The 53,104-nt window shown below is 34.0% G+C and carries 51 protein-coding genes and 2 pseudogenes; 28 read left to right on the top strand and 25 right to left on the bottom strand.

Annotation, left to right across the window (positions count from 1 at the left end; genetic code table 11):
• From AC1DEF_RS26645 to AC1DEF_RS26635, 3 genes are all read left to right on the top strand, one after another.
• On the top strand, positions 1-248 hold a 248-nt coding region (locus AC1DEF_RS26645), incomplete at its 5' end, for an ATP-binding protein (RefSeq protein ID WP_477727654.1).
• An 86-nt stretch (positions 249-334) separates the two neighbouring features.
• Positions 335-1,099, top strand: a complete 765-nt coding sequence (locus tag AC1DEF_RS26640; protein WP_097825284.1) for an ABC transporter ATP-binding protein — start codon at positions 335-337, stop codon at positions 1,097-1,099.
• Positions 1,074-2,936: an ABC transporter permease gene (locus tag AC1DEF_RS26635; RefSeq protein ID WP_097825285.1), complete on the top strand. Its 1,863-nt coding sequence runs from the start codon at positions 1,074-1,076 to the stop codon at positions 2,934-2,936. The genes AC1DEF_RS26640 and AC1DEF_RS26635 overlap by 26 nt, the downstream gene beginning before the upstream one ends.
• Positions 2,937-3,618: 682 nt before the next feature.
• Here AC1DEF_RS26635 and AC1DEF_RS26630 read toward each other — a convergent pair.
• The 9 genes from AC1DEF_RS26630 to AC1DEF_RS26590 all read right to left on the bottom strand — a co-directional run bounded on the left by AC1DEF_RS26630 (position 3,619) and on the right by AC1DEF_RS26590 (position 14,351).
• Entirely contained in the window at positions 3,619-4,041 is a 423-nt protein-coding gene (locus AC1DEF_RS26630; RefSeq protein ID WP_097825286.1) for a vitamin K epoxide reductase family protein, read from the bottom strand.
• Positions 4,041-4,562 carry a TlpA family protein disulfide reductase gene (locus AC1DEF_RS26625; protein WP_097825287.1) on the bottom strand — a complete coding sequence of 174 codons (522 nt, stop codon included), beginning with the start codon at positions 4,560-4,562 and terminating at the stop codon, positions 4,041-4,043. Before AC1DEF_RS26625 ends, AC1DEF_RS26630 begins: the two co-directional genes overlap by 1 nt.
• The gene (locus AC1DEF_RS26620; protein ID WP_097825288.1) at positions 4,559-6,733 is read right to left on the bottom strand and encodes a peptidase domain-containing ABC transporter; all 2,175 of its coding nucleotides are present in this window, start codon (positions 6,731-6,733) and stop codon (positions 4,559-4,561) included. Before AC1DEF_RS26620 ends, AC1DEF_RS26625 begins: the two co-directional genes overlap by 4 nt.
• Complete coding sequence (locus AC1DEF_RS26615; RefSeq protein ID WP_097825289.1) at positions 6,730-9,951, bottom strand: type 2 lanthipeptide synthetase LanM family protein; 3,222 nt, start codon at positions 9,949-9,951, stop codon at positions 6,730-6,732. Before AC1DEF_RS26615 ends, AC1DEF_RS26620 begins: the two co-directional genes overlap by 4 nt.
• A gap of 100 nt (positions 9,952-10,051) precedes the next feature.
• Entirely contained in the window at positions 10,052-10,183 is a 132-nt protein-coding gene (locus AC1DEF_RS26610; protein ID WP_061859962.1) for a type A2 lanthipeptide, read from the bottom strand.
• Between the two features lie 209 nt (positions 10,184-10,392).
• Positions 10,393-11,718, bottom strand: coding sequence for an FtsX-like permease family protein (locus AC1DEF_RS26605; RefSeq protein ID WP_097825290.1), 1,326 nt, complete (start codon positions 11,716-11,718; stop codon positions 10,393-10,395).
• Positions 11,719-11,931: 213 nt separating this feature from the next.
• The gene (locus AC1DEF_RS26600) at positions 11,932-12,672 is read right to left on the bottom strand and encodes an ABC transporter permease (RefSeq protein ID WP_097825291.1); all 741 of its coding nucleotides are present in this window, start codon (positions 12,670-12,672) and stop codon (positions 11,932-11,934) included.
• Between the two features lie 23 nt (positions 12,673-12,695).
• Positions 12,696-13,427, bottom strand: a complete 732-nt coding sequence (locus AC1DEF_RS26595; RefSeq protein WP_097825292.1) for an ABC transporter permease — start codon at positions 13,425-13,427, stop codon at positions 12,696-12,698.
• The gene (locus AC1DEF_RS26590; RefSeq protein ID WP_097825293.1) at positions 13,428-14,351 is read right to left on the bottom strand and encodes an ABC transporter ATP-binding protein; all 924 of its coding nucleotides are present in this window, start codon (positions 14,349-14,351) and stop codon (positions 13,428-13,430) included.
• A 324-nt stretch (positions 14,352-14,675) separates the two neighbouring features.
• Here AC1DEF_RS26590 and AC1DEF_RS26585 point away from each other — a divergent pair, with 324 nt between their 5' ends.
• The 8 genes from AC1DEF_RS26585 to AC1DEF_RS26550 all read left to right on the top strand — a co-directional run bounded on the left by AC1DEF_RS26585 (position 14,676) and on the right by AC1DEF_RS26550 (position 21,236).
• Entirely contained in the window at positions 14,676-15,422 is a 747-nt protein-coding gene (locus AC1DEF_RS26585; RefSeq protein WP_097825294.1) for an ABC transporter ATP-binding protein, read from the top strand.
• 78 nt (positions 15,423-15,500) lie between these two features.
• On the top strand, positions 15,501-15,887 hold the full coding sequence (locus AC1DEF_RS26580) for a GntR family transcriptional regulator (RefSeq protein ID WP_176521354.1): 387 nt from the start codon (positions 15,501-15,503) through the stop codon (positions 15,885-15,887).
• Between the two features lie 233 nt (positions 15,888-16,120).
• Positions 16,121-16,870 (top strand): ABC transporter ATP-binding protein, encoded by a 750-nt coding sequence (locus AC1DEF_RS26575; protein ID WP_097825296.1) that lies wholly within the window; start codon positions 16,121-16,123, stop codon positions 16,868-16,870.
• Positions 16,871-17,153: 283 nt separating this feature from the next.
• Positions 17,154-17,312 (top strand): hypothetical protein, encoded by a 159-nt coding sequence (locus AC1DEF_RS26570; protein ID WP_176521355.1) that lies wholly within the window; start codon positions 17,154-17,156, stop codon positions 17,310-17,312.
• Positions 17,313-17,500: 188 nt separating this feature from the next.
• The gene (locus AC1DEF_RS26565) at positions 17,501-17,770 is read left to right on the top strand and encodes a helix-turn-helix transcriptional regulator (protein WP_255255820.1); all 270 of its coding nucleotides are present in this window, start codon (positions 17,501-17,503) and stop codon (positions 17,768-17,770) included.
• 262 nt (positions 17,771-18,032) lie between these two features.
• Positions 18,033-18,290 carry a hypothetical protein gene (locus AC1DEF_RS26560; RefSeq protein WP_097825297.1) on the top strand — a complete coding sequence of 86 codons (258 nt, stop codon included), beginning with the start codon at positions 18,033-18,035 and terminating at the stop codon, positions 18,288-18,290.
• Complete coding sequence (locus tag AC1DEF_RS26555; protein ID WP_097825298.1) at positions 18,290-18,781, top strand: hypothetical protein; 492 nt, start codon at positions 18,290-18,292, stop codon at positions 18,779-18,781. The genes AC1DEF_RS26560 and AC1DEF_RS26555 overlap by 1 nt, the downstream gene beginning before the upstream one ends.
• Before the next feature lie 1,168 nt (positions 18,782-19,949).
• Entirely contained in the window at positions 19,950-21,236 is a 1,287-nt protein-coding gene (locus tag AC1DEF_RS26550; protein WP_097825299.1) for a replication protein, read from the top strand.
• Between the two features lie 26 nt (positions 21,237-21,262).
• Here the strand turns inward: AC1DEF_RS26550 and AC1DEF_RS26545 are convergent.
• A pseudogene (locus AC1DEF_RS26545) lies at positions 21,263-21,346 on the bottom strand.
• A 158-nt stretch (positions 21,347-21,504) separates the two neighbouring features.
• On the opposite strand from AC1DEF_RS26545, the gene AC1DEF_RS26540 reads away from it, so the two are divergent.
• The 3 genes from AC1DEF_RS26540 (at position 21,505) to AC1DEF_RS26530 (ending at position 24,043) form a co-directional block, all read left to right on the top strand.
• The gene (locus AC1DEF_RS26540; RefSeq protein ID WP_097825300.1) at positions 21,505-22,260 is read left to right on the top strand and encodes a ParB N-terminal domain-containing protein; all 756 of its coding nucleotides are present in this window, start codon (positions 21,505-21,507) and stop codon (positions 22,258-22,260) included.
• Between the two features lie 22 nt (positions 22,261-22,282).
• Entirely contained in the window at positions 22,283-23,152 is an 870-nt protein-coding gene (locus tag AC1DEF_RS26535) for a hypothetical protein (RefSeq protein WP_097825301.1), read from the top strand.
• Between the two features lie 321 nt (positions 23,153-23,473).
• On the top strand, positions 23,474-24,043 hold the full coding sequence (locus AC1DEF_RS26530; RefSeq protein ID WP_097825302.1) for a MerR family transcriptional regulator: 570 nt from the start codon (positions 23,474-23,476) through the stop codon (positions 24,041-24,043).
• A gap of 357 nt (positions 24,044-24,400) precedes the next feature.
• On the opposite strand, the gene AC1DEF_RS26525 is transcribed toward AC1DEF_RS26530, so the two are convergent.
• Complete coding sequence (locus AC1DEF_RS26525) at positions 24,401-24,583, bottom strand: hypothetical protein (protein ID WP_141425894.1); 183 nt, start codon at positions 24,581-24,583, stop codon at positions 24,401-24,403.
• Positions 24,555-25,019, bottom strand: a complete 465-nt coding sequence (locus AC1DEF_RS26520; RefSeq protein ID WP_097825303.1) for a hypothetical protein — start codon at positions 25,017-25,019, stop codon at positions 24,555-24,557. The genes AC1DEF_RS26525 and AC1DEF_RS26520 overlap by 29 nt, the downstream gene beginning before the upstream one ends.
• 310 nt (positions 25,020-25,329) lie before the next feature.
• Here AC1DEF_RS26520 and AC1DEF_RS26515 point away from each other — a divergent pair, with 310 nt between their 5' ends.
• Positions 25,330-25,557 carry a helix-turn-helix domain-containing protein gene (locus tag AC1DEF_RS26515; protein ID WP_097825304.1) on the top strand — a complete coding sequence of 76 codons (228 nt, stop codon included), beginning with the start codon at positions 25,330-25,332 and terminating at the stop codon, positions 25,555-25,557.
• A gap of 45 nt (positions 25,558-25,602) precedes the next feature.
• On the opposite strand, the gene AC1DEF_RS26510 is transcribed toward AC1DEF_RS26515, so the two are convergent.
• Together AC1DEF_RS26510 and AC1DEF_RS26505 are read right to left on the bottom strand one after the other, a co-directional pair.
• Positions 25,603-25,779, bottom strand: a complete 177-nt coding sequence (locus tag AC1DEF_RS26510) for a DUF8096 family protein (RefSeq protein WP_097825305.1) — start codon at positions 25,777-25,779, stop codon at positions 25,603-25,605.
• A 202-nt stretch (positions 25,780-25,981) separates the two neighbouring features.
• A complete protein-coding gene (locus tag AC1DEF_RS26505) occupies positions 25,982-26,566 on the bottom strand; it encodes a LysE family transporter (RefSeq protein ID WP_097825306.1) in 585 nt (194 codons plus the stop codon).
• Between the two features lie 113 nt (positions 26,567-26,679).
• Between AC1DEF_RS26505 and AC1DEF_RS26500 the strand changes: the two genes are divergently transcribed.
• Positions 26,680-27,234 carry a helix-turn-helix domain-containing protein gene (locus AC1DEF_RS26500; protein ID WP_028409913.1) on the top strand — a complete coding sequence of 185 codons (555 nt, stop codon included), beginning with the start codon at positions 26,680-26,682 and terminating at the stop codon, positions 27,232-27,234.
• 283 nt (positions 27,235-27,517) lie between these two features.
• Here the strand turns inward: AC1DEF_RS26500 and AC1DEF_RS26495 are convergent, their stop codons facing one another.
• Positions 27,518-28,420, bottom strand: coding sequence for an AraC family transcriptional regulator (locus tag AC1DEF_RS26495; protein ID WP_097825307.1), 903 nt, complete (start codon positions 28,418-28,420; stop codon positions 27,518-27,520).
• Positions 28,421-28,625: 205 nt separating this feature from the next.
• Between AC1DEF_RS26495 and AC1DEF_RS26490 the strand changes: the two genes are divergently transcribed.
• Positions 28,626-29,420, top strand: coding sequence for a carboxymuconolactone decarboxylase family protein (locus AC1DEF_RS26490; protein ID WP_141425895.1), 795 nt, complete (start codon positions 28,626-28,628; stop codon positions 29,418-29,420).
• Between the two features lie 86 nt (positions 29,421-29,506).
• Positions 29,507-30,487, top strand: coding sequence for an aldo/keto reductase (locus AC1DEF_RS26485; protein WP_097825308.1), 981 nt, complete (start codon positions 29,507-29,509; stop codon positions 30,485-30,487).
• 358 nt (positions 30,488-30,845) lie between these two features.
• Here AC1DEF_RS26485 and fabF read toward each other — a convergent pair whose 3' ends face one another.
• Positions 30,846-32,081, bottom strand: coding sequence for a beta-ketoacyl-ACP synthase II (fabF, locus tag AC1DEF_RS26480; RefSeq protein WP_097825309.1), 1,236 nt, complete (start codon positions 32,079-32,081; stop codon positions 30,846-30,848).
• Positions 32,082-32,202: 121 nt separating this feature from the next.
• Between fabF and AC1DEF_RS26475 the strand changes: the two genes are divergently transcribed.
• Positions 32,203-33,057 (top strand): helix-turn-helix transcriptional regulator, encoded by an 855-nt coding sequence (locus AC1DEF_RS26475; protein ID WP_097825310.1) that lies wholly within the window; start codon positions 32,203-32,205, stop codon positions 33,055-33,057.
• Between the two features lie 467 nt (positions 33,058-33,524).
• Here the strand turns inward: AC1DEF_RS26475 and AC1DEF_RS26470 are convergent, their stop codons facing one another.
• On the bottom strand, positions 33,525-34,298 hold the full coding sequence (locus AC1DEF_RS26470; RefSeq protein ID WP_097825311.1) for a TerC family protein: 774 nt from the start codon (positions 34,296-34,298) through the stop codon (positions 33,525-33,527).
• Between the two features lie 343 nt (positions 34,299-34,641).
• Here AC1DEF_RS26470 and AC1DEF_RS26465 point away from each other — a divergent pair, with 343 nt between their 5' ends.
• Positions 34,642-35,286, top strand: a complete 645-nt coding sequence (locus tag AC1DEF_RS26465) for a phosphatase PAP2 family protein (RefSeq protein ID WP_097825312.1) — start codon at positions 34,642-34,644, stop codon at positions 35,284-35,286.
• Between the two features lie 180 nt (positions 35,287-35,466).
• Positions 35,467-36,108 carry a hypothetical protein gene (locus AC1DEF_RS26460; RefSeq protein WP_097825313.1) on the top strand — a complete coding sequence of 214 codons (642 nt, stop codon included), beginning with the start codon at positions 35,467-35,469 and terminating at the stop codon, positions 36,106-36,108.
• Between the two features lie 584 nt (positions 36,109-36,692).
• On the opposite strand, the gene ftsW is transcribed toward AC1DEF_RS26460, so the two are convergent.
• Positions 36,693-37,883 carry a putative lipid II flippase FtsW gene (gene ftsW / locus AC1DEF_RS26455; protein ID WP_097825314.1) on the bottom strand — a complete coding sequence of 397 codons (1,191 nt, stop codon included), beginning with the start codon at positions 37,881-37,883 and terminating at the stop codon, positions 36,693-36,695.
• Positions 37,884-38,538: 655 nt separating this feature from the next.
• On the opposite strand from ftsW, the gene AC1DEF_RS26450 reads away from it, so the two are divergent.
• Positions 38,539-38,736, top strand: a complete 198-nt coding sequence (locus AC1DEF_RS26450; protein ID WP_097825316.1) for a hypothetical protein — start codon at positions 38,539-38,541, stop codon at positions 38,734-38,736.
• Positions 38,737-38,782: 46 nt separating this feature from the next.
• A complete protein-coding gene (corA, locus tag AC1DEF_RS26445) occupies positions 38,783-39,742 on the top strand; it encodes a magnesium/cobalt transporter CorA (protein WP_097825317.1) in 960 nt (319 codons plus the stop codon).
• A 256-nt stretch (positions 39,743-39,998) separates the two neighbouring features.
• Here the strand turns inward: corA and AC1DEF_RS26440 are convergent, their stop codons facing one another.
• From AC1DEF_RS26440 to AC1DEF_RS26430, 3 genes are read right to left on the bottom strand one after another with little or no spacing between them, the layout of a single operon-like run.
• Entirely contained in the window at positions 39,999-40,724 is a 726-nt protein-coding gene (locus tag AC1DEF_RS26440; protein ID WP_477727653.1) for an ABC transporter permease, read from the bottom strand.
• Positions 40,725-40,750: 26 nt separating this feature from the next.
• Positions 40,751-41,503: an ABC transporter permease gene (locus AC1DEF_RS26435; protein WP_255255821.1), complete on the bottom strand. Its 753-nt coding sequence runs from the start codon at positions 41,501-41,503 to the stop codon at positions 40,751-40,753.
• Between the two features lie 8 nt (positions 41,504-41,511).
• Positions 41,512-42,426: an ABC transporter ATP-binding protein gene (locus tag AC1DEF_RS26430; protein ID WP_097825320.1), complete on the bottom strand. Its 915-nt coding sequence runs from the start codon at positions 42,424-42,426 to the stop codon at positions 41,512-41,514.
• 173 nt (positions 42,427-42,599) lie between these two features.
• On the opposite strand from AC1DEF_RS26430, the gene AC1DEF_RS26425 reads away from it, so the two are divergent.
• Both AC1DEF_RS26425 and AC1DEF_RS26420 read left to right on the top strand, forming a co-directional pair.
• Positions 42,600-43,313, top strand: a complete 714-nt coding sequence (locus AC1DEF_RS26425) for a response regulator transcription factor (RefSeq protein ID WP_097825321.1) — start codon at positions 42,600-42,602, stop codon at positions 43,311-43,313.
• A 92-nt stretch (positions 43,314-43,405) separates the two neighbouring features.
• Entirely contained in the window at positions 43,406-44,443 is a 1,038-nt protein-coding gene (locus tag AC1DEF_RS26420) for a sensor histidine kinase (RefSeq protein ID WP_477727652.1), read from the top strand.
• 967 nt (positions 44,444-45,410) lie between these two features.
• Here the strand turns inward: AC1DEF_RS26420 and namA are convergent.
• The 3 genes from namA to AC1DEF_RS26405 form a co-directional block, all read right to left on the bottom strand.
• On the bottom strand, positions 45,411-46,436 hold the full coding sequence (gene namA, locus AC1DEF_RS26415) for an NADPH dehydrogenase NamA (protein ID WP_097825323.1): 1,026 nt from the start codon (positions 46,434-46,436) through the stop codon (positions 45,411-45,413).
• A gap of 42 nt (positions 46,437-46,478) precedes the next feature.
• Entirely contained in the window at positions 46,479-46,793 is a 315-nt protein-coding gene (locus tag AC1DEF_RS26410; RefSeq protein ID WP_097825324.1) for an ArsR/SmtB family transcription factor, read from the bottom strand.
• A gap of 155 nt (positions 46,794-46,948) precedes the next feature.
• Positions 46,949-47,854 (bottom strand): alpha/beta hydrolase, encoded by a 906-nt coding sequence (locus AC1DEF_RS26405; protein WP_097825325.1) that lies wholly within the window; start codon positions 47,852-47,854, stop codon positions 46,949-46,951.
• Positions 47,855-49,106: 1,252 nt separating this feature from the next.
• Between AC1DEF_RS26405 and AC1DEF_RS26400 the strand changes: the two are divergent.
• A pseudogene (locus tag AC1DEF_RS26400) lies at positions 49,107-49,289 on the top strand (DDE-type integrase/transposase/recombinase); the annotation flags it as partial.
• 91 nt (positions 49,290-49,380) lie between these two features.
• Here the strand turns inward: AC1DEF_RS26400 and AC1DEF_RS26395 are convergent.
• Positions 49,381-50,109 carry a Fic family protein gene (locus AC1DEF_RS26395; protein ID WP_097825281.1) on the bottom strand — a complete coding sequence of 243 codons (729 nt, stop codon included), beginning with the start codon at positions 50,107-50,109 and terminating at the stop codon, positions 49,381-49,383.
• 1,388 nt (positions 50,110-51,497) lie between these two features.
• On the opposite strand from AC1DEF_RS26395, the gene AC1DEF_RS26390 reads away from it, so the two are divergent.
• Together AC1DEF_RS26390 and AC1DEF_RS26385 are read left to right on the top strand one after the other, a co-directional pair.
• On the top strand, positions 51,498-52,187 hold the full coding sequence (locus AC1DEF_RS26390; protein ID WP_097825282.1) for a response regulator transcription factor: 690 nt from the start codon (positions 51,498-51,500) through the stop codon (positions 52,185-52,187).
• A gap of 14 nt (positions 52,188-52,201) precedes the next feature.
• A partial coding sequence (locus tag AC1DEF_RS26385) for a sensor histidine kinase (protein ID WP_477727651.1) occupies positions 52,202-53,104 on the top strand: 903 nt, incomplete at its 3' end.

Raw genomic sequence — 53,104 nt, 5'->3', positions numbered from 1 at the left:
GAGAGGCTGTTTTAGAAGTGAAAGATTTTGGGGTTGGGATTCCTGAAACGGACAAGCGCCGTGTGTTTGACCCCTTTTATACAGGTGAAAACGGAAGGAAGTTTAGAGAATCTACAGGCATGGGTCTATATTTAGCGAAAGAAGCAGCTGATCACCTTGGCCATCGACTTGAATTTGAATCCAAATTGGGTCAAGGGTCAGCCTTTCAAGTGATTTTTGGTAAAACACAAAACCTTACAAGGATGTAAGATAAGTGAAAGGAAAAACGATTTTTTTAAGATTACATAAAAGATATACTAATCACAAGTCAAGTACATAGAGAGGAGAGCTTGTGATGTTAAAAGTAAAGCAAGTGAGTAAGATTTATGAAGGGAAAATTGCCTATCGTGCTTTAACAGATATAAATTTGACCATTGACCATGGGGAATTTGTAGGGGTTATGGGTCCATCAGGAAGTGGGAAAACAACGCTACTAAACATGATTGCTACTATTGATGAACCCACAACAGGGGAAATCCTAATTAATGAAAAGAACCCTCATATATTAAAAAAAGATGCGTTAGCAAAATTTCGCCGTCGGGAATTGGGATTCGTCTTTCAAGACTTTAATTTACTTCATACCTTAACAGTTGAAGAAAATATTGTCCTACCATTAACATTGGACGGAAAAAAAGTGAGTGAAATGAAGGAAAAGGCATATGAAATCGCTGAGAAATTAGGAATTATGGGCATTATGAAAAAAAGGATTTATGAAATATCTGGTGGACAAGCACAAAGAGCAGCTGTGGCGAGAGCTATGATTCATACTCCTAAGCTTCTACTGGCAGATGAGCCAACAGGAAATCTTGATTCCAAGTCTTCAAAAGACGTGATGGAAATGCTTGAGTTTATCAATAAAAACGAGAAGACTACAATGATGCTTGTGACACATGAGGCGCAGGCAGCGAGCTATTGTAATCGTGTCATCTTTATCCGTGATGGTAAATTCTATTCAGAAATACACCGTGGTGATAATCGTCAGGCCTTTTTCCAAAAGATTATAGATACACTTTCTTTATTAGGAGGGAATGCACATGACCTTTCGACAGTTCGCGTTTAACAACGTCATACGTAATAAGAGGTTATATGCAGCCTATTTTCTTAGCAGTTTGTTTACGGTCATGGTCTTTTTTACCTTCTCTATTTTTGCCAACCATCCTGTATTAAGTGGAGACGATATGAGCTCAAGCGTAACAACAGGAATGAATGCGGCAGCAGGAATTATTTATGTGTTTTCCTTATTGTTTGTCTTATATTCCATGAGCTCTTTTTTACAATCCCGTAAAAAAGAGTTTGGTTTATTAATGATACAAGGTATGTCAATGAAACAAATTCGTTTGATGGTGTTTATAGAAAATATGCTCATTGGATTTTCAGCAACACTAGGCGGTATATTTCTTGGTCTTGTTTTTGCAAAGGCCATTTTACTACTAGCTGAAAATGTATTGATTATTGAACATGCGCTATCTTTTTATTTTCCAGTCAAAGCAATCATAGTTACTTTTGTTTCTTTTACGATTTTATTTTTCTTTATTTCCATATTTGTCACGTATATTCTACGTAGTAAAAAGCTAATGGAATTAATTAAAGGCAGTAAAATATCTAAGGGTGAGCCAAAATCGAATCTTTTTTTAACATTATTAGCTGTACTTTTATTAGGAGCAGGGTATGTTAGTGCCTTATTAGCAAAGGGAGCAATGGTTGTAGGTGCAATGATCCCAGTTATCATCGTTGTTTGCGTTGGAACTTATCTGTTGTTTACGCAACTAAGCGTGTTTATTATCGGAAGACTAAGGAAGAATGAGCGTGTTTTTTGGTTTAAAACCAACATGTTGCTATTTTCGGATTTGGCCTTTCGTATGAAAGATAATGCACGAACTTTTTTCATGGTAGCTATGGTTTCAACCGTCGCATTTTGTGCAATTGGTTCTTTATTCGGATTTCAAACCGTTATGACTTCAAGCGTAAAATCTACTTATGCAGCTACATTTTCTTATAAGCCATCTAAAGATAATGAGAAACAAAACGTTGCATTTATAAATAAGACTTTAAAGGAAGAAAACATTAAAGCAGATTCAGAGCACACAATGTTAGATTATTATAAAGTTGGCAGAGACAAAACCCTTATTATTAATCAGTCTGATTTTAACAGATTTGCCTTACTTACTGGAGAAACTCCTATTAACTTAAAAAATGGGCAGGTTATGGTTGTTGATTTTATCGGTACAAACCTCGAGCCAAAGAGAGATTTACTAAATGAAACAATTAAATTAACTTCAGGTTCTACTTTAAGAGCAAAGGAAATAATTCAATCAAAATCCCTACCTGTATCTGGTTCATACTATATCGTATCCGATGAAGACTATAGTCAACTTCCTAAGCCAGAGGATGAGCAAAGCTATTATGCTTGGCAAGCACAAGATGGAAAAGACAGGGTGATGGCAGCCTCTGAAAAGCTATACAAGAAACTACCAAGATCTGAGATTACAGCAGTAGATTATGAAATATATGAAATAATGAAAGGCTACGGTCCCATCTTATTTGTAGGACTATTTATTGGTATTGTCTTTTTTGTATCAGCTGGTAGTTTTCTATACTTCCGACTTTATATGGACCTGGATGAAGATAAACAAAAATTCAAGTCTATATCAAAAATGGGGTTAACTGATAAAGAACTTAAAAAAGTATTAAATAGGCAAACCATGATTCTGTTTTTCGTACCAATCGTTGTGGCGCTTATTCATGGTGCTGTAGCTCTTACGGCATTATCACACCTGTTCTACTTTAATCTATTTAAGGAATCCGTTATTGTTCTAAGTGTTTTTCTAGTCATTCAGATTGCTTATTTCTTCATTGTACGCTTTTTCTACACAAAGCAGATTAAGGCGTCAATTTAAGTTTAATAACAATACAGTAAAAAAGGATTAGACTTTGTTTAATTCTTTTTTTGAAAGAAAAAAGAAAAAATCCAGGGTTTACTTAATTTAAAAATGCTCTTTCGCCTCTCCTGCTTGACTCTTTTTAAGCACAACTCTATTTTCTTATCTAATATCTTATGTACAATTTGGCTAATTACGCATAACAATAGTGGTATCCCAGTGATAATTATGGATTTTGATAGTTACCAACAAGAACATTAGGAGAACTAAAGGTGTATACTTTATACATCTTAAATCCAGAAAAATTCCTCCATTAGTTAAGGAAGGTGTCTCTAACCCTGCATAGTAATTCATTCATACTGTATCTCGCCATTATATGGTTGAGTTTTTTCTCCAATCACCTATAAAAGATAAAAAGCCTGCACCATTTTGATGCAAGCTTTTCTTCTTGGCGCCCCTGAAAGGCTCTTACATTAAACATACCGGTTCATAACTAAAGTGCCTTGTGTGAGATAAGAATATCTACTTCAACTCTAGTTAATATGTTTATTGAAGTCACTGCTAAGTCTTTCAAAACCACCCAGTACTTCATTAAAATAAGTATTTAATCTTTCACAGCACTTAATTTTAAGTAATACTAATGCTTTGCTGTACGTGGACCACACTTTTTAGAATTAAACATTAAAAACCAATTCTTATTTTAAACTCCACTTACATTACTTACATTTTTCGAAAAGGGAGAAAATGCTACTATACTTCCTATAATTACAAGAGAAAACGACATTACACACCAGAAACAAATGGCTTTAATTACAAATAACTCTAGATAAGTTAAGTACATAGAAAACAATAATCCGATCACTAAGGAAACCTTAATAATCAACTTAAAGAAATTTCTTTTTAGGAAAAAAGTTAATATAAACAAGAACGTATAAAAAGAAATACCTAATATAGACATGGGTATATTACCTACTTCAGCGTATTGACTACTATTTACCTTCAAACAATCCCCTACAGGACAGAAATAACTACTAGCAACATGAGATAGATATAAATAGATACAAATGATCAAGCCTAAAATCGCTATTATTTGTAAAGTTATAATTTGCACACTAGTTTTCATCAAGACTCACCTTCATTAAGAATGTTCTGTAATTTCTCCTCATCAAATCCATTTAATCTCTTGACAATAACACCATTTTTATCAACTAGATAAAAAACAGGAAAAGTTTTAAAATTCATTTGCTTTTGAATATCTTTACTCGCCGAAATAAGAGGAAATTCAAAACCATGTTCTTTTTTTACCTTAGCATAAGCTTCCGGACTTCCTTGTCCTATTAATACAAATCGAGTATCTGGGTGCTCTGCTTTTAACTTTTCCAATGTCGGATAAGCTTTTTGACACACTTCACAATCAATTTTCCCAAGCATAACTACGAATTTATTACCCTCATACTGTTTTAAAGATATAGTATCCCCATTCACTTCTTTTCCAGTTATAAGTGGAATAGATTCCCCTTCTTCATTCCCACCCATGTCAAAAAATGTCTCTATAGCAGCTTGTGGATTATTATATGCCCAAATTCCAAATCCAACTATGATAATTACAAAAGCTAAAGCTCCAATTTGAAAATACTTCTTCATGTAGATACCTCCATAGCCCTTTTTGTTAACTGATTTTCATAAAGATTCCTATACTCACGACCCAGGTCTAGTAATTCCTCATGACTTCCAGTTTCTGTGATTTCCCCATTATCTACAACTATAATTTTATCTGCTTTTTTAACTGTACTTAATCGATGTGCAATAACAATTCTCGTACAATTTAATTTCTCTAAATTCTGATGAATCTTTTGTTCTGTAACTGTATCTAGTGCACTACTGGCTTCATCTAATAACAAAATTTTCGGTTTGTTTACAAGGGCTCGGGCCAAAGCAAGGCGTTGACGCTGTCCACCGGATAAATTGCTACCTTCCTCAGAAAGAACAGTTTCATAATTCATACGTAAACCCATTATGTCCTCATGAATTTCTGCAAGTTTTGCAGATTCAATTATCTCCCTAGAAGTAAGATTTTCATTATGGAACGCAATATTTTGAAAAATAGATTTGTTAAATAAATGTATTTGTTGGGTAACTACGCCTATCTGCTGACGAAACTTAGATTTATCCATATATTTAATATCTTGCTTGTCAAATAGTATTTGTCCTTCTGTAGGTTGATACAATCCTAATAAAAGCGAAGCTAAGGTACTTTTCCCGGAACCTGTAGTTCCCACAATAGCTATAAATTGACCCGGATGAACTTTTACAGATACATCCTTTACAATGGTAGGACCATACTGATTATATTTAAAGCTAACATTTTTAAGTTCAATTTCTCCCTGGAGTTCTGGGGGACTTACTACGAGCTCATCATTTTGTTCAGGAGTAGCTTCAAGTATATCTAAGATACGTCTAAAATAAGTTCCCATTAAAACCATCTGGTTAGAAGTTGTAACTAAAGAGGTTAAAGGAGTAAAAAAACTAATACACAGCGTATAGAAAGCTAACATTGAACCAATTGACATATTTTTAGAAATGACTTCCTGGGCTCCTATCAAAAGAACAATTAGAGGTGCAGAAATACGTAAAGATTGCATAACACTGTCTACATAAGCACTAAAGATTCCTCGCCTTTTAGAAGCCTTAATTTGTTCCAAAAACATATTTGCCCATTCATTATGTACCCTAGATTCTACCCCTACTGATTTCACTACCAATATACCTCGTAGCACCTCAGCCAAGTAACTTGAAGCCTTTGTTTGTTTCAAAATCTCCTCCTGAGATAATCGACTAGTATAACGGTTACCAATCAACATTAAACCAACTTGAATTATTCCTATAGCTACAACATAAATACTCAAATACGGAGACTTATAAAACATATAAAATAAAAAACATACAATTAAACCGCCGTCCAATAACATTGTTACCGTTCTAGTGGATAAAATCTCTCGAACAATCATATTACTGTTCGCCCTCAGTATTAAGTCTCCACTTGATCGCATTTGAAAGAAGTGAAAGGGTAGTTTTAATAAACTGCTAAAAAAACGTTCCATCAAATTCCAATCAAGACGGTTTTGTAAATAAACGAGAGTTCTTGCCCTTAATAAGAAAAAAATAAATTGAAGGGCCACTAATAGTATCAATGCAATTGGTAGTATACCTGTAAAATCATAGTTATCTTCTTTCATTATTACGTTATCCACTATGAATTGGACAGACATGGGCGTAACGATAGCAAGAAGCTGAACACATAGTGAAAATAAAATAATAAAACTGACTAAACGGGGCTCCTTCATTAAAAATTTAATATATTCATGCCAAACTTTTTTTATCTTACGACGTTTCAAATCTGCAGTTGGCTGAATAGAGAGACAGATAAATTCTTGATCAATATTCATCTCTTCTAAATTTATGACTCGACGCCCCATGGCTGGATCTACTATATGGATATTATTATTATGAAGTTTTTCTATTACCACAAAGTGATTTCCCTGCCAATGTAAAATGGCAGGGAGTTGAATTTTATCAAGGTTTTTAGCAGATACACGCTGAGCAGCTGTTTCTAAATTCAAGGATTCTGCAATCTTTTTTATAATTAGTAGGTTTATGCCTTCACGTCCGCCACCCCAATTATCCCTTAGCTCCCATAATGTGTATTCACTTTTATAATATGAAAGAATCATTGCTAAACAGCATAGTCCACATTCCGATTGTTCCATCTGTTCGATAAAAGGAATACGGTAACGTCTATTCCTGCTCTTTATCATTTTCCATTCCTCAAAGGAGTTCCTAAAGTGACTACTGGGGGAACTGTTTTAGGGTTAGCAAGCCTTAGCAATCCATATCCTACTCCAGCTAACCCTAGCATAAATCCAGGAGTCTCTTCATTTTGGGGAATTCCACAGAACCATCCACTCTTCTCAGCTTCTTTTACAATAGACGAACCAATCTGCTGTGCCTTCTCTAACAATTCATCATTACATAATATATCTGATGCTAATAAAAGAACTTCTATATTTCCGAAATCTCCATGACATTGGCAGTGGCTGCCTCCAAAACCTTCTTCTAATGTAGTTTTTATAGCTACATCTATTTCCTGAATCATTTCAGCATCTTCCCAATGAAGTTTTGTCATTAAACGTCCTAATGCTATACCTGCAGAGCCGTGACACCACTGAACTGGAGTACTAATCCCTAAGTTTCTTCGCTCCTCACGGTATCTTAAATCCGCCCAATTTCCCTCATCAGGAATAAACATACTGCGCTCATATCTAATAGCTTGCTTGCTAAACTCTAAAAATCTTTTGTCATCAGTTTGGGCATATAACTCTGATAAAGCCCATGCAATCCCGGTAGCACCATGAGACAATCCTACTAAAGCAGTCTCATTGTCCATAAATGAGACCCATCCATAGCCTTCCTTTTGCTTTCTTGCATTTTTGATAAGATGTTCGCCACATTTAATGGCAATATTCAGAGCTCTACTACAGCCCGTTAATTTATAAAGCCTTAAAGATACTAAGAGAGTGCCTGCTACTCCCCCTATTAAGTCGTACATATTATCTTTTTCAATCCATTTTTCACATTGGTAAAGAGCTTGAAGAGCCTCATTCATGTATTTTTCATCATTCCATAATACAGATAAATGACTGAAAACATAAGAGATTGATGCATAACCATGAAATGCAGATAATGAACTTAATCCATCGTACCTTTCGAGAAAATCATTGGCAGAATTTACAGCAGCTTTTGCTACGTTCTTATAAGATATTTCTCCAGAAACTTCCGATAAATAAGCGTAAAATAGGGAGACCCCTAATACTCCATCATATAAGGTTGCATCTAAAGGAGTGAATAACCATCGATCATTAAGAGAAGCACCTATGCCGATCCAGTTAATGTCCTTCTTATCATCTCCCCAGAAAGATGATTGTAAGAGTTTGTCGCCAATCTTTCTTGCCTCGTTTATAAAATCTTCTCTTGAAGATACTTTCTCTGGAATAAATTTAGAGCTATTACTTCTATATTCTTTAAAGTCCCATCTCTTTAACATCGTAGTCATAGAAGTTTGAATATACCTTATTTGTTTTTTGCAATCCTCTAAACTAAAATCCTCCACTCTACGTAAAGTATGATCAAGCGCAGAATTTAGGAAGAATTTTTTTATTTCTTTGCCCTGACTATCCCAAACAGATAAAGAGTCAACTTGAGCGACAAAATAAGGAATATCTCCATTTAATAAATCGCGAGTTTCAGATGAGATAAAGTGTTCCATCTTTGAATTAAATTTAACTATTCGCCATAAATAATCGAACAAATGAACACGGTCTAAACCGTTCTTTAGTTTATCTGGATGTAATGAAGCTTCTAGCATAGTTGAGTAGGATTGTGTATGACGGAGAATTGAACGCACTTTATCCCCTTTAAAATTCATAATAGGTCCTTGCTGACTTAAAAGTTCCTCTTTATTTTCTAAAAATATCATATAGGCTTTTTCAAAACCTTCAGTAATTTGAGGGATATAGTTTTCTGGTGCTACCTCTTCGCCATTTAACATTACACGATTTTTTGCACCGGTATGAAAGCCAACTTCCTTTATCATTTTCATCTTATCTGTATTCTTATTTGCTAATTTATAAACAGGTCTTGGAAGTCTTTGGCCAGCATGTCCCCCTATTCCACTTATTTCGATAGAACGAAAAGAACCTGTTTTAAAGAGTGAAGCAGGTAAAATAGCCGTTCTCAGAACAGATTGGGATAATTCTTCTGAAGTTTTTTGTAAAGCTGTAAGTTTGGTTTCAACTATTGCATCTAAGTTATGAAACAAAGACTCTAAATCTATAAACTGAGGGTGTTCTCCCGATGCAATCATATTTTCCATATGCATGTCTGTAGCATGTAACATATGAAGAATGGCAACATAAGCACCCAATCGTTCATAAAATTTATTGCAAGCCTCATTGCTTTCGCACTCTTCATAATTTGCAAATTCTTGCCATCCATACTGACCGCAATTTATTACATGTGGGGGTTCTAAGGTAGGTTTAAATCCTTTACTATTTACCCACTGAATTAATTTGTTAAAATGAACGTCAATTGATAAAGATCTTGGCTTGTAAACAATCTTTTCTCCTGTTGCAAATTCCATTGATAAAACACTTCGTCCATTACAGTGTAAGTCTCCTTGACCAGTATGAATTCTAACCAATTTATCAAAATTCCCTTTAAAAGAATGCTCAATTAATGAATGGTCTTTTAAAAGTCTGTCAATTGCTTCAAAAATGGCGTTTTGCCATTTTTCCATTGTTTCCACTAAAAGACGTGCTAGTACAGGATATTTAGTTAAAATTATGTATATATTGTGGTGTTCTGATATGTGATTTCTTATAAAATCTTGAAAGCGTAATTCAGAAGATTCGCCTTCTAAACGATTTTCAACTCGTGCTAAGTTTAATTCGTAAATTAATACTCTCATAGATAAAGTTAGTAAACCCTTACAAGTGGGTTCTATAACTGCTTTTTCTAGAACATCAGCTGGTATAATTGCTTCGTATCTAGTAGATTTATAGCCATTATATTTTTTATCAATGATGGATTTAGTATATTTTAAAAAGGGCTGCAAAAAAGGAAGAAAAGGATGTTTATCTAACTCTTTGTTATCAAACAATACATTTTCAAATTCCAAATTTCCCCTATTAAAAATAGCTTCTAATGTTTTAATCCAACTAGGTTCTTCTTGTGAAAAAGTGGGGTCATCCCTATTTGCTAAAATATTTTTGAATTTTTCTCTATTCAAACCATCATCTGAAAGACGCTTTTCTATATATTCCAAAGGTAACCCAGTTTGTTGAATCCATGTTGTTTCTTTATTTTCATTTTCCATCAAATTATTTGTAAAACTTATCTGTACATCACGTTCGGTTAAATATAATCCCCTTTTCAAATCTTTAAGATTTATTTCTTTTGAAAAAGTACTGACCATCATCTTCTCTCCCTCATATAGAGATAAATTCTACAAAACAATTAAGACAAGAGTGATAGATCTCCCTCTTGTCTTAACTTTACTTACAAATTGGTTTTTTTAATTAGCAACAAACAAATACACTGTTTGGACAATCATCAGTAATTGTGCATGACCATCCACATCCTGCTGCACCTGCAGCTTCTTCTAATTCCTCGTCAGTAAGTGAAACTAATACATTTTTTAACTCTTCCATGGTTAATTCCTCCCCGTATTTTTATGTATCAGGCGCCTAACAATTCTCATTATACACATATTTTGTAATTAATCTAGTACATTTTGTAAATTTTATGTATATTTTTGTAACAATAATGAACTTTATGTAAAAATAAAGATTAATTTACCATTTAAAAAGACCATTTTATATAAAATGGTCTTTTGGCAAAAATACTATTATTTTTATAATTATTCTACTCTTTGCTTAATAGTAATTAGGTGTTTATAGCGCATAATGGTAAAATATATAACTTGTATTATTATAAAGGAACTCAATACAAGAATTGACTCTCTAGCTAAATTAAAATTAAATAAATGTTGTAAAGCAGTTAATGCAACAATTCCATGAATGGTGGCTACTATAATTGGCACAAAGAAGATTGCCGCAAGTTGGAATGTAACGATACGTGATAGCTCTTCACTAGTTAACCCAAGCTTCGTTAAATATTGATATTGTTTTATTTCATCTTCAAGATCACTGTAAATACGGAAATAAACAAAGCTTCCAGCTGATATAAAGAAAACAGCTCCTATAAAAAATCCAATAAATAAAACTATATTAATTCCATTTTCATTAATTTTATCCGTTTGTGCTATCATCGAACAAATTCCTACAAGCGTACCTATAGAACAAAATGTAACAGTTAAAACGATTGTAATTATAAAAAAGAGACGAGCATTATCTCTCATTTTATATATAAGATTTGATATCACTATCAAATTTATATTATTTTTATAAAATTTTTCTATCTTTCTTAACTGATGTAAAACAAACACATTTAATTGTGAGAAAAATAAATAAGTCCCAATGATCACAGCAATCGTAACAGGAACCATCACAACTATTACAAGAACTTCTTTAGATATTAACGCTGTTACGTAGCTCACTCCTAGTAACAATAAAGAAATAATACATAAAGTAATTGAGGATTTAGGCTCAGGTTTTGGCTTACTATCACCTTTTAACAAGTCAATTAAATTATTATCTTTTACAAAGTTAGTGGTAAAAAGAGATATTATAAAAAAGAGCATTAAAAATGCTGTGAATGTTAGAATGAGAGCTTTTGTAGGAAAATAAAATGATAGTTGTCCTCTCATTCCAAGAGTATTTTCACCAACTAATAAAAGTAATTTAGCTATAAGTAAACCACCCACAACTCCAAAGATTATTGAAAAAAATCCGATAATCATATTTTCTAAAAATATTAAATATCTTAATTGATTATGAGACATTCCATTTATAACTAAAATTCCAAATTCTTTTCTTCGGGACTTTAAGAAAGTTCCCATTGAATATAAAACGAAAAAAATAGAAAAAAGATAAATAATAAACTCGGCAAAGTGTAAACCTAAAGAAACATATCCTCCTATAATATCTACGGAAAAAGCTGGATGATAAGCGAATAAAGCATACATAAAAAAAACCATTATAGAAAAAGAACTACTAAAGAAATAAGCACTATATGTCCTTTTATTACGAAAAATATTTTTACATACTAATTGATTAAATGTCATATTTCTTTCTCCTTTTAGTTAAATACAGGAACTTAAAGAAGAATATAAAATTGAATTTCACTTTCTTTATTAGAAAAATAAAATTCAATTTTATATACTGTAATCAAAAATCACTTCTTTGTTTAGCTAATTTTCATTAAAAAACCATTGTTTAAGTAAAGTTAAGACAAGAATAATTTATTAAAATCACTTCATAATTTTGTATTTAAATTATCATTGTACTTCTTGCTTTCGAAATTTAAAGCAACCCATTAATATAACAATTATAAATACAAAAGTGGAAAATACCATCATATAAACAGGAGATATACTACCTGCTTTTTCATTATTGGGTAGTAATGAAAAGTATGGAAAAGACCAGAAATAGTATCTACCAGCAGCGCTGTTAGAAATAATTATGGTAGCTATAGAGGCAGCTAAGCCTACTCCTACGGGAATTCCTATATTAGTAAAACGTATGCTGAGTAGCATTTGAATAGCTAATAGTGGTAAACAAGTTACCCAGCAAGCTAAAACCTTTAGGAACATGGTTTGATAAGGAATATCCCCTACACTTACAAGTTTACCTGCAATGATAATACCCACGTATAGTATCATCATCGATAAACCCACTAATAAGATATGGATAATCGTTTTGGCAATATATATATACGTTCTATTGATAGGAAGAGTTAATAAATATTTCCAATTATTCTCTGCATGCTCTATACGAGCTAGCCATACTGCTAATACTCCAATTGATAAGGGTAATAGCAATAAACCATAAAAAGTAACAATTTGACTAATTAATTTCTCCCAAGGTATAGCGTTACCTTGCAGGAATACATCTTTATAACGAACAAAATTGTAGGCTCCAAATGCAACCATTAATAAAGGTGCTGTAAACATTAGTAACCAAGAATAAGATCGTTTTAATTTACGGAATTCCATTTGTAGTATCTGGATAAAATGCACGGTCTAATGAACCTCCTTTTTATTTATACATCTTTGTTTACAAATTGGCGTAGACCAGCTCCAAAGCATAAAAATCCTAATATAACGGATTGACACACATACCATATAATATTGATTCCCTCATTTAATTTGATAGGAAGAGTTAAATATGGATACACCCATGGTAACCAGCGTGTAAACGTAGATTGTAATAGGAATAAAGCTGTGACTGTCCCACAAATTGCAATTGCTAAAGGAATACCAGGGTTTTCAAACTTGGTACTGAGCCAAAATTGAATGTTTAGAATTGCAAAAACTCCAATTAGTGCTCCCAATAATGTTTTTATAAGAAACACTATTGGTACTTGCCCAGGAAGATTTAGAAGGCTTGCACTCACAATCATACCTAATCCTAGTAAAATGGAACTTACTACTAATAGATAAAAGATAATAGAAAGTTTAGCTAAATAAATATATCCACGTTTAACAGGTAGGCTAAGTATATACTTCCAATTGTTATCTGTATTTTCTACTCCTATTAATATGCTAGACAATACTGCAGCTAAGATAGGAAGAATCATTACTGCCCAAATAACAGCATGTTGCTCAATAAATTTAACCCAAGGTATATCACCTTTCTTGACTACACTTTGATAACGAAACATAAAGTTTGCAAATTGAATTAGTAATACAAATAGGGGCGCCATTACAATTGAAAAAAGGACCCAATTGCTTTTTAATTTCATCCGTTCCGCATTTACTATACGCCAAAACATTTAGACCGCCTCCACTTGCCCTGTTATATCTAGGAAAATGTCTTCTAAAGTTCTCATCTTAACAACTAGGTGCTCAACATCTATATTATTTGATACTAACTGTTTATTAATTTCTGACGCTTTCCCAGTAAAATTATTAATAAGTAGAGTGTCACCTTCTACTTGAGAGATAACATCAAACTTTTGAAGAATGTTTTGCGCCTTATATAAATTATTTGCTTTTATCTCCAGAACAGGTTTGTTCCCTTCTTTAATTTCGTCTAGAGTACCCTGAAATTTCAATTTTCCAGATTGAATAATCCCAACATGCGAAGCAACCATTTCAATTTCTGCTAAGTTATGGCTGGATATGATAACGGTAATTCCAAACTCTTGGGGCATACGCTTAATTAATTGACGAATCTCGTGAATACCATTTGGGTCCAATCCATTAGTTGGTTCATCTAAAATAAGTAACTCTGGTGATCCCAATAAAGCTAATGCTATTCCTAATCTCTGCTTCATCCCCAGAGAATACTGTTTTACCTTTTTGTTGGCTGCTTCTGTGAGGCGAACAATATCTAGAACCTCATGAATTCGTTGTTCTGAAACTCCTAAAATCTTACTAGATAACCTTAAATTTTCGTATCCTGTTAGATTTCTATAATAAGAAGGGGCTTCTACTAGGGCACCTATTCGTTTTAATATCTCTAATCGACTATTACTAAAAGTTTTTCCAAAAAGTTCAACCTCTCCTTCTGTAGGCTTCATTAGACCTAAAAGCATTCGTATGGTTGTCGTTTTTCCTGCTCCATTTGGGCCAAGAAATCCAAAAATTTGACCACGCTTAATTTCTAAGTCAAGATGATCTACTGATATTTGATCTTCAAACTGTTTTGTTAATCGTTTTGTTCTTACTAGAACCTCATTAGATATACTTCTCATCTATCTCGTCTCCTTTTCAAAATACAAAATGGAATATTAAGTTAAATTTTTTAACTTTTTTCTATTTAAGTATAAATTTTATATAATTTATCTTACCATCCTTTCACCTTGAATTTTACTTACATTCTTGTAAGGTTCCATAATATGTAATTTTAATCAGAGAAATTAATTCTTTTAGTGGTCTACAATGAATCCCCTTATATCTTTAATTTCCTTACAAAATTGTAAGATTTGAAAAAGACAATCTCTCTAGCCAATTGTAATGTTTTTCCTTTAAAATAAGACTATCACAGGGAATAAGAATGATGATAAGGAAGTGTATTTATGAACATATTAGAAGTGAAGAACTTAACAAAAATTTATGAGGGTAAAGTACCCTATAAAGCATTAGATAGTGTTGAATTCTCTATCCAAAAAGGAGAGTTTGTAGGAATTATGGGACCTTCAGGAAGTGGGAAAACCACTCTTTTAAATATGGTTTCTACAATCGATTCTCCCAATTCTGGCGAAGTGATAATTAATAAAAAAAAACCCCATCGATTAAGTCGAAAAGATATTTCTTTGTTTCGTCGACGTGATTTAGGATTTGTTTTTCAATATTTTAATTTACTTGATACGCTAACAGTAGAGGAAAACATCCTGTTACCTCTCACTCTCGATAAAATTAACGTGAAAGAAATGAACAAGCGTGTGGAGATAGTCACACAAAAACTCGGTATTCATACTATTTTAAAGAAAAGAACATATGAAATATCCGGTGGACAGATGCAACGAACAGCAATTGCACGTGCTATTATTCACTCTCCCCAACTTATACTAGCAGATGAGCCCACAGGAAATTTAGATTCAAAAGCCTCAAAAGATGTAATGCTATTATTACAGCAATTAAATGAACAAGAAAATGCAACGATGATGATGGTAACACATGACACTGTAGCAGCAAGCTACTGTAATCGAGTTATTTTTATTAAAGATGGGAAATTTTACAATGAGATTTACAGCGATGGAAATCAGAAAATTTTTCACCAAAAAATTATTAACTTATTATCTACATTAGAAGGAGAATCTTAAAAGGCCCCGACAAACCCAATTTAGATCCAAATAGTAAGGGAGTTTTTCTTATGACTTTTACAGGGAGTAGTTTATATTTTGAAGTATAATCAACGTAAGAAAGAGCCTATTTATGAACAGATAGCTAACTACATAAAACAGTCAATTATTGATCAACGGTATAAAGAAAATCAGCCTCTTCCTTCACTAAGATCACTTGCTGATTATTTAGGTGTTAATATTCATACCGTACAAAAAGCATACAACCAGTTAGAACATCAAGGTTATATTTATACGTTAAAAGGCCAAGGCAAGTATATTGATAAATGCGATAAGGCCAATAAAAACATAAGAGTAGAAGTTTTAAAAGAAGAAATACTAAAATTATTTACCGAAATTTTATACTTGGGTACGAAGTCGGAAGAATTGTCATCACTTGTATATTTCAGCAACAAAATATATGGAAAATATTCAAAAGACATTTAGGAATTTATTTATAAAATAATAGATTTTAAGATTAGAATTTACACATGAGGAAAAATGTTGGATTTCTAATCATCTTTTTAAATTAAATCACCTTCTTTAAAAGCAAAGCATGTGACAAAATTGTCACATGCTTTGCTTTTTTGTTCGGGAAAAAGATGGAAATAACATGAATTTTTTTTATAATAAAAATAGACTTTTCAGAAATTATTTAAATACAGAAATGGAGTATATCTATGAATATAATAGAGGCAAATAATATCCATAAAAGCTATGGAAATAAATTCAATAAGCAAGCGGTATTAAAAGGCATAGATATTAACGTTAAAGAAGGTGAAATTCTAGGAATTATGGGAGCTTCAGGTTCGGGAAAAACAACTTTACTTAACGCCCTTTCCTCTATTAAGAAAATTAGTGGAGGAATCATTAAGTTTGAGGGAATCGAAATTAGTAGTATGAAAGAAAAACATTTAGCAGGTTTTCGAAAAAAACAACTTGGATTTATTTTTCAAGATTCCAATTTATTAAGTACACTTACTGTGAAGGAAAATGTTCTTTTACCTCTATCTATAGCCAAAACTCCTTATACGGAAGCTAATCAAAAATTTGAGGTGTTAGCTAAACAGCTAGGGATTTTCGAGCTGAAAGATAAATATCCAATTGAAATCTCTAAGGAACAAATACAACTTTCTTCTTTAGCACAAGCCATTATTCATCAGCCTAAGGTTATATTTGCTGATGAACCTACTGGTAATCTGGATTCAATTGCCACAATTAATTTATTAAACAAATTAGTCAAAATAGTTAAGAAAAGAAATGTTACTCTCGTAATAGTTACACATGACCCTGAAGTAGCAAGCTATTGTAACAGAATTATCTTTATAAAAGATGGTCAGACATACACCCAATTGTACAGAGGAGAAGAAGTGCGGACAAATCTTTTCAAAGATATTTTACAAGTACAAAGATTATTAAGTGGAGTATAAGAAAATATTAACTGGCTACTTCTACACTAAAATAAATTTGAGAGAAACAAATGACTGTTTAACCTTTCAATAACTACCTTTCTTTTATTTATAATCCTTCTTATTCATAGCAATGCCATTATAGTAGGTTCTCTATGGAATAAAGATCTAAATATAGTGAACAATGTTCAATTTCCAGATATAAAAAAGAACATAAAATTATTGAACATGGTAATTATATCCTTTAGACTAAATACAAGTCACTCATTTGAGTGACTTGTATTTAAAGAGTGTGAGGGATTATATGACTAAAACACCGGCTGGATTTAAGCGTTTAAATGCTGATATTCCCGAAGAATTGTTCAAAGAATTTGCAAAGAGGTGTATTGAAGAAGGCGTGAGCAAAAAAGAATTTCTTGTTCAACTTTTGGAGAAAGAACTCTTTAAAGATTCAAAGAAGTAGATAAAAAACAAAATAAAAGGGCACTTTCCCTGCCAGGAAAGCACCCCATGTAGAACTCGTAAGGACTTCTATTATAACATGGGTTGCCCTCAAAAAACAGGAGGGCTTATCATGGATCAAAGTGAAAAACTTTTAATGGGAATTGAACATATTTTGAGTATGGCATCTGATTTAGTTGACGAAGTTGCTTGTCTAAAAATGTAGAAGAGGAATGCAAAATCCTTAAAGAAAAAGTATTTCTTAATCAATTTACGGTTGCTGAACAGCAAGTTTTTGAGCTTGCTTTAGATGGATATTCTGGACGGGAAATGCAGTTGATTCTGTCTAAAGAAGAAGCCACAATCAAATCACAAAGACAAACTATTATAAGCAAATTAGGTGTATCCTCCATGAAAGAAGCCATTAAAAAATTTCAACATTTAGAGTACGAATCACCAAGAAAAATTCTTCAATCTTGATAAACTGACGTTACCTTCAGAGGGACTTCACATCATCAGAATATACACCATAAGTTACCTGTAAAGGGGACTTTATATCCACACTATATACTCAGAAAGGAACCTTAAGGTGTGCACCTAAGCAAATTTCGTGGTATCACGGTAAAGCTAGGCTCTGCCTAGCCCCACACACCCTGTGGGGGCAAAAACCCCTTATGCTCTTCAAGATGTTTTTTACGTTTTTTATGTTGATGCAATAAAAACACAGAAAAGGAGAACAAACATGGAGATTAAAGTGAGAAATGTATGTCCGGTTGCTGTGAGTAAAGTAGATCGTTTAGCCAAAGAAAAAGGGCTTTCTAGACAAGCTTTTTTGAAAGAACAAATTGAAACATTATCCATTATGGAAGAAGTAGAAAAGCAAGAACAAGCTATTGATGATTTGTATAACCGAACGATAGATACAATGCAAAGATGCTCAGATGCGATGACAAATATGGATCGTACATTTAATAAACTCTTTGGGGAGGATGACGAATAATGACAGCGAGCAAACACAGAAGAATGATTTCTTTAAGTGAAGAGGCTGATGAATACCTTCATAAACATATGAAAGAAAGAGGCTATCGTTTCCCAGGGGATGCCATTGCAGATATCATTCGAAAATATGAACGATTAAAAAATAATGAGCCCGATGAAACATTTTTAGACGCTGCTACAATTGACGCAATAGGTCAGGCTTATCTGAAAAGAGCGAGTGGATTTTACCAGTACTTAGACAGTGAGTTAAGTGAGGTAAAAGAAACTACAAAGAATACACAAATAGACACTCGAGTATTAATGGAGCTAGTCAATAACTTATATGACCACTTAAATATTCAGAAGTTTAAGTCAACACAGTTCGATGAAACAGAAGCTACTAAGAAGGCCAAAAGAATCGTGCTACATCAGATTCAAGAGGAAAGAATGCAGTTCATGGAAAAAAGAAAACGGGAAGAAGCAGAAGAAATGGACCACTTGTTTGAAGATTAACCTTAAAGGTTATGAGAGCAGGCTCAGGCCTGCTTTTCCCTTTTCTTTATAGTGGAATAAAATAAAGAAGATTTGTACTGATAGAAGCTTTGTTAGTTGATAATTTTGAAAACGACATTTATAAGGAAAATTAGCTTTCATGCGTATGTTTTGGCAGATCCACTACGGTTGTTTCATCAGGAACCTTCTAAACTATATAATTTGATGCTAAGGCTTCTAAAAGTCGTTGTGAGCCTGTGACAATCTAAAGAGTGTTATAAACTATTCAGAAGACATTAAAGGGGCTTATACAAAGCGTAAGAATCTTTTAGAGCTGTCATAAGGAACAGGCTAAACTATACACCTCCCTCTCATAAACAATACAGTAAAGATTAAACTAGCTATATATTAGGGCATTGCTTTTTAACATTTCCAAGTCGTTTACTCCTCTATTTTTAAATCTAAACGAGCGAGTTCAACTTAGGAACAACTTATAATCTATATATATCTAATAAAGAAACATTCTGTACTATCTTTTAGGGGGAAATCAGCCCTCTGAATTCATAGCTAAAAGCTACCCATACCACATTATGAGCATATTGAATAGGGTGATTTTTTCTCACCCCTTTTACCAAAAAAGGACTACAAAAAATCACCCTACCCAGGATAGATATTTACCATTATCATTAAAGGTGAACGAATTACCAAACCATTAACATTATCAAAAATGTAGCATTATAACATACTTTTAAGTACTTAGGGAGGGGTAAAAAAATACCCCTCCCCAGATTCCACAAATTCAGCTATGATGAAGTCGATCCCCAAAGAAATAACAAACGGATCGTAGCTAAAAATACTTGTTTTGATATATTTTGCTAATTTTTATTGAATTATGAGACTAGTTAACGCTATAATAAAACTAACAAAAACGTGCGGATAGAAAAAAGACTTCAACTGTTTAAGTAGTGTATCAGCACTCTTAAACCGTTCCCCCTAGTTACGGTAGGGAAAACACTTGTCGAAGTCTCTTGTTAATAGAGTAGTTTTGTATAAAATAAAACTTATGGCTTTATTTTATACGAAATTGACATCTATTTCAAGGGCTTAGTTCATCAAAATCACGGCATTGTTTTCCTTTCTTCAGGGAAACAGTGTCTTTTTTGTGTTCCTTAAAGGAGAAGATGAACAAATGACAAAGCTTTTTACCTGCTATTTACAAGATGTAAATACCTTCAACGGACGATTCACTTGGTTATGGAAAGAAAAACCGACCCTTCGTAAAAAGAAAGAAGCGTTTTTAGAAACCCTTCGTACTTACTTTAAACAACAACAAGTAGCCCTACATAAAGTATTCCCTAAAAAACGGATGGAAATGTTAGATTACGTGATTTATAACCTTGTTGCTACAGGCATTCAAGCGATTCACTCAAAAACACTCATGAAAAAATTTGATGTATCTCAAAGTACCGTTTCTCGCTTTGTAAAATCATTAAAGGAAACACCGTTTATGATTGTGGCACGTTATATCAAAGAAGATACAACAGGTGCTCATCCTGATAGCTATGTATTTATCCTTAAAAGCCATACGAATTTTGATCAAATTTGTGAGGAAATCTTTTTTGACCATGACACAACAGGTGTCCAAACGCTTCAACAAGAAGAAATGACAACTCCTGTGACAACTCCTGTGACAAGTCCAGAAAGTGATGAAAACGTTGATACACCAATCTTTGAGGACGAAAAAGCATCGTCCCCCTTTATTAACCTTGATTTACCTAAAAATCATTTAACTAATCATTTAATATCTGCTTCACAGGCATTTGCTTATATCAAAGGTGTTCCTAAAAAAGTAAATAATGTGTATGCAAGTAAATATGGTCATCAACTAAAAGACTTTTATGCTCGTATTCAAAATGCAGCTAAAGCCGTAAAACGAGATACAGAGATTGAGATTGTGAAAGAACAAGTTCATGAAGTCGCTTATACAGCCATTGTAGGCTTAGATAAATATGTCCATGAGGCGAATCATAAGGGTACTACCCTATCACTGGATGAAATGTGCCGTTTAGTTTATCAAATTGCTTATAATCAATTTACTAATCTACTTAAAGGGAATACAGAAGAACAATCATCTGAGTCCGACATACATACTGAGGCTGAAACAGCAGCCCTATTTACGCCTAAACATATCATCCGTAAGGAAATCGTTCCTGCTTGGTTAAAAGCTGAACAGGAGCAAAAAGAGCGTACACAAGATACAGCTCTTTCTCTAGATGAGCAGCTTGAAATGATCCAATTAAAGCAAGATTTAGGGCAAGAACTAACGCCAGAAGAAGAAAATTTGCTGCAGGAACACAGTACTACGTACAGTTCGTTCGAAATGGCGCAGCTGAAACAAGATCTAGGACAAGCCTTAACACCAGAGGAACAAGCTTTTTTACACGAACATGCTAATTTAAAGGAACCAGCTTCTTAATTTTTAAAAGTAGTCAGAAGATAATAAGGACTTGGCAGGATTTGAACCTGCAAGAAACCAAGTTGTATAGTGTAATACGACTGGCTGCTCTGCAATTGAGCTACAAGTCCATACTAAAAGTATGTGCATAATTTCTGTTTATATGCACGACAGGAGGACATGTAAAAAGTGAAGAAATCCCTTGGAAGCTGATGTTTATTAAGAGTATTATTATTTAGAACATACTTCTAAATAATCAATATATAAATCTATGTAGGAGGAGATCACTATGCCACATAAAATGACCCTAACAGGTTCTGCGACAGGACCCTTACGAGAATATGACCGTTACGTTGCCTTTGATATGCGAGAAAAAGGTTCACCTTCTGCGCCTAAAGGGTTAAAGAAGAGTACGTTTATTTCGTATACCGTGTTTGTTGCAAAGAAAGCATTTAATAAAACCGGACTAACAAAAAAGAGTATTATGCATGAGAAAATCTTAATTCAAGGGGAACCAACGCTAGATATTCCAATTGATGAATGCCCTGGCGAAATAGGTGTTATCTGTTTCCAGATTACCGTTCTCCCGAATAAAAACGATAAAGAAGCCAATGACTCAAACGATAAAAGAGAAGCGAAACAAGAAGTCTCTAAGGCACAGCAAGAGGTTGCAGCTACCAAGCAGGCAGAAAAACAAGAGTCTGTAGCAAAAGAAGCGAAAACGGTACAGCCAAAAGTGAACGAAACACCTGTTCAGGAGAAAAAGGCTGCGCCTCAAATGAAGCAACAACCTATTCAGCCAAAAGGGACAAAGGATGTCGTGGGTTTTGATGACATTATCGTTCCTGAAGCCTTCTTAAAGACACGTCCAAACCCTGTGAAAACAGAAGAAGTCATTGAATTTGTGAAGCGTACAGGACACCTTGACAAGCCGTTAACGATTGAGAAAGAAACGAAGGTTTTAAAGGATGGATATCGTCGTTATATTGTGGCCAAAACCATGAAAATGGACAACGTTCCGGTTGTCTATGACTTTCAAAAATAACGTACCATCTAAGGAGGGAGCTATGAATACTAAATATATGTCAGACTATGGGCTGCAAACATGGGCTTATCATCTAAGCATGAGTTACCCTTTTGATCTAGATTATTTATCGCCAGATGATCGAAGGTATAATATTTACGTGGCTACACTCATACCAAAATTAAGTATAGATGAAGATTCTATCCAGTTCTTTGAAGATTATATACGTTTTGACGTAATCGTTGGGACAGGAGAACATACTTCCAGAGAGACGCTGGACATTTCTATTATTTCAGATGATATGCCAGAATTTGATCACAGAAAGTTTGAATTTGCCTATGAGAAGCCACGTAAAGCGATGGTATTCACAGGTTGGGAGAAAGGGCCTATTGAGTTAAATCTGCTTCATGTCTATCTTGAGGAGTCAAAGTATTACTTAGATACAGAGATTGTTTATATTGGGCAAGCATTTAGAGAAAATGGAGAACGTCTTCCTGCTGAAGAGTTAATGTCTGATCCTACGTTACAGAAGGTAGAAGCAGATATTTTACGTGACTATCCAGAAAAAGATCTAGCCCTTCTACTATTGGAGTTCAAATCACAGTTATTAGAGGAAATAGACAGTGAGGACGAAGATCTAGTTCAACTACAAGAGCTAACAAAGAATCCCCCTCTGGAATTAAATAATCAGATCTTAGATGCAACTGAGGCAGCTCTAATCAATTATTTTAAACCTGAGTATAATAGGAAGCTCAATGATAAATTTCCTAATGTAGAAGATCACGGGTTGCGTTATCGTTCTGCCACTGTACAGATTCATCCCGATATTATGGGATTAAAGCTATTCTCAAAGGAAAAGACATACCTATCAAATGAACGTATTGTCTCTCCCCTTTTACAATCAAACAGTTAAAGGGAAATTAGTTTAATACTTCAATTAAAGAGAATCCCATTTCAAATTTATAATAATCTTAAAATGCCTCTGTGTGTTATTCTATACAGAGGTATTTTTTGAACAAATTAATCAGTAATCTTTTAAACAAACACAAGTTCAACATAAGTTAAACTTGAAGAAGGCGATTTTTAAGGTGTTTGTAATTTTATAAACTCTAGTTTCACTTAAGTTCAACTAAAAAGATATTGTAACGTAAAATTACTATAATATGAACGTTAAAAGAACAGGATAATATCGTTAAAAGAACGAATGAGTAACAAAGAAAGGAAGTGGATACTGTTGAGCGAACAATTAGGTTATTTTGCTAAACAGGTGTGTGAAAAATTAAATCTTAATCCCAACACTTTGCGTAAGTGGGCAATTGAATTAGAAGAAAACGGTTATAAATTTGAACGAAATAATAAGGGGACGAACGGTCAACGAATCTACTACGAACGCGATATTAACATTATAGCAGAATTCAAAGTTTTAGTAGAACGTACACACAGTGTGGAGAACACTGCAAAGCTAGTAATGAAAAGGGTTGAAGAGGGTTCGAACACAGAAATAACACATAGTGTTCGTGAAGAAAAAGAGCGTTCAAATCCTGTTACAGTAACATTCACTAGAGAGGAATTGGAACAATATACTCGTGGGATTATTGAAGAAACCTCAGCGAAAGTTGCAGCTGAAGTTTCAGCACAAACTGCAGAAGCTGTGTATAAAAAAATGGAAAATCTTATAGAACAACGAGACCATAAATTAATAAATCAAATGAATGCAAGTATGGAACAACGTCGATTAGAAGTTGCTGCGGCGCAAGAAGAACCTCCCTCTAGCTTTTGGGGCCGTCTCTTTAATCGTAAGTAAGAATTTTATATGCATCTAAAATATCGATTTCCCATTACTTTTAACGCAGTATCGAGAACGCTATAAATCTAGTAGTGACAAGGGGTCAAGAGTTTCCGAACACAAAAATAACACATAGTGTTCGTGGGCAAAAAGAGCGTTCAAATCCTGTTACAGTGATGTTCATAGAACGAAAATTAAAAAGAAGATACTATATACAAGATTTCAAGCTATAAAGCGAAAAAAGCCCTTGCTTCTATTTGAATACGAATATCTATAACAAAGACCGCCCATTACTTATAGTGTATAAGGCGGTCTTAACTGTATTCATGCTATATGATTATGAGGAAAATATCGACATTATTCATGCGTTGACATCTAACTGATGTATGAAATGATTAGAACCCCTAAAAAGCATAATAAATAAATATTTCCACTCCAATCACGCTTCATTTTATCATCAATAGAATAGCTGTTGTAAGATCCAGGAATAGCAGTCACCTTAAAATTGCGCTGCAACTCTATTTCTTCATCATCGCAAATCGAGTTTGATTCCTCCATTTGATGATCGTATGGAAGAAACTTGCCTTGATGATCCCGTAATCGATTGCTGACGTCTATATTGCTGGTCCGTTTCTTTTTTAATTGATAGTGATTCACTATTTCTTGGTGATCCAAAGTATTTAGCATTGATTGGAGAAGAATCTTTTCTTTGACTGACATCATCTTGTAATCTCTCCCTTTCTTTTATGATTGGATCTTGCTCTAACCATAAATAATGGTCTGAAAAGTGCCATAAATCGAAAGAGGGGGGAGCGATGTCATCTTGATGTCTATATTGAAATTGCTGCATTAAATCCAAAAATTGAGGGTTAGAAGGTGCTGTAAAAAGAGCACATCTAATAATTTGTGTGCGATCTAGGGAAGTAGATTGAAATAATTTATCTAGATATGTACGATAAATATCGCTGCATCGTAAAGTTGTGCGGTAAACCATAGAAAATAACCTCCTTATAAAGTTTTGACCGTTCAGATTCCTTTGTTTTTAACGTTTTCTTTTAAAATGATATCTAATAAGCGTTTACCTTCTTGTGTAAGGAAGACGCCTTTCAGGTCTTTTAAGACGATTGCCATTTCTTTTGTCATGTTAAACACTCCATTCGTGATGTCTTTAGGCACCTTACTGATACCTTGATAAAGTATATTGGGTAAGGCTTGTCCATTATGTCTAAAAGTATATAAAAGCATCTAAATTCGTATAAAAGCATTTAAAAAAGGAAAGGATGGTAACAAAAAGGAGTGGTTTCATGTCTTGGTGGAAAAACCCTAAACGTAGTAAATTTGGCAGGTGGCTTGATAAAAAGGGGATCACACAAGCTGAATTTTCTGAGTCAAGTAAAGTTTCAAGAGCAACAGTTTCAACCATGTGTAATGAAAAAAATTATTCTCCTTCTCCAAAAGTACTGAAAAAGGTAATGGATCAGGTTAAAAAAATTGATCGTAGTAAAGGGCCAGATGATTTTTTTTCAATGTAAAAAGCCTCGTTATATGTAATAACAAGGCTTTCTTATTGTCCAATTTTATATACTCTTCTTCATCCCGCACTCTCTACATTCACGTAAGAAAACGCCACCTTTTACGGAACTTTTGAAGTAAGCTGAGTTGCAGTTATCGCATCGGCCACTAACCTTATCCGGAAATTCAGCATAGTCATACACTTTATCAAGATCGATTTCTTCCTGCTGTTTCTCTTCCATGTTTTTCACTCACTTCTTATGTTATTATCTGAACTTGTCAAATTATATCTTTAAAGTAATACAAAGTACGATATATACGTTATAACGACCGACAAAGGGTTAATATTTCGCATAACACAAGTACTGACCCTTTAACAAAACGAATATTTACAACGTTAAAATTATTCCGATGTTAAAATGTATCCTTAATTAAATAAGAAACTTATTTTATAAGAATTGAGACTGCACTATACATTAATAATAAAGCCATTATTACATTAAACTGTCTTCTATACTTTGAGAGGAATTTTTGAAAAACTGAACCAAATAAGCTCCAACAGAAAGTACTTACAAACCCCACAAAAGCTAGAAATAACGAATACATTATTAAGCTAAAATTTGAATCGTGATATGGAAGAATGAAGGTCGCTATAGCCGTTATGCCATATAAAATACCTTTTGGATTTATAAATTGTAAAAGCATTCCCATGAAAAAACTGCTATTCTTGTCTTCATCGTTATTTTTATCATTATTTTTACTACTAATAATTTTTATAGCTAGATACATCATATAGATCGCACCTAAGATCCTCATATAAAATTCAATTTTTGGAATAAAATTTTTGAGTAAAAGATTAAAATAACTACATAACAACATTACTATAAGAAAGCCTGCACCTACTCCTAAACAAAATTTTGTAGTCTTTCTCAAACCGTATTTGTTAGCAAATAACATGGCCATAATATTGTTAGGACCAGGGGTAAAACTGGTCACAAAAATATATAGCAAAAATGATAATAATGGCATATTTGTACCTCCTCTAATATGTATATTATAATGTTCAAAAAGGACGATATAACGTCGTGCTTTTTATTTTACATTATGGTCGTTATATTGTACATAGTGATAGGAGTGTATTTATGGAGGAAATAAATCTTATTATCGCCAAAAACCTAAAAAATTTTAGAGAAAGTAAGAAATTAAGTCTCGAAAAAGTTGCAGAATTAACTGGGGTAAGCAAGACAATGATAGGGCAAATCGAAAGAGGAGAATCAAGTCCTACAATTACAACTATTTGGAAAATAGCTAATGGATTAAAAATTTCTTTTACTTCATTAATAAATAATCCTCAGCCAGACACCAAAGTCATTTCAAAAACCGACATTCAAATATTATCTGAAGACAACGGAAAATATCAAGTCTACCCTTATTTTCCCTTCGAGGATGATAGGCGCTTTGAAGTTTATTCTGTAGAAATAGAAGAAGGTGGATCTCTAGACGCTGATTCGCATAGGGAAGGGACTGAAGAGTTCATAACTGTCTTTGAAGGCGAACTCACTATAAGTGTAAATAGCAATGAATATACGATAAAGAGTGGGAATGCTATTAGGTTCAAAGCTGATAGAGCTCATTCTTATTATAATCGCGGAAAAACATTAGCTAAATTAAGTATGATTATATATTATCCAGTTTAAATCTCGTTCTTCAAGAACGAGATTTTATTTCTGTGGCCTTACTGGAAACGAACATCAATTAGTTCACTTAACTTCATTTTGTTTTTTAATTCAAATACTTCATCGATAAAAATAAACAAATTCCCCAGGGAATCAACAGATTGGATGAATCCCTTTTCTTTAATACATTGTCCCTTTTTGTAGTATGTAAGGCTTCAATTAAGGTGAAATTGATTTGTTCCACTTGCTCTTCTGTTAAAACAGGTTGAGATACTTCTAGTTGCTTGTTTATGACTTCCTTTATTTAAACGTAGTGTTCTCTCATTCGGTTTATATCTACTCTAGGTGAAAAGCCAAACATACGTGAATATTCTCGACTGAATTGCGATTGACTTTCGTATCCGACCCTGAATGCGACATCAGCTACATCTGTCGACTCAGCTAATAGCAAGCGCCTCGCTTCCTGTAATCTCAGTTGTTTTTGAAACTGAATGGGACTCATTGCCGTTACTTCTTTAAAATGTCGATGTAGCGATGAAACACTCATATTTGCTATTTCAGCAAGCTCTTCAATACGAAAAGACTCTTCATAATTATTGATGATATGATCTATAACCTCTCTTATTCTAGAAGCATTGCTACCTTCTAATGCCATTTGTTCAAGCGCTTCACCATGTGGACCTTGTAAAATCCAATAGAGAATTTCTTTTTTAAATAATGGAGCAAGAACTGGGATATGTTGTGGCGTTTCTAGCAAAGATGCTAACCTTAATACCGCGTCCAACAAAGATGGCTCTACCTTGCTAACATACATAGCTCGCTTTGCGTTCTTTCCCTGCCCAGTTTTAATATCTGTGCCATTTAAAACCTCTAAAACCTGGCTAGAGGTAAATTCAAGTTTGAAGGCTAAATATGGGGACTCGGTTGAGGCTTTGATGACTTGACCTGTAACTGGCAAGTCAACTGATGCCACAATATAATGACCAGGACCATATAAAAAGCGTTCCTCTCCCAATAAAATCTCCTTCTCTCCTTGGAGGATAATGCAAAAAGATGGCTCATTAACCCGAGAAATGGGTTCAGTAGTATTGGATTCACGGATGAGAAATAAAGATGGAATAGTGGTAGGGTGAACATCGTCCTGCTTTAAAAGGCGTTCAATGAGTTTAACAAGTTCATGTTGCTGTTTATAGGGGTTGTTAAACATAACTTATTCTCCTTTTCCTTATTTTCGGTTCATTATACCTAATAGTTATAGATTTAGTAAGGGGTTTTGAGAGGATTAGGCAAAAACTTGATAATAATAGGTTAAGGATTTTTTGATATTTATGACATAATTAAAAACGTTAAGAAAAAAAACAATTTAAAAGAAGTTCACAATCAATCAATTGTAATAAAAGTACCTAATATAAATGTGGACTTATCCAAATTTTTCTGTCAGGAGGCTTGTTTATGAATCGTATCGAAAAGAGCAAAAAAAATCCAAACAGCTATTTGGTGAAGGAGTACCTAGTACCCATGCCACTGATCCTGATTTTCAGGACATTCTGAGCCATTTTATTTTTGGGGAAGTTTTTTATCAAGGTAATCTGGATGACAAACAGCGTGAGTTAATCACCCTGGTGGTTCTTGCTACTAACCAGACATTACCTCAATTAAGAGCACATGTTAGTGCAGCATTGAATGTTGGGCTAACACCTGTAGAAATCAAAGAGGCGGTTTACCAATGTGCTCCGTATATTGGATTCCCGAAAACGTTAAATACTATCAATGAAGTTAATGAGGTATTCAAAGCAAAGAATATCGCTTTACCGATTGAAAGCCAAAAGACGGTAGATGAAGATAATCGCTTTCAAAAGGGTCTTGCAACTCAAGTAGAGAGTTTTAGAGATGTCATAAAAAAAATGCAGGAGAGTGCTCCATCGAATCAAAAGCATATGCAGGAATATCTTTCTGTTTTTTGCTTCGGAGATTTCTATACTCGTGACGGACTCGATTTGAAAACACGAGAGCTATTAACGCTCTGTATTATAAGTGCGTTAGGCGGTGCTGAAGGTCAAGTGAAAGCACATGTGCAGGGTAACATAAATGTGGGCAATAATAAGGAAACATTAATCACTGCTATCACTCATTGCTTACCCTACATGGGCTTTCCGAGAACACTTAACACATTAGCATGTGTCAATGAAATTATTCCTGAAAATTAAGAGATCTTGCTGAAAAGAAAGTTGTACCATTGAGGTCTTTTTTTTAAAAAAGTGCATGACTCATTAGGAAAGTAGGAGGCAATTAAATGGAGTATGTAAAACTTGGTAATACAGGCTTAGATGTATCTCGACTTTGTCTTGGATGTATGGGTTTTGGGGACGCCAACAAATGGCTTCACCAATGGGTGATTAATGAAGAGGACTCTCGCCTTATTATAAAAAAAGCCCTCGACTTAGGGATTAACTTTTTTGATACAGCAAATGTATACTCACTGGGTACAAGCGAGGAATACCTTGGACGAGCTCTTAAAGATTATGCTAGTCGTGATGAAGTTGTGATAGCAACTAAAGTACACGGACAAATGCATAAAGGCCCAAATGGTTCTGGCCTTTCCCGAAAAGCTATTATGAGTGAAATCGATAAGAGTCTTAAAAGGTTGGAAACTGATTATGTAGATCTTTATATCATCCATCGTTGGGATTACAATACTCCTATTGAAGAAACGATGGAGGCATTACATGACGTGGTGAAGGCTGGCAAAGTAAGGTACATTGGTGCATCTGCCATGTACGCTTGGCAATTCCAAAAAGCGTTACATATAGCAGAAAAGAATGGTTGGACTAAGTTTGTGTCTATGCAGAACCATTTAAACCTGATATATCGTGAAGAGGAACGAGAAGTGTTACCTCTTTGTAAAGAAGAGAAAATTGCTGTCACTCCATATAGCCCTCTTGCATCAGGGAGGTTAACGCGTGATTGGTCAGTAACAACCCATCGTTCTGAGACAGATCAAATTCAAAAATCTAAATACGATGCGACTGCAGATGCCGATCGGTTGGTTGTAGAGCGAGTGGCATCCATCGCAGAAAAACATGGTATTCCCCGTACACACATTGCACTTGCCTGGTTATTACAGAAAGAAACAGTAGCAGCTCCTATAATTGGTGCTACGAAAATAGCGCATCTTGAGGATGCCGTAGGCGCTTTATCAGTTAAGCTAACACCTGAGGAAATCAAGTTTCTTGAAGAGCCATATGTACCACATTCAATAGTTGGCCATAATTAATAGTAGGAAAGCTTTTATAGAAAAAGTGCCCTCATCTCCTTATGCAGGAACTGAGGGCGTGATTTATAAGGTTTTAATTACTGTCTGATAAAGTTTGCTCTTTTGCTTTAATGCTTGCTTGTCATTTCTCAACATTTCTTTTAGTATTTTAAAAATATAGTTTAGGGTGGCAGTTAGGATATAAAGGGACATTAATCTGGTTCTTCAGCGAGTATCCAAGGAACTGCTATCATTAATTAGGGTATGGTTTGCCAAATGTATTCGATTTTGGGTATCTTTAATCCAACTTAAATAGCAATTCGTAATTATATTTTATTTTGGCTTTAATTTTCATGAAGAAATACGAGTGAAAATATACTCACTCGTATTTCTTTAAAACAATAGCTGCATTATGGCCTCCAAACCCAAATGAATTAGATAAACCAGTATTTATTTTCACTTGGCGAGCAATAGCTGGTACATAATCCAAATCGCATAATGGATCGGCATTTTCTAAGTTAATTGTTGGAGGAACGATGCCTTCTTTAAGGCTCATTGCTAAAGCAATTGCTTCAACTCCACCAGCTGCTCCTAACATGTGACCAACCATAGATTTATTAGCCGTTATTGGAATCTGATACGCTTGTTGTCCAAACAGTTCCTTAATAGCCTTGGTTTCAGAGATGTCACCCACCTTTGTACTTGTGGCATGAGCACTAATAACATCAATCTCTTCAAGGGATATGTTTGCATTTTTTAAAGCTGCTCTCATCGCAAGATAAGCACCCTTACCCTCTGGATGTGTAGCAACCATATGGTGTGCGTCTGAGCTTGCACCATATCCAATGACTTCTGCATGAATGTTTGCTCCTCTACGCAAAGCGTGAGATAAAGATTCTAAGATTAGAATTCCTGCTCCTTCTGACATGACAAATCCGTCACGGTCTTCATCAAATGGACGACTAGCTTGAGTAGGATTGTCATTTCTTGTTGATAATGCGGTGGCATTTCCAAAACTGGCTACTGATAAGTCTGTTATAGCAGCCTCTGTTCCACCCGCAAACACAGCATCCACTTCTCCAGAACGAATGAGTCTAAAGGCTTCCCCAATAGCTGTATTTCCGATGGCACAAGCAGAAACAGGCGACATAGAAGGACCCATTGCATTCCACTTGATGCTAATTTGTGCTGCAGCAGCATTAGAAATCATACCTGGCACGAGAGTTGGGCTGACTCTCCTTGGCCCTTTCTGTCTAAGTGCATCAATATTTTCAATTAAGGTTTCAATGCCGCCTATACCTGAACCTACGTATACGCCTAACCTTTCTGGATCTATATGATTGAGATCTAACTTAGAATCTGCCCAGGCTTGTTCAGCTGCAGCTATAGCAAATTGGGAAAAGCGATCTAAACGCCTTGCTTCTTTCTTTCCTAAAATTTCATCTGCATCAAAATCCCGAACAATTCCTGCAATTTTTGCCTTATGGTCAGTAATATCAAATGTATCTATAGAGGAGATGCCGGACTCTCCTTTAATTAGGTTGTTCCAAAATGTTCTGATGTTATTTCCTATAGGAGAGACTACTCCCATACCTGTAATCACAACTCTTTCCACTTTTCATCACTCCAAATCAATAATATACTTGTATTTTACAGTCCTTTTATCCTATTACAAGGGATTGTTTATCCTGGTATAACTACTACTAGGGTAAATTGTATGATGAGGAGTTTTAAAAATGAACGATAAAACTAGGCTTGAGGCCCTGTCTACATTCCTAAAAGCTAAACGTGCTCAAATTAAGCCAGAGTCTATTGGGTTACCAGCTGGAACCCGAAGAAGGACACCCGGATTACGACGAGAAGAAGTTGCACAATTAGCAGGGGTAAGTACCACTTGGTACACATGGTTAGAGCAAGGAAGAGATATAAAAGTTTCTTCTATTGTGCTTGATTGTATTTCTACAGCTCTACAACTAAATAGCGATGAAAGAGACTATTTATATGATCTAGCATTAGAAACAAAGTTAGAAATTGTTCATCCAAAAAAAGATCAATTAGAGCTTAGCCCTTCTCTAAAGCGAATACTAGCTGAATTAACCTATTGTCCGACTATCGTGACAGATCGCCATTGCCATATTGTAGGATGGAACCCCGCAGCAGCTCATGTTTTTCTAGATTTCGAACAAATTCCAAATGATCAAAGAAATCTAATTCAATTAGTGTTCGCCCGAAAAGAATTGAAAGCATTAGCTGTCAATTGGGAGCATTTCGCGAAAGGTTTTCTTGCTATTTTCCGTACCTATTATGGACACTATTTAGGTGATGAATGGTACAACCAGTTTATTAGTCAGATGAGTCATTTACATCCAGAATTCCAGGCCTTATGGAATGAAAGCCAAGTGAGTAAAGCTCCTGAAATGGTTATTGAATTTAGACATGCCAAAGCAGGAAAAATGTTATTTAATTTAACTTCTCTCCAAGTTCAAGGGGATATGGATTTGCGGTGTAGTATCTACACGCCAGTAGAGAAAACGGATACGGAAAATAAGTTAAAACGGCTAATGAAAAGAGTTTCTGTAGAGCCATTTTAAAGAAATTTTATTATATTAAGCAGATTAAGATGACAGTCTCTTACTTCGAGACTGCTTTTTCACTCAAAATAAAAGGATAAAATTAAACGTTTAAAGCAACCTAAGGGCTAGGAATCCCAATTCCTACTATTCTTAACGTAGGATGTTCTAAAGAAAAAGCTACTTCCATGGGTAAGGAAGTAGACTTTTCAATCTATTACTTTGCTAAAAACGTTCGTAAAACTACATGTATTTTAAAGAACGTTCGTAAATTATTTTTAAATTTAAACGAACGTCGAGAATGATAAATCTTTTATACAAACTCAAAGTCCGTAAACGTATACTTTTACGAACTATTTAATTTATCTAGATTATCTTTATATGCAAAAAAAGCCTTGTAAATTTTACAAGGCCTTCTAATTTTCCTTTTTTACATAGTCTAATTCAGAAGGTTTCTCTACGTTAATACGTCATACTTAATTATCTTTTTAAGCTGAAGGCCTTTCTAAAGACTTATTGCTCGGTGCAAACCAACCTAGTAGAGCAATACCAACTAATACTCCATAGAAGATTAATGTCCAAATAGTACTATGGGGAAAATGAGGGTCTAAGACACCTATATCCTTATGAGCAAGTGTAATAACAGCAAGTTTGACACCCACCCAAGCAACAATGGCATATGCTGTAGTTTCTAAGGCAGGACGCTTTTCGAGGAGTTTTACAAACCAGGTCGCTGCAAACTTAATCAAGATAAGACCTGCAATTCCTCCCAAAACTACAACTGCAAATTGTCCCCCATCCATACCACCAATTTCACCAAACTGTGAATCTGGAAGACCAAGGGCTATAGCTACCGCAGCTAAAATAGAATCAATCGCAAAAGCCAAATCAGCTAACGCAATTTTTCCTACTGTCGGCCAGAATCCTTTTCCAGCAGACTCCTTTTCATCATCATTATGAATATTCTCGTTGTGTTTCCCAAACCGTGCCTTAAGGACATGCTTCAAACCTAAATACAGAAGATAAGCTGCTCCTACCGCCTGAATCCACCATACGTTGGCTATAAATGAAATAGCGAAGAGAGCACCAAATCGAAAAATAAATGCCATAAGAATTCCATAATTAATTGCTTTTTTCTTCTCATTATCCGGTAGATGTTTAGCTATGACTGCTAGTACAAGAGCATTGTCAGCCGATAATAAACCTTCTAAACCAATTAGAATTAACAACGCCCAAGCGTATTCGATCCATATGGACTCCATCTATTTTCCTCCTTTCCAAAGTATAGTTCATTATGTTAAAGAATTTGCTTACATTAGAGTGACCATCTATATGAACGGTAATCCTAGAGAATGGAACTTTCATTATTTTAACACTAATTCTATATATAATATTTATTAAAATGTAAATATTAGCAAAGTTACTTGTGTAACTTTGCTAATACTTCTTTTGAATATCATAAACACTTTTAGCCTCTCTATAATTACTGCATCTTTAGTGAAAGAAAGCCAGGTTACTACAATAGGGTTCTGAGGAAGCTAAATTGTATATATGTGAAATACATGTAAATAATAACATTACTTATATAGAACTGGGGATTTCAATATGAAGATGTTAGTAAAGTTAAAATTATATGTTCTTGGACTGTTACTGCTAATTAGCTTTGTTTGTACTGGTATCTTAGTTGAAATGGGCAAGTTTAGTGAATTTGACAAATGGTTATCATCTTTTATCCATCATAAACGATCTTCTTACTTAACGCCTATAATGAAATTTTTTGATTTTATTGGATCAACTTACTTTGTTATTGGAATCTGTCTTGCAATTTTATTTTACCTTTATTTTGTAACTAAACGTCGTTTTGCCTCTGTTCTATTCATTGTTGCCATGATAGGAGAAAGACTGCTTAGCGAGGGTCTAAAGTATTTATTTAGCCGTTCACGACCAGATGGATCTCATTTAGTAGAGGTGGATAAACATAGCTTTCCTAGTCAACATGCTATGAATTCCTTTGTTCTTTACGGTATACTTCTATTTCTGTTATGGACACATTTAAAGAGCAATAAAATAAAGGTCGTATTTTCCTTACTAGCAAGCATTCTTATCTTAGCAATGGGATTCAGTCGTATTTATCTAGGTGTACACCATCCAAGCGATATTTTAGGCGGATACCTTATTAGTGCGTTTTGGCTCATAGTTATAATGCTATATACAGTTCATTATAAAGAAAAGAACAAAATGTCTAACTAATTAATTTCAATTTGGTGACAGCAAGGTCACATACAAAGATAGTAGTTAACACAAGAATAATTATGATTATTCTTGTGACTATGCTATATAACTTCTCCGGTTTTAAAAAAGTAATTTCGTTTGGTTTTTTAAAGAATAGGCAATATAAACAAAAACAAAGAAAAAGGAGAAATAAGCTATATGAATAAAAAAATGGTAATGCTTTGTATTTCATTAGCCGGTACTTTAGCTACAGGATCTCTTGTAGGATGCTCTAATCAAAATGAATCATCGCAAAATACATCACAAAGTGAAAATAGCTCTTCTGAAAATAAATCAAATTTACAACAGTTCTCCAAAGATCCGGATAGTAAACAGCAAGGTGAAGACTTTGATTTAGTAGGAACATTAGAGAAAGAAACGAACGATGAGTTAACACTTGTTATCGATGGTAAAAAAGTAAAGATACCTAAAAGTAAGTCGTTTAAAAAAGAAAAAGATACACCTAAGGATATTGGTGGAAAACAAGTAAACGTAGAGATTGATGCTAAAAATAACAATGCAGAAAGTCTAGAGTTAACTCCTCAAGCAAAAGCAGATTCAAATGGTATATACGAAAAAGATGCTGATGGAGATTATAGCATAATTGGAAAATTAATTAATGAAACCGATAATGATGTAACAATAGAAGTGTCTAGTGGAAAAAAGACTTATAAAAAATCTAAAGACTTTGAGCAAGATGACGACAATATGCCTGGAGATAGTAAAAACAAAGTTGTGCGATTAGAAGTAAAGAAGAATGATGAAGTTGAAAGTCTCGAGGTAAGTCCAGAGGATCAATAAATGAAATAGAGAATTTAAGTAGCTTATTTGTGTTACCTATAATGTATGTTTTGTTCTTTTTAAAAAGGGTAATGACCAAATAAGATCATGTTCATTCTTAAAGTAAACACTTTTCCCTTTTCTAAACTATTTCGTTGGATATAGGCGCCCTAATAGGCGTCTTTTTTTTTGCACAAAAAAGGCAATCTACCACGTTTTCATGAATATAGATAGGATAATAATGAAGAAAGGAAAGGTGTGAATGATAAGGAAGTTATCTATTCCTATTTTAACTTTAGTGATACTATGGACAATTATTCTTTGCCTAGAAAAACAAGTTATGGTGGCCTGTTTTCTATGGATCGTTTATAGCGCCTTGCAGTTTTTCCGAAGGGAATAATTTTTATCTTCTACATAAAGATTTTTAGGAAAGTATATAAATGGTACATAAGAGGCGTTCTAATAGACTTTTGAATTCCTTTAGCAATACTACAAACTTAACCTCCTTCCATAAACAAAAGACACTGGCTCTTAACCAGTGTCTTTTGTTTATAATTTTATTTTATCCTCAATAATTTTTATAGAAATGTCATTCATACAAATCATTAGATACTTTTCAGTTTCCTTGGATCTGTTACTTTGTGTTTGTATTTCTTTTCAAATTTATTAAACATGGATATATTCGCTAGTACTCCTACAGCAAACATAAGCAATGTAAGAGAAGAACCACCATAACTTACAAAAGGTAACGTTACACCTGTGATAGGAAGAATTCCCGATACTGCTCCAAGGTTAACAAATGCTTGAATACCTATCATAACGGAAATACCGATAGCTAGTAGTGCTCCAAAAGGATCATTAGATTTTCTTGCTATTTTTAACCCTTGAAGGATAATAAAAAATAATAGTCCTAATACAAGAAGTACTCCCCAAAAACCTAGTTCCTCCGCAATAATTGCCATAATAAAATCTGTGTGGGATTCAGGCAGATAACCTGCCTTTTGAACACTTTGTCCTAATCCCATGCCCGATAGTCCACCACTCCCTATTGCCAAGTAGGAGTTAACCAGTTGGTACCCATTTCCTTGTTGGTTCTCAAAAGGATGTAGATAGCCAGTAAAACGAGCTAAACGAACAGGCGAAAACACGGTGTCTATATGTCCCGTCACTAATAAAACGACTAACATAATAAGGATGCCTACTACTCCTAGTAAGGCAATCTTTAGCATTGATTTTATTGAAATACCTGAACATAAAACAATAGCCGCAACTGTACCTAAAATAAGTAAAATCCCACCGTAATCGGGTTGCAAAGCAATTAAGAAACAAATAAACAATACAACAAGGGTAGGTGGAATAATAGCGCGCTTTAAATCATTGATATACTCTTGTTTATTCGCAAAAACAGCCGATAAATATACAATGATTGTTAGTTTCGTAAATTCTAATGGTTGTATTCTAATCGGGCCCAGGATAAGCCAGCTTTGTGCATTTCCTGCCGTATGTCCAAAAATAAGGACCAAGGCAAGAAGTGTAATCACTGTTATTAATAAGATTTTTAATACTTTTTTTTCTCGATAGATTTTATAAGGAATAAAGGCAGCAACACAGAAAAAGAAGAAGCCTGCTATCAGAGCAAGTTTTTGCTTTTGATAAAAATAATCCCCTTCAACACCGTAACGACTAACCGCCGTTACCATACTAGCACTGTAGACCATGACTAAACCGATGAGGCTTAGAACAATTAAGGCTACAATAAATTTGTAATCATAACATTTTACTATTTTCTTAAACATAAAAACTCCTCGTTCCTTGCAAGTGTAAAAATCTTATTTTTATCATAAAACAAAGATTCTTAGTAGATTATATAGAGTAAAAAGAACACTCAATAGTATAATAACAGTTCCTCGTGCTTTGTTCTTTCCTACGATATAATCATTTATACCATGTAAGAGAAAAGATACTGAAACCATAAGAACGGCTATATTGTACCAGTAATCGCTATCAAAAAGCCAAGCTATACTCATACAAATAAGCAATACAATCAACGTTGCATTTCGAATTCGATTATCAATAAAAATTTGTGCATATTTCATAAAAATCTCCCACTACTATCTCTTTTATTATATATCGTTACGTTTTATCCTTTCCTCTCCGTCTCACCTTATTAACTTATACACTTCTTAGACGTTCCTGTTTTAAGATTAATCATTCTCTTTCTTCCAAAAAATCAGGACATATAGAACATTTTGTTATATAATAAGTTGTTTTTTATGTTTTAATTATAAACATTAGGATAAGGAAAACAATAAAAAGCGAATCCTTTCTTTTTTATGCTATTCGTTATTATACAGCTACATTGATTTTAGAACTTTTTGTCCCTGATTAAAATATGAAGAGAGACTTATTTAGTATTCTCACACTTAAACGTGAGAAATAAGGAGAATTACTATGTCATCGACTACTACAGATGATTTCTTTCATTTCTTAATACTAGATATCATTCTTAGTTTCCTCCTGCTTTGTTTTATTATTTTTATAGATAAATATTTTGGTAAAAATAAAGATACAAGTGAAGAAAAGAGAAGAAAGTATCAGAAAGATTTCATTGCCTTGTTAGCAGTTGGATTAATCGTTTATTTTATGTAACATACTATAATGTATAGAATCGTTAATCACATGGAGGAGCAGCAGAATGATTCGCACAATAGCTATTACACAAGACCTACATGTCAAAGAAGATGTACCCCTTGATCACTTGTCTAATCCTTCAATTAAGTGGTTCTGGGTAGACCTTGCCTCTCCATCTGAGGAGGAAGCAGAAGTGTTAGAGACATTTTTCCACTTTCACCCTTTAGCTATCGAAGATTGTCTTCATTTATTACAACGCCCTAAGCTTGATTATTATGAGGATTACAGCTTTTTAGTTCTTCATTATTTAAATAGCCACACATTAGATGTTGAAGAAGTAGACGTATTTATCGGAGACAATTATTTAGTGACCTTTCACTTTAAACCATTACTTAGTATTGAAACAGTACAACAACGTCTTTTACAACATCCTAGTGGATTTAATAAAGGAGTGTCCTATATTGCCTATGCGGTTCTGGACCAATTAGTGGATGATTACTTCCCAATTGTGTATGAAATTGAGGATAAATTAAATGAAATTGAAAGCAAAGATGCCAAAAAATCAATTGCTTTACTAATGAATGATGTTTTTGATATCCGAAGTGATTTATTAAAGCTCAGAAAAACCATTCTTCCTATGCGTGATCTGCTATATCGAATTATTAATTCCGAACGTTTAAATATACCTGCGGAGCAGAAAGCCTATTTCAATGACATCTATGACCACTTGATAAAATTAACAAGCATGGTGGAAGCCAATCGAGATATGACATCAGATATGAGAGATAATTACCTTTCACTTAACGCCAATCGGATGAACTCCATTATGATGACATTAACAATTATCTCCTCTATTTTCATCCCCCTTACATTTGTCGTAGGGTTATATGGGATGAACTTTGATCATATGCCTGAACTTCACTGGCACTACGGATATTATATTGTTTTAGGAATTATGGCTTTAATGACAATTGGCATGATTCTTTGGTTTAAACGAAAAGGCTGGTTTAATGTAAATAAATAATATCAACAAAATGCTGACTTATTTTTTAAGATTTCCGATAATCGTATTATGGTAACTAAAAATGTATAACATATACAGCCTAAAAACAGAAAAAGACTACCTCTTCCCAGTTAAAAGTGGCAGTCTTTTTGTATTCGTTGAATTATAGTCGTAAACGATCCTTTCACGGCGTCTCACTTAGTTTGCTCATCTATTCGTTTTTATGTGAAATATATTTTTTAGCTAAGAAACCTTACGGGTTAGTAACATTATGGTTTTAGTTATAAGTAGTATTCTTTATAGTTCGTAGCCCTATTAATAAGCTAAAAATTAAGAAACTGCTTAATATCAGGAAAAATATAAAATTAGATGGAATAGGGCTCTCATCTGCTGGTGACATGGCTAACATCGGTTGCGCCCAAGGATAAAATTGGCCAAACGTTGAGTTAGCAACCAAGATTGATGGTAGTGAAAGAGCAATATTCATCCCCAATGGAGCACCAAAGCTATGCCAACGTAAAGATAAGGCTAGTTGGGCCGTAGCTAATGGAAGTGCAGCAACCCATCCTCTTACAATGAATATTAAAAGCGAAGAGAGAGGAATTTGATCTTTCATATCTATACTGAAGCCACCTAAGATAAATAAAAGAAGGAGAATAACTTGAGTCAGAGCCAGTAAGACGAATATAGTTAGTAATTTAGAGATAAAAACTGTCTCTCTTCTTATAGGCAATGCTAAAAGTTGCTTCCATCCTCCATTCATATACTCGACACGGCATAGCATGGAAGCATATACGCCTGTTATAACAGGTAATATTAACGGTGAATAAAAAATTTGTACTTGTGTCCATGCTTCTAGCCATTCATTATCACCAATATCGTTCATAAATACATCATAGTTTGCTTGAAAGTTAAACCATGCAAATAGAACACCGATTATAGGACCTAACCCTACTAGCAACCATATTTTAGAGCGTTTCATTTTAAACCATTCTTCGTACATTAATGTTTTTAGGAGGTTCATTTCATTTACACCTCTTTCTTTCGTGCAAATAACCACGCAGCTACAGTTAACGAGAATATTCCTATAACAAAAGAGCAGATCAATACATACATTAAATCTGGGTTTAAAATAAGGTGTTGTGTACGATAATTGAGGCGAACTGTAGATCCATTTAACGGATAAGCCCATGGAATCCATTTAGTTAAGGGACTTAGAGCGAAAAATAAACCAGCCATTGACGAGAGAGCACCTGTTAAAATAGCAAATGATTGATTTTTAATACTTATCGAAAGGTACAACTGAAATACCATTATAGGAATAGAACATAAAAAAGGTAATACGCTATCCCCTAAAAGCTGCAGCCAAGGAATATCATCGCCCAAGTCAAAGAACAAACCAAAAAGCAAGTAAACAAAATAACTAACCACTCCAGATAGACAAATAGCTAAAAACAGCAACGCAAACTTTCCTAAAAATAGAGAACTTCGTTTAATGGGAAGAGCTAGGAGTTGCTTCCAGGCATTCCCTTGATGTTCGGTATTGGCTATTACTGAGGCAGCCAACGTGATACTTAAGGGAATTGTTAAGCTCAATATAAATTGTTTATCATATAAAAAGATTTGCCATAAACCTGTTTGTTTCTCTTCTGCTTGGTGAATCATTACTTCTATACGTAACAAGAAATTAGTACACTCATAGAGAAATGTAAGCAAAGGTGCTAAAAAAACTATAGGAACTAATACCGTACGTCTCGCTTTCATAATATCTGCCCTTATCATATGTCGTATCATAGGCTTTTTTCCTTTCCAGTTATCTCTAAAAAGATTTGTTCCAAAGACGGTTTATAGTACGTAAGTTCAAATACATCATAGCCAGCTGAAATCAATTCATAATTAATAGTTGAAACAGCTTCTTTAGCTATTGATGGTGTCCACAAGTATCCCTCTTTTAGCGTTGTTACAATTCCTTTTTGTTGTAGAAATTTCTTTGCCTCTTCCAGATTATCGGTACCAATTTTTAAGGAGGGTTCACTTTTCTTTCTTAACATTTCAATAGAATCCTGAAACAGTAACTGTCCTTTATTAATAATTCCTACCTGAGTAGCCATTTGATCAATTTCACTAAGAAGATGGCTAGACACAATAACGGTCATCCCATACTTTACGGGTAGTTCCTTAATTAATTCCCTTATTTCTTGTATACCTGAAGGATCTAATCCATTTGTTGGTTCATCAAGTATTAATAATTTAGGTTTGGAAAGTAAAGCTGCAGCAATACCCAAACGCTGTTTCATTCCTAATGAATAGTTTTTTACAAGACGATTGGCTACTTCTGAAAGCCGCACAATCTCTAAAACTTCTTCAATTCTTTGCTGCGGTACTTGTAATAGACGAGCAAGTGAAGCTAGGTTCTCATAGCCTGTTAGATGTCCATAGTAAGACGGGGACTCAACTAAAGATCCTACATGTTTTAAAATATCTATTCTTCTTGTTTCGAGGGGAAGATCAAATACATAGATGTTACCACTAGTAGGAGTTGCTAATCCCAATAACATTCGTATAGTGGTGGTTTTCCCTGCCCCATTAGGGCCTAAAAAACCATATATATCACCTTCTTTTACTTTCAAGTGTATTTTGTTCACAATTGTTTGTGCTTTATATTTTTTGGTTAACTGTTCCGTTTCTACAACATAATTTGTCATCTACTCTCACCTCTTTTACAGCTTACTAAGTAAAGTTAAACGGGCAAAAAAGTGAAGTTAAACAGAAGTTAAACTTTATTAAAATTAAACATCAAGGTGCTATTATCTATTGATTTACCAAAAGAAGGATGACTATGATGGAAGAAAAAGTGTTTTTAAGGTAGGGGAGAAACATGGAACCTAAGATTCTTCTTGTTGATGATAATGAAGAAATTCTAAGATTGTTAACTGTAACATTAAGAAAAGAAAACTTAATCAATATTTTTACAGCTAGTTCTTCAAAAGAAGCAGTAGATATTTGTAAGGTCATAAGGCCACACATTATTATTCTGGATGTTATGTTGCCGGATAGAGACGGTTTTGAGACATGTAGAGAACTTCGGAATTATACAGATGCACCTATTATCTTTTTGACTGCTAAAAATACAGACTTGGATAAGCTTACTGGTTTTAATTTTGGTGGAGATGACTACGTTACTAAGCCTTTTAATCCTTTAGAGATTGTAGCGCGTATTAAGGCCCAATTAAAACGTTTGAATATGAACGAACGAAGTAAAGAACCGATTATACAACAGGTTTACCATTATAACGATTTTAGTCTGTATGTAGATTCTGCCCAATTAGTAGTACGAGGAATAGAGGTAGAGTGTCCAGCTAAAGAATTTCAACTTCTTTGCTTTATTTGTGAGCACCCCAATAAAATTTTTACCAAAAATCAATTGTATGAACATATTTGGGGCATGGATAGTTACGGCGATACGCATACAGTCATGGTACATATCAGACGACTTCGAGAGAAAATCGAAAAAGATCCAAGTGATCCTAAGATAATTGTGACAGTTAGAGGGTTAGGTTATAAGTTAATAGGAAGCGAGTTAAAAAGATGAATTTACGAAATAAGCTAGCTAAACAATTTCTTATTTTCTTGTGCTTTCTTACGTTCGTTATTACACTATGCATATTTGTTTCCTCTACTTATATGGACTTTGTTCTTAAAGATGTTTCAAGTAATTCTGTACCAATTAAATATCAGATTCAGTTTATGGTTATGTTAGGTGTTATCTGCTTGTTAGCTGTAGTAATGGTCGCTTTTATTTTTGGAAAGTTGTTTGGATCTCCTTTATTGCATATATCAAGTTGGCTGCAAAATCTTGCAAACAACAAATTAGAAGAGCCGAAAGGAAATAAAGGAATCCCTGCTAGTCAAAGGCTTAATGGACAGCTAAAACAAACTTATAAAGTTTACGATGATGTAATAGCTGATCTTCATAAACTCACAGACACTTTAAAAAGCAGTGATTTAGAAAGAAAGAAATTAGAGAAGACAAGGGAAGAGTGGATGACCGGTATTTCCCATGACCTAAAAACACCTATATCTGTAGTAAAAGGATATGCTGCGCTATTAGCTAATAAAGATTATAGATGGAGTTCTAAAGAGATCAGGGAATTCTCCAGCATTATTCATGGACGTATGGACTATATGGAAAGATTAGTAGAAGATTTCAACTTAACCTTTCAGTTGAAAAATGCTGCGCTCCCTATGAAGTTAGAGTTATGTAACTTAGTGGAATTAGTTCGCCAAGCTATTGTAGATATCGCAAATGATCCTCAGGTAGAAAATCAATACGAGTTTAGTTATGAACCAACGCTTGAGGCTATTTATAGGGAAGTAGATCCAAAGTTATTTAAAAGAGCAATGATTAACCTTATTAGCAATGCGGTAAAGCATAATTCTCCAGGTACTATTATTCGTATATCTATTCAAAAGAAAAACAATAACCAAGGAGTATCTTTAATTCATATTATTGTACAAGATAATGGAATAGGTATGGATGAAGTAACAATTGAAAATTTGTTCAATCGTTATTATATAGGCTCAGATTCGCCAAAAAGAAAAGGCAGTACAGGCCTAGGAATGACCATTTCGAATGAAATTATACAAGCTCATGGAGGAAAAATAGAAGTAGACAGTATCTTAGACGAAGGTACAACATGTACTATCTCCTTTATTGAATAAATATATTGATGCCGATAAGTCGCATTATGGTAAGGAAAAATGTATACTTTGACGGGCGAGATATTCAAATCTATTACAAGATGTTAAAGCAATTACTATCGTTAATAAAATAAAAAGCAACCTCGGTATGGCAAGCGAGGTTGCTTCTTAAGGGATTACACCTATGAAAGTGTAAAAAATCAATTCGTTTAAATTATAGCATATTTTTGCTATAAAGGATATATTTCCCCATCTTTACATATGTATAAAAGGTGCACTTCTTATACATTAGTTTCTCAACCACCTACTGATAAAGCGTTGATAAATCAAGGATGTATAAAAAGCTGCATACTCCGGAAAAAGAACCCTTGTCAGAGTCCTTCTGCCATACGGGTTCTTTTTTATGGTGTGTACCGGAAAGAGTGATTATGTTAACTAACTTTGTATATTATATACAGCGTAAAAAGAGAAAAACTCCTGCTGTTGACCAGGAGTTTTTTCAGTAACGTATCAAGGTATTAAAAGTGATACGTAACGTATCTTGAGTAGTTTGCTCGAATAATAATAACTTATTCATTTTTAAGAACTTTTGTTAGAAGTACTATCTGATTATGCAACTCGTTCTTAGTAGGTAAATGTCTACAGTTATCATAATCTGCAATTAGACATTTAACCTCCCTATAGAATAGGAAATGTTCATAATTATCGAGCATATTTTCTCCCCCTGATGCTATCCCTATCTTTTATATGTACCCCTTCAACACGTTCTTCTAACACATGATTTCCGATAACGTACATTATGGTAACAAAAAATGTATACCTTTTTGAACTATCTACACTGGACAGCCTTCAACATAGGTTAACTTTATATAGTTATTAATAAAAAAATCCTTTGCTATAAGTAGCAAAGGATTTTTTTATTATGATAATCTAAATTAAGGGCATTTTCTTTAACAAATCTCGAAATTCTGCCAACAGCTGTTTATATTTAAAGCGTTTTAATCCATGACCATGAATACTGTTGCGGCAATTCTAAATCATAATTCAAACGATTGGCTGCATAATATGTCCAGTGAGGATTCACTAATAATTCACGTCCTATAAAAACTAAATCGGCACGTCCATTTGAAATAATTTCTTCAGCTTGTTCTGGCTGAATGACTTTTCCTACTGCCCCTGTAGCAATCTCTGCTTCCTTGCGAATAGACTCTGCATATAAAACTTGATAGCCAGGAAATGTTTTTGCTTTTGCAGGCGTAAGTAATCCATTACTTACATCAATTAAATCTACTCCAAGCTCTTTTAACCATTTAGCATATACAATGCTATCTTCAATTGTGTTGCCTCTCTCTGCTTGATCAGTTGCAGAAATCCTTACAAATAAAGGCCCCATCCACTCAGACTGTACTTTTTCAATGACTTCCTTCAGAATACGAAATCTGTCTTCTGGAGAGCCTCCATACTCATCAGTTCGATAGTTAGTAACTGGTGAAAGAAACTCATGAAGTAAGTAACCATGCGCAGCATGGATTTCTACCACATCAAATCCAGCTTCTGTACAACGTCTTGCACTTTGACCAAATGCCTCTACTACTTGATTAATTTGTGTCTTAGTAAGCTCTTCAGGAACTTTTCCACCTTTTGAGAAGGCTATAGCAGATGGAGCCGCAATAGGATCATCGATTTTAGCTTTACGGCCTGCATGATTTAATTGCATTCCTACCGCCGCACCTTGACCTTTAATTAAATTGACTAGGTCCCTTAAACCTTCTACTTGCCCATCTTCCCAAATACCGAGGTCGGTTGGTCCCATTCTTCCTTGTTTAGTAACTGCTGTTGATTCAATTATGACAAGTCCCACTCCGCCAACAGCTCTTGCAGGATAATGGATACGGTGCCAATCTTGTACAAGACCGGAACCGTCTTTACAAGCATACATACTCATGGGAGACATGACAATTCTATTTTTTAATTCTAAGTTTTTAATTTTATATGGACTAAATAAATTGGACATTTTATGCACACTCCTGCGAAATGATTGAGGAATGGCTCTTTTCTATAGATCGACTTGAATCTTTTCTTTGAACCGTTTAATATTTTCCTCATTTCTTCGATAATAAGTCCATTGGCTAATATGTTTCGATTCCACTAAGCCTACCTTTTGCAGCTGAACTAAATGATCGGAAATGACTGATTGGGACATCCCAGTTTTCTTTTTAATAGAACTTACACAGACCCCTTTAAAGTCGGAGTTTTTTGGTAAATTAATTTGAGGTTCAAAGTTTTCATCCGGATCTTTTAGCCATTCTAAAATGTTATATCGGGTTTCATTAGACAATGCTTTTAACACAGGTAAAGTTAAAGTATCCATATGCTATCTACCTTTCTAAAAATAAAATCGAATAAACGAATATATAATATATTTTTGTCACCGTTTAAACATAGTATTTATAGTTTATCATATTTAACATTTAACCTTCCTGTAGAAAAAGCCCGGAGATATATCCAGGCATTTTTTCCTCTTTTTTATTTAGTTTGTTTTGAAAAGATTTCGTTCATGAAATCTCCAGCACTTAGAATAGCTTCCTTGCCTTCTTCTAGGAAAGAATGAAATGCTGGCCAGTTATGAACCATACCAGGGAAGGACCTAAATCTAATGTCGATTCCTGCTAATGCAGCATTGTTAACAAATGTTAAAGCCTCACTTAACATTACTTCAACTTCTCCCACCATTACATAGATTGGTGGTAACCCTCTTAAATCACCATAAATTGGTGATGCTAAAGGAGCCTCTGGTGAAGTACCATTTAAATACGTTTCTGCTAGATATTTAACACCTGCAGTTGAATTCATTGGGTCAATTCCTTCTTTTGTTATATAAGTTTCACCAGTTTGAGCCAAATCAATCCAAGGTGAAATCATTACACCACCAGCTGGAAGAGGTAACTTTGTATCACGAATGCTCATTAATAATCCAGCAGTCATGCTTCCTCCTGCTGATTCACCAGCAATAATAATATTTTTAGCGTCATAACCTTGATCTAATAACCATGTATAAGCTTTTAGTGCATCTTCAATTGGTGCAGGAAATGAATGCTCAGGAGCTAATCGGTAGTTAATTGCAAGTGTACGTGCTTTCGCTGCTCTTCCTAATTCACTCGTTTCTCCGCGATGAGATGCAATACTTCCAAATAAGAAACCTCCGCCGTGTAGGTAAAGAAGTACACGATCATCCTTAGATTCAGGAACGATTTGCCACTCGCCTTCCATTCCGTTAATATCTACTTTTTCTGTTGCTACATCATCAGCAACTGGTAATTTCCCATACATTTTTTCAGCTTGCACACGTAATTCTTCAACCGGAATAGTGAAGTCAGGTATATTATCTTTGAAGAAATTATTTGCTTTTTGAATATCTTTATAGTTACTCATATATAACACTCCTTAAAATTATGAAGATTAACTTCATTTATTCAGTTAAAACTACACCTATTTATTACAAACATTAACTACTCAAATATAGAACCTTTCAAGCACAATACAGAGTATTAATCGGTTTTTACCGATATTAACATTTAAAAATTTTTATATGGTTTATTCCTATATATTTTTTAATTCTATTCTATATCACTAAAATTAAAAGGTACCTCTATCCTTTCAAGCTTTAAATAAAACACATTTATTAATCGGTAAAAACCGATTAACTGGTGTAAAAAAATATATTTTGAATATTTCAATTATATCCACGTGGATATAATTAACATTATTGTAAATGAAAGTTAGTTAATCTCTTTTTCCCGATATTGTAATGCGAAAGATGTTTAATATTGCGCTTGAAAGGTGTAAGGCAAATTTAACACACTTAAAATATATCGTCAACCAAAAAACGATAACCAATATATTACAGTTTATATCTGTATCATAATACAAAGTTAGTTTATATATCCAATTATACTTAGTTTTGTCTATTATTTATTTGAAATTATGTTACTTATCACTCCTTATATAGATATAAAGTTTTTACTTCTTATCATATACCACTCTCTCTTCTACTTTCCTTTGGAGAAATTGTTATATTCGCGATAAATAAACATAAAACTTACAATTATTTAATGTTCATGTATTTTTAATAAGTAAAATTCAATCAAAAATAAAAATAATACTTATTTTATATAAAACAGTAAATGAATAAACTATTTTCTAAAAATCATTGTTTTATCATTTACTCTACATGACGACAAATATGGGCTTTTTCTACATTATATGTAATAGTTAAACTATAATTAAATATAATGTTTTATCATTTACTCTTATAAATAAGATAACAATAAATATTATCTATATTAAAAAATAAAAAATGTTAATAATAATTTAGTATATATAATATTTTATATAAAACACATTATGTTAACTAAGGGTGTATACATTATAAAAACAGTAATATCTGTTTTATGTATAATTCTGTTTTTATCAAGAAATACAAACGAATTAAACTTATATTCACGGATTACCACCTTATTAATTACATCATAGCTTCCCTATAAACATAAAAAACCTACTCCCTGTGCTTTGGGAATAGGCTAGATGACATGAAATGTTAAAAATAATCTCCAATATGCTTTTTTATTCTACAACAATTTAACGAAGAAATCACTTATAATTTTACTCTTAAAAATATAAAAAAATTGTGGAACAAAATCATCGGTTTATTAAAAAGCGAGTTCGTTCAATGGTAGGATTACGATACTTTCGCACAGCTACATCCATTATTTCTGGAATTGAAGCAATACATATGATAAAAAAGCGGCAATTTGTTTTACAGGACAAATCTTTCCGAAATCAAATGAAGTTCCTATATCAACTATTTAGAAAGGTTGCCAAAGAACAGATTCGGTTAGGAATCTATGTGCTTCCTTCACGGGGACTTAATCTTTGCACCAGAACCGCCTTTAATGATCTTAGGAAAGAGCACTTAAATAAAGATTTAATGAATCTTCTACCTCTTTTACAATTAATTGAATGAAATCTTGATAATTGTTGGTTGTATGAGAGTTATCTAATGCTTCATAATAAGCTAATCGGTTTTCTACTTTAATTACGACTGCAGGAAAACCAGCTTTCATCAATTCTAAATTTAAAAGAAGGCGAGATGTACGCCCATTGCCATCAATGAACGGATGGATTCCAACGAATATTGCATGTAGCATAGCTCCTCGCTCCACTGGATGTAACTTTTGGGCTTCATTCTCATACCACTTGATTAACTGTTCCATTTGTTCCTTGATTAAATAAGGCGCTGGTGGTGTATGTTTTGCACCAGCAATAAACACTTGTTGGTCACGATACACACCTGCGTACTCATCATCAATTCCTTTTAAAACTAATCGATGGAGGTTTTTTATTTGCCATTCTGTTAATGGCTCTCCTTTTTGCACAATTTCTTCAACGTATGCAATCGCATCTCGATGATTAATGACTTCTAAATGCTCTCGCATCGTTTTACCACCGACAGTAATTCCTTCTAACACTACCTTTGTTTCATTCATTGTTAATGTGTTACCTTCAATAGCGTTAGTATTATATGTCCATTCAAGCAATAGCTTTTCACGCAAACTCTTTAATGTATACTTCGGTAATGGACGTAAGGTATCTAGCTTCACCTTTTTCCTGTTTATTTGTTCAAACATCTAATTTCACCTCTATGCATCGTTCTATATTTCTTATCTCAATTTTACACTAACTATTAAGTAAAAACAGCTTACACTATTCTAATGATGAGCAAACTATTTTATCAATCTTTATTTCAAAACAGTACAACTTTATTCTAAATCACACTAATAGGATATAAGGAAAAAGAGTCTTATACAGCCTTGTTATTACATAATGAGATTATAAAAGGGGTTCTACACAAAACAAGTAAGTCTATTATCAATACACTGGTTGTTGTGCTTTTTACTGTTAATAACATGTTTTATGGTGTGACAAGTAGTCGCTTTTATATAGTTTGGCTTACGTCACTGGTTTAGCCTCAAAAACTATCCCCGTCCAAAACTGCGGGCTTGGTAACGAATTCGTGGGTTGCATGCGAAAATGCGGAAACAGAGAGTCAGTGCACGACTCGAAACACTGCTAGGGGAAGACGAGTATGGTGAAAAATTGTGAAGGTTTGTAAGCTTCGTCAGTGTTAGCTCAGGATCGTGCACAGATTTGCTTGGGTATTGGCAAGAGGAAGAGGAATTTCATAATGCTGTTGTGACACGTCCTGTATCTTGCCCGGAGTAAAGAACCCACCTAACCTCGTCGTATCTATAAGATGCGGAACTTGGTAAGCCCTTTGTCATCTGTGTAAACAATAGGATGACTGTAAAGTCAAACGATGTAGCAGAGGGTAAAGGATACGAGAGAAAGCGAATGCCATTGTCTCGAAAGAGAACAGGAAAGCAGGAAACTGTATAACTGGATGGATACTATCGTCCGTATGGACAAACCCATGATAGACCCGAAAGGGAGCCGACTTCTCGTTGGTTTCTCGTAGGAACATAAGTTTTTCTATAGAATGTATAATAGTTAACGCTATTTTTAATAAAATACGTTAAAAGTTACTCCTGTTAATAACATTAAATTAAACTTTCATAAACATCATTATCCTTTTTATTTATGTACCATATGTTACAAAACTAATTATTTTCACGAAACACTTTGCTATTTACTTAACATAAAACGAATTCTAGGAAGGCTTGGTTCTGGAGTATCTTGATACTTTAAACCAACTATTCTTTTTTTATGATAATGCATAATGACCTTCATAAGATTCCCGCCTCATTAGTACCTATCAACATTCCCCAAAATATCCACAATGTAAAAAAGATTTGCTTTAGGACTTATCTTCTACAATGACATTCTTAGGCACACTATACGTGCACATTTACTTATAAATATCCAAGATAGAAGGGAAATTTAATATTTTTCGAGAATTTTTTTAGACAAAAATAAGATATAATCCTTTAATTGTTCACGTGTTTTGAATTCATGTATTTTTTGTGGCATAATTTTCTAGAGAAAAGGGAGTGAAAAGATGAAGAAAATATTAATTATTGAGGATGATCCCAAAATCGCGGAGCACCTTCAGTCTTATATAGGGAAATATGGATATAATGTCACCATCGTGGAGAATTTCGATTATGTGATGGAAGAATTTTATAGGCAAAAGCCCGACCTTGTATTATTAGATATTAACCTTCCTAGCTTTGATGGTTATTACTGGTGCAGGCAAATACGAAACGAGTCTATCTGTCCAGTTATATTTATATCCGCACGAATAGGAGAGATGGATCAAGTGTTGGCACTTGAAAATGGTGGCGATGACTTTATTACAAAGCCGTTTTATCCTGAAATTGTAATGGCGAAAATTCGTAGTCAGCTTCGCCGTGCCTACGGAGAATATGCTTCAAAAGTTCAAGAACGAATATTAGAGGTAGAGGGATTAAAGCTGTTTCCTGAAAGATTAGAATTATCATTCCGCAATCAAACAATCCTGCTGTCAAAAAAAGAAAAAGATATAATTGAAAGTTTACTAGAACGATATCCTCGTGTTGCGGGGCGTGAAGATTTGCTAGAAAAACTGTGGGATGAACAATTCTATGTAGATGAAAATACGCTAAATGTAAACATAGCAAGAGTAAGAAAGAAATTTGAGGAAGTTGGACTTTCAGGTTTAGTAGAAACAGTTAGAGGTGCTGGCTACCGCCTAATCGTTACATGGTGAAGGGGTGGGATGAAATGAAATTATTCTTTAGAGAGCATACTTTTTTAATTGCTATACAAATCATACAATTTTTTGTGGTTCTTTCTATATATTGGCTTGATGGGTATCGACACCTTCTTCCAGCCTTCTATGCAGTCTTTCTTGGACTATTTTTTCTCACAGGTTACCTTGCTTGCCACTATTTCAGCCGCCGTAAATTTTATAGGAGATTAACAAACGAACTTTCTTCCTTGGATGACTCTTTTCAAACGACGGAAGCTTCTCCAATTTCCCAAGCGCTTGATTATTTGCTAAAGAGTCAGTACAAGCATTATCAAACCAGAATAAAAGAGTTAGAGGCCAAGCAAGACGAGCACTTAAAGTTTATGGATCAATGGGTACATCAGATGAAAACACCTCTTTCTGTTATTGAACTAATTGCTCAAAACTTAGATGAACCTGAATCTTCAAGTATTCGTGAGGAGACAGACCGAATGAAAACCGGCTTAAACACGATCCTCTACATGGCACGACTCCGGACCATTGAACAAGATTTTCATATTAAACCTGTAAATTTGTCCATGATGATTAAGGAAGTAAATAGTGAAAATAAAAGGTTTTATATACGGAATCGAGTATACCCCAGTGTCCTGCAGCAAAGAGAAGAAGTGATTGTTGAGACGGATGAAAAATGGCTGTTCTTTATTTTTTCACAGTTAATTAATAATGCAATCAAATATTCTAAAGGGATGAGCAATAGAGTTGATATTACCATTTTTGAAAAAGAAGGAGAGGCTGTTTTAGAAGTGAAAGATTTTGGGGTTGGGATTCCTGAAACGGACAAGCGCCGTGTGTTTGACCCCTTTTATACAGGTGAAAACGGAAGGAAGTTTAGAGAATCTACAGGCATGGGTCTATATTTAGCGAAAGAAGCAGCT

The organism is Priestia sp. 10L35, assembly GCF_056395685.1.
The sequence above is the reverse complement of the archived record's forward strand: the minus strand, read 5'-3'. Positions and strand labels throughout refer to the sequence as shown.

What these genes read in the sequence shown, in the direction of transcription:
- AC1DEF_RS26555 (WP_097825298.1), top strand. Translation starts at nt 18,290, where the DNA reads ATGACAGCGAGCAAACACAGAAGAATGATTTCTTTAAGTGAAGAGGCT.
- AC1DEF_RS26630 (WP_097825286.1), bottom strand. Translation starts at nt 4,041, where the DNA reads ATGAAAACTAGTGTGCAAATTATAACTTTACAAATAATAGCGATTTTA.
- namA (WP_097825323.1), bottom strand. Translation starts at nt 46,436, where the DNA reads ATGTCCAATTTATTTAGTCCATATAAAATTAAAAACTTAGAATTAAAA.
- AC1DEF_RS26500 (WP_028409913.1), top strand. Translation starts at nt 26,680, where the DNA reads ATGGAGGAAATAAATCTTATTATCGCCAAAAACCTAAAAAATTTTAGA.
- AC1DEF_RS26465 (WP_097825312.1), top strand. Translation starts at nt 34,642, where the DNA reads ATGAAGATGTTAGTAAAGTTAAAATTATATGTTCTTGGACTGTTACTG.
- AC1DEF_RS26585 (WP_097825294.1), top strand. Translation starts at nt 14,676, where the DNA reads ATGAACATATTAGAAGTGAAGAACTTAACAAAAATTTATGAGGGTAAA.
- AC1DEF_RS26640 (WP_097825284.1), top strand. Translation starts at nt 335, where the DNA reads ATGTTAAAAGTAAAGCAAGTGAGTAAGATTTATGAAGGGAAAATTGCC.
- AC1DEF_RS26625 (WP_097825287.1), bottom strand. Translation starts at nt 4,562, where the DNA reads ATGAAGAAGTATTTTCAAATTGGAGCTTTAGCTTTTGTAATTATCATA.
- AC1DEF_RS26395 (WP_097825281.1), bottom strand. Translation starts at nt 50,109, where the DNA reads ATGTTTGAACAAATAAACAGGAAAAAGGTGAAGCTAGATACCTTACGT.
- AC1DEF_RS26475 (WP_097825310.1), top strand. Translation starts at nt 32,203, where the DNA reads ATGAACGATAAAACTAGGCTTGAGGCCCTGTCTACATTCCTAAAAGCT.
- AC1DEF_RS26460 (WP_097825313.1), top strand. Translation starts at nt 35,467, where the DNA reads ATGAATAAAAAAATGGTAATGCTTTGTATTTCATTAGCCGGTACTTTA.
- AC1DEF_RS26550 (WP_097825299.1), top strand. Translation starts at nt 19,950, where the DNA reads ATGACAAAGCTTTTTACCTGCTATTTACAAGATGTAAATACCTTCAAC.
- AC1DEF_RS26420 (WP_477727652.1), top strand. Translation starts at nt 43,406, where the DNA reads ATGGACTTTGTTCTTAAAGATGTTTCAAGTAATTCTGTACCAATTAAA.
- AC1DEF_RS26520 (WP_097825303.1), bottom strand. Translation starts at nt 25,019, where the DNA reads ATGGTTTACCGCACAACTTTACGATGCAGCGATATTTATCGTACATAT.
- AC1DEF_RS26425 (WP_097825321.1), top strand. Translation starts at nt 42,600, where the DNA reads ATGGAACCTAAGATTCTTCTTGTTGATGATAATGAAGAAATTCTAAGA.
- AC1DEF_RS26535 (WP_097825301.1), top strand. Translation starts at nt 22,283, where the DNA reads ATGAATACTAAATATATGTCAGACTATGGGCTGCAAACATGGGCTTAT.
- AC1DEF_RS26390 (WP_097825282.1), top strand. Translation starts at nt 51,498, where the DNA reads ATGAAGAAAATATTAATTATTGAGGATGATCCCAAAATCGCGGAGCAC.
- corA (WP_097825317.1), top strand. Translation starts at nt 38,783, where the DNA reads ATGATTCGCACAATAGCTATTACACAAGACCTACATGTCAAAGAAGAT.
- AC1DEF_RS26510 (WP_097825305.1), bottom strand. Translation starts at nt 25,779, where the DNA reads ATGGAAGAGAAACAGCAGGAAGAAATCGATCTTGATAAAGTGTATGAC.
- AC1DEF_RS26435 (WP_255255821.1), bottom strand. Translation starts at nt 41,503, where the DNA reads ATGATAAGGGCAGATATTATGAAAGCGAGACGTACGGTATTAGTTCCT.
- AC1DEF_RS26490 (WP_141425895.1), top strand. Translation starts at nt 28,626, where the DNA reads ATGTGGACTTATCCAAATTTTTCTGTCAGGAGGCTTGTTTATGAATCG.
- AC1DEF_RS26470 (WP_097825311.1), bottom strand. Translation starts at nt 34,298, where the DNA reads ATGGAGTCCATATGGATCGAATACGCTTGGGCGTTGTTAATTCTAATT.
- AC1DEF_RS26410 (WP_097825324.1), bottom strand. Translation starts at nt 46,793, where the DNA reads ATGGATACTTTAACTTTACCTGTGTTAAAAGCATTGTCTAATGAAACC.
- AC1DEF_RS26540 (WP_097825300.1), top strand. Translation starts at nt 21,505, where the DNA reads ATGCCACATAAAATGACCCTAACAGGTTCTGCGACAGGACCCTTACGA.
- AC1DEF_RS26485 (WP_097825308.1), top strand. Translation starts at nt 29,507, where the DNA reads ATGGAGTATGTAAAACTTGGTAATACAGGCTTAGATGTATCTCGACTT.
- AC1DEF_RS26440 (WP_477727653.1), bottom strand. Translation starts at nt 40,724, where the DNA reads ATGTACGAAGAATGGTTTAAAATGAAACGCTCTAAAATATGGTTGCTA.
- AC1DEF_RS26405 (WP_097825325.1), bottom strand. Translation starts at nt 47,854, where the DNA reads ATGAGTAACTATAAAGATATTCAAAAAGCAAATAATTTCTTCAAAGAT.
- AC1DEF_RS26615 (WP_097825289.1), bottom strand. Translation starts at nt 9,951, where the DNA reads ATGATGGTCAGTACTTTTTCAAAAGAAATAAATCTTAAAGATTTGAAA.
- AC1DEF_RS26590 (WP_097825293.1), bottom strand. Translation starts at nt 14,351, where the DNA reads ATGAGAAGTATATCTAATGAGGTTCTAGTAAGAACAAAACGATTAACA.
- AC1DEF_RS26505 (WP_097825306.1), bottom strand. Translation starts at nt 26,566, where the DNA reads ATGCCATTATTATCATTTTTGCTATATATTTTTGTGACCAGTTTTACC.
- AC1DEF_RS26595 (WP_097825292.1), bottom strand. Translation starts at nt 13,427, where the DNA reads ATGTTTTGGCGTATAGTAAATGCGGAACGGATGAAATTAAAAAGCAAT.
- AC1DEF_RS26605 (WP_097825290.1), bottom strand. Translation starts at nt 11,718, where the DNA reads ATGACATTTAATCAATTAGTATGTAAAAATATTTTTCGTAATAAAAGG.
- AC1DEF_RS26525 (WP_141425894.1), bottom strand. Translation starts at nt 24,583, where the DNA reads ATGGAGGAATCAAACTCGATTTGCGATGATGAAGAAATAGAGTTGCAG.
- AC1DEF_RS26495 (WP_097825307.1), bottom strand. Translation starts at nt 28,420, where the DNA reads ATGTTTAACAACCCCTATAAACAGCAACATGAACTTGTTAAACTCATT.
- AC1DEF_RS26575 (WP_097825296.1), top strand. Translation starts at nt 16,121, where the DNA reads ATGAATATAATAGAGGCAAATAATATCCATAAAAGCTATGGAAATAAA.
- AC1DEF_RS26635 (WP_097825285.1), top strand. Translation starts at nt 1,074, where the DNA reads ATGACCTTTCGACAGTTCGCGTTTAACAACGTCATACGTAATAAGAGG.
- AC1DEF_RS26560 (WP_097825297.1), top strand. Translation starts at nt 18,033, where the DNA reads ATGGAGATTAAAGTGAGAAATGTATGTCCGGTTGCTGTGAGTAAAGTA.
- AC1DEF_RS26430 (WP_097825320.1), bottom strand. Translation starts at nt 42,426, where the DNA reads ATGACAAATTATGTTGTAGAAACGGAACAGTTAACCAAAAAATATAAA.
- AC1DEF_RS26515 (WP_097825304.1), top strand. Translation starts at nt 25,330, where the DNA reads ATGTCTTGGTGGAAAAACCCTAAACGTAGTAAATTTGGCAGGTGGCTT.
- AC1DEF_RS26620 (WP_097825288.1), bottom strand. Translation starts at nt 6,733, where the DNA reads ATGATAAAGAGCAGGAATAGACGTTACCGTATTCCTTTTATCGAACAG.
- AC1DEF_RS26610 (WP_061859962.1), bottom strand. Translation starts at nt 10,183, where the DNA reads ATGGAAGAGTTAAAAAATGTATTAGTTTCACTTACTGACGAGGAATTA.
- AC1DEF_RS26450 (WP_097825316.1), top strand. Translation starts at nt 38,539, where the DNA reads ATGTCATCGACTACTACAGATGATTTCTTTCATTTCTTAATACTAGAT.
- ftsW (WP_097825314.1), bottom strand. Translation starts at nt 37,883, where the DNA reads ATGTTTAAGAAAATAGTAAAATGTTATGATTACAAATTTATTGTAGCC.
- AC1DEF_RS26570 (WP_176521355.1), top strand. Translation starts at nt 17,154, where the DNA reads ATGACTAAAACACCGGCTGGATTTAAGCGTTTAAATGCTGATATTCCC.